This is a genomic window from Pseudomonas sp. RGM2987, from assembly GCF_022952855.1.
Classification (GTDB): Bacteria; Pseudomonadota; Gammaproteobacteria; order Pseudomonadales; family Pseudomonadaceae; genus Aquipseudomonas.
The window spans coordinates 1-57,671 of the sequence record NZ_JALJDX010000218.1 but is presented as its reverse complement, the minus strand read 5'-3'; the positions used below and the strand labels follow the sequence as shown (position 1 = coordinate 57,671).

Below are 57,671 nucleotides of genomic sequence, written 5' to 3'. Positions count from 1 at the left end.
TAATGCTCGCGCAGCATGCCAGCGCAGGATCCCGACGGCACGACCACCGGATAATCGTTGGCAAACAAGGCCAGTTGTGCCCGCGCCACCGTTCGCGCCTGCTCGGTGTAACCCGAGGTATAGGCCGGTTGGCCGCAGCAGCTTTGCCCTTGCGGGTAGTCCACCCGGATCCCTTCACGCTCCAGTAGGCGGATCGCATCCATCCCGGCTTCGGGGTAGAACAGGTCCACCACGCAGGTGCCAAACAGGTAGACCCGTGGCGGTTTCTCGCTGGGGTACTGCCGAGGCTCGGGCAATGGCGGTGCGACTCGGGTCGCGTTCGGCACGGCGTTATAAAAAAGCTCGCTCATCAGGCGTGTCTCCGGGTGGTCCCGGTTATCCGTCCGCTGAGGCCGCTGAATATAGAGAGCAAATCTTTCAGCAGCCTTGCAGACCCGGTAATCGATAGCGAACGCCGATTCGGGGATCGGCGTCGGTTCTTTCGGTGTTTCCTGTAGGACTCAGTGCACCAGCATGCCGGTGAACCAGTAGGCTTGGACCAAGGTGATCAGGCCTACGATCGTTGCAAAGAATAGGCTGTGTTTGAGGGTAAAACGGAACAGATCCGATTCCTTGCCCACCAGCCCGGTCGCCGCACAGGCCACGGCGATCGATTGCGGTGAAATCATCTTGCCGGTTACGCCACCGCTGGTGTTCGCCGCGACGAGCAAGGTGTCGTTGACGCCGATCTGGTGTGCGGTGGTGGCTTGCAGCGAGCTGAACAGGGCGTTGGACGACGTATCGGAACCGGTCAGGAACACCCCCAGCCAACCCAGGAACGGCGAGAAGAACGGGAAAGCCGCGCCGGTGCCGGCCAACACCAGGGCCATAGTCGAGGACATGCCCGAGTAGTTGGTGACGAAGGCGAATGCCAGCACCATACCGATGGAAAGGATCGGCCAGCGCAGCTCAAAAAAGGTCTCCTTGAAAGTGGTAAGACCAGTCTTGAGGCTGATTTTCAGTACCAGCATCGAGATCAGCGCTGAAAAGAAAATCGCCGTGCCGGTGGCGGAAATCGGGTCCAGCTTGAACACCGCTGGAATGGCTGTGGGGTTGACCACGATGGGCGCGACCTTGATCACCATCTGGTCCAGGTGCGGGATGGCAAAGTTAAACACCCAGGCGTACATCGCACCGCCAGCGGCAAACATCGCCTTGAACGGTTTCAGGGTCCAGATCGTTACCAGCACGGTGAGAATCAGAAACGGCGACCAGGCCTTGAAGATTTCCCCAAGACTGTAGGGCGAAGCCACGGTGCTGCGCGGTTGGCCGAAACCGCCGACGCTGGCGGTGACCGTTGCGCTGGAAGTGGCGCCGGCAATCTGCGCTCCGGCGCTGCGCTTGGGCTGCCAGACTTTCAGGAACAGGGTCAGGGAGATCAGGCTGGCCAGGGCCGAGGTGATGTCCGGCAGTTCCGGGCCGATGAAGTTGGAGGTGAAATATTGGGTAATGGCGAAGCTCAAGCCCGCCACCAACGCGGCCGGCCAGGTTTCCCGCACGCCGCGCAGGCCATCCATCATGAACACCAGCCAGAACGGCACGAACAGCGACAGCAATGGCAGCTGGCGACCGGTCATGGCGCCGATCTTGAAGGCGTCGATCCCGGTGACCTGGCCGGCCACGATGATCGGGATGCCCAGCGCGCCGAATGCCACTGGCGCGGTATTGGCGATCAGGCACAGGCCTGCGGCATACAGTGGATTGAAGCCCAGGCCGACCAACAGCGCGGCGGTAATCGCCACCGGCGCACCGAAACCGGCGGCGCCTTCCAGGAAGGCGCCGAAGCAAAAGCCGATCAATAACACTTGCAGGCGCTGGTCATCGGTAATCGACAGCACCGAGCTACGGATCACCTCGAACTGGCCGCTCTTGACCGTCAGTTTGTAGAGGAAAACCGCGGCGACGATGATCCAGGCGATAGGCCACAGGCCATAGGCGAAGCCATAGCCGGCGGCGGCGAAGGCCATGTCGACGGGCATGTTGAATCCGAAGATCGCCACGGCAATCGCCAAGGCCAGCGTGATGCTGCCGGCGACATGGCCCTTGAGGCGAAACACCGCCAGGGCCAGGAAGAAAAATACGATAGGAATGACGGCCGCGAGTGCGGACAAGCCGAGACTGCCGAGCGGGCTGTAGAGCTGTTGCCAGGTTTGCATAGTGGGTGGGCCCCTAATTGTTGTTGGTCAGGCACTGGTCAGCGTATTTGGTTAATTGGTAATACCAATTTACAAGCGCTGTCGGCTAGGGTAAAAGCCTTGATCGTCGTGTGTCAATTTGCCGCTCGAAAACTTTCGTCGAAGAAGCACTGCAGATCGCATCTGATCTGTTTGTAGAAATGACTTTTGATGGGTGTGGACGCTGCCGGGATGCGCCAGAATAGAGATCCCGGCGAGCCGTCGGGATCGTGGAGAATCGAGTTATGGGGTTTGATCAGATTCGTCAGCGCCGTTTGTCTGACGATATTGTCGAGCGGCTTGAAGGAATGATCCTTGAAGGCACGCTGAAATCCGGCGAGCGGCTCCCGGCCGAGCGGACCCTGGCCGAACAGTTCGGCGTGTCACGCCCATCGTTGCGCGAGGCGATTCAGAAACTCACGGCCAAGGGGCTGTTGGTCAGTCGCCAGGGCGGTGGCAATTACGTCGTGGAGTCACTGGGGTCGACGTTCAGCGATCCTTTGCTGCAATTGTTGGAAAGCAACCCCGAGGCGCAACGGGACTTGCTGGAGTTTCGTCACACTCTGGAAGCATCCTGTGCTTACTACGCAGCGTTGCGCGCCACCGATGTGGATCGTGAGCGCCTGACGGCCGCGTTCGAGGAACTGCAGGATTGTTATTCGCGCCACGAAGAGGTGAGTCGGGCGGAGGAGGGGGCGGCCGATGCGCGGTTCCATCTGGCGATTGCCGAGGCCAGTCATAACGCGGTGTTGCTGCACACCATTCGCGGGTTGTTCGACCTGCTCAAGCGCAACGTGGTGACCAACATCGGCGGCATGTACAAGCAGCGCAGCGAAACCCGCGACATGCTGATCAGCCAGCATCGGGAGTTGTATCAGGCGATCATGGATGGACATGCCGAACAGGCACGGGAAGTGTCCAGCCGACATATTCTGTATGTGCAGGAGGTGTTGGAAGAGGTGCGTCAGGAAGTGCAGCGCGTGGCGCGTGCCGAACGGCGTAAGGGGATGTAGGCAGTTATCTGGCGGTGGATGGGCTTGCGCATTCGCGAGCAAGCCCGCTCCCACATTGGTTCTCTAGCGAACACGGAATATGTGTACGAATTGATCCATTGTGGGAGCGGGCTTGCTCGCGAATGCTATTTCAAAGCGAAGGAATCAATCTTCCTTGCCCTTGTTCCGCACGGCCCGCTGCAACTCGCGACCGGCGTCGCGTTCGCGCTCGGTATCGCGCTTGTCGTATTCCTTCTTGCCCTTGCCCAGGGCAATCTCGCACTTGATCAAGTGCTTGCTCCAGTACAGCGACGTGCAGACGCAGGTGTAGCCCTTCTGCTGGACGCTTGCGAAGAGCTTTTCCAGTTCGCGCTTGTTGAGCAGCAGCTTGCGCGAGCGCACCGGGTCGGCAATCACGTGGGTGCTGGCGGTGGTCAGCGGCGTGATATGGCTGCCCAGCAGCCAAGCTTCGCCGTCCTTGAGCAGCACATAGCTGTCTACCAGTTGCGCCTTGCCGGCACGCAGGCTCTTTACTTCCCAGCCGGCCAGGACCATGCCAGCCTCGAACCGCTGTTCGATGAAGTAATCGTGTCGCGCCTTTTTATTTTGCGCGATGGTCCCTGTGGGGTGTTTCTTCTGTTTAGCCATAGGGGCGGCATTATAGGCAGTTGCGCGCGTGTCGGCTACGGTGAAGCTGTGTGCTTGAGCACCTTGAGTGAATCCCGGACAATGCGGCCTCTTTTTTGAACGCTTGGGCGTGATCACGATGTCGACAGACAAGGTTTCTGTCCACGGCAGTTGGGCTAGCCGCTGGGTCTTCATACTCGCGGCAACCGGTTCTGCCGTGGGGCTGGGTAGCATCTGGAAGTTTCCATACATGGTCGGCGTCTACGGTGGTGGCGCCTTCGTACTGATGTTCCTGGCTTGCATCGCGCTGATCGGCGCACCGGTCATGCTCGCCGAAACCCTGATCGGGCGTCGCGCCCGTCAGAGCCCGGCCAATGCCTTGAAGGTGCTGGCAATAGAGGCGGGGCACTCGACCAAATGGTCGTGGGGCGCCTTCGCCGGGATGATCACGGCGCTGCTGATCCTGTCTTTCTATAGCGTAGTCGGCGGCTGGTCGCTGGACTACATCATTGACATGGGGCGAGGGGATTTCCAGGGCGTCGCGCCTGATCAGGTTGGCGCCTACTTCGGCAACGTCATCGCCGACCCGTGGCGGCTGACCCTGTGGCACACGGTTTTCATGGTGCTTTCGGCCGTGGTGATTGCCAAGGGTGTCGTCGCGGGGCTGGAGCGCAGCCTGCGGATCATGATGCCGTTGCTGTTCGTCATGATCCTGGTGTTGCTGGGCTACAGCATGACCACCGGGCACTTCATGGAAGGCCTGCATTTCATGTTCGACTTCAAGCCGGAGAAAGTCCTGGACGGCCTGCTGCCGGCCATGGGGCATGCGTTTTTCTCCCTGAGCGTGGGCGTCGGCTCAATCATGATCTATGGCGCCTACATGCCCAAGAACGCCTCCCTGACCCGCACGGTCTTTGGCGTTGCGCTGCTGGATACCTTCGTGTCGCTGATGGCTGGCGTGGCTTTGTTTCCGATTGTGTTCGCCGCGGGTTTGAACCCCAGTGAAGGTCCGGGCCTGATGTTTGTCAGTCTGCCTTTTGCATTCGGCAGCATGGCATTCGGACAAGTGATGGGCGTGGTGTTCTTCGTCCTGGTGGCCATCGCCGCCTGGAGTTCAGCCATTTCCCTGCTCGAGCCAATGGTGGCTTATCTGGTTGAGCGCACGCGTATCAGCCGCGCCTGGGTGACCTTTTGGCTGGCCTTTACCTGCTGGTTCGTGGGCCTGGGAACGGTGTTTTCCTTCAATATATGGAAGCAGGCCAAGTTTTTCGTGAACGAAGACGGGCTGTTCAGTCTCTATCAGTGGGGAGCCACCGGAGGGCTGGATTTCTTCGGCGTGATTGATTTCTTCACATCACGGATCATGCTGCCGTTGGGCGGTTTGTGTTTCGTGGTGTTTGCAGGGTGGGTGATGGGGCGTGAAGCTGTACGTGATGAGCTGTCGCTGCGCAGCCCTGTATTGTTCGCCTTGAGCCTGTTCTTGATGCGCTACGTGGCGCCCATCGGCATTCTTGTAGTGTTTGCCGCCCAGCTGTGGAAGTGACGCTTACATGACGACACATATTCAACGCTCGGCCTTGCTGCCCTATCCGGCGCAGGCGTTGTACGACCTGGTCAACGATGTGGCGAGTTACCCGCAATTCTTGCCTTGGTGCTCGTCGGCCGAGGTGTTGGAAAGCTCCGAGACCCATATGCGTGCCAGTCTCAATATCGCCAAGGGTGGATTGAGCCAGCGCTTTGTCACGCGCAATACCCTGGTGCCGGGGCAGTCCATCGAAATGAACCTGGAAGAGGGGCCTTTTAATCAGCTCCACGGCGTCTGGGTGTTCAAGCCGCTTGGGGAAAAAGCCTGCAAAATCAGCCTGGACCTGTCGTTCGACTATGCCGGGCCTCTGGTGAAAGCGACATTGGGGCCGCTGTTCAATCAAGCCGCCAACACCTTGGTCGACGCGTTCTGCCAGCGCGCCAAGCAACATGCAGAGCTCAAGCGTTGATCGAAATAGAAGTGGTATATGCCTCTGTTGAGCGCCAGCTCCTTCGTGCGTTTGCAGTGCCGCAAGGCACAAGCGTCAGCGCTGCGCTAAGGGCATCCGGTGTTGCCGATATGTTCCCTGAATTGGATCTGGGGACCTGCGCTGTGGGGATTTTCGGCAAAGTAGTCGCCGATCCGGATCAGCAGTGGGTGCAGGCGGGTGATCGGCTGGAGATTTACCGGCCTTTGCTGGTGGATCCGAAAGAAGTTCGTCGGTTGCGGGCAGCCAGGGCTGCCCAGGCCCGTCAATCAGCACAATAGCCGGGTCCGGAATGCAGGCAATAAAAAACCCGGCATGCCGGGTTTTTTCATGTTGCCTATTATTGCGGCGACGTATCCAGGGGTTCTGGTGTCGGCACAGGCACGGTCTCGACTTTGTCGACATCCTTCTGGATCTGATCCAGCAAAGAGCCAGGTTTGGTCGGTTTTTCCGGCTTCGGCTTCTCGGCGTTCTCGGCAGGCGCAGTGACAGTCGTGCCACTGTCCTTGCCCATGATGGCCTCGTCGCGGCTCACGCCAGGCATGAAATCGCCCGACAGGCTGACCAGTTGGTCATTGGCGTTGAAGATAACGCTGATGCGTTCCTGTTGGCGCTCACCGCCACCTGGCTGCAAGCTGTAGAGATAATCCCAGCGATCGGCGTGGAACGTGTCGGTCAGCAGAGGGTTGCCCATGATAAACCGTACTTGCCGGCGGGTCATTCCCGGGCGTAACTGGTCTATCATGTCCTGCGTGACGACATTGCCCTGCTGGATGTCGATTTTGTAAACCCCGGGGAATGAACAACCGGCGAGTGCGAGCAGTCCCACGAAGGTGAAACTGGTTAGCAAGAGCTTGGTGTTTTGCATCGGTGGGCGACTTCCACTATCTTGGCTGGGACAACGTAAACGCCGATCATACCCGCATTAAGAGAAGCTGCGAAGCAGCATCGCGAGAAAGCTGACCATGGTTGAAAATAGCGAACTACGCAAAGCCGGCCTCAAAGTGACCCTGCCACGGGTCAAGATTCTACAAATGCTCGACTCCGCCGAGCAACGCCACATGAGTGCCGAAGACGTCTACAAGGCGCTTATGGAAGCTGGCGAGGACGTTGGTCTGGCCACGGTCTACCGTGTCCTGACTCAGTTCGAGGCAGCGGGTCTTGTGGCTCGTCACAATTTCGATGGCGGTCATGCTGTCTTTGAATTGGCTGACGGGGAGCATCACGATCACATGGTGAACGTGGAAACCCGTGAGGTCATCGAATTCGTCAGCCCGGAAATCGAGAAGCTGCAAAAGGCAATTGCTGAAGAGCATGGTTTCGAGCTGATCGATCACCATCTCGTCCTGCATGTGCGCCAGCGTAAATAAGCACGTTGCGTGAGCCCAGGCTCCCGAAACGAAAGAAGGCGACCCTAGGGTCGCCTTCTTGCTTTACGGCTGTTGTCAGCTTTTAGCCGCAACGACCATTTTTTTCGCGTGGGCCAGGGATTCCTTGGTGAGGTCGATCCCTCCCAGCATCCGCGCCACTTCTTCCACGCGTTCGTTTTTATTGAGCTTGGACACTGCGGTGCGAGTGGCATCCTCGCCACGCACCTTGTGCACAAATAAATGCTGGTGCCCCTGGGCCGCGACCTGAGGCAGGTGAGTGACCGTCAGCACCTGGCCGCGCTCCCCGAGCCTGCGCAGTAACTGCCCGACAATTTCCGCAGTCGGCCCTCCGATACCCACATCCACTTCGTCGAATACCAGGGTTGGTACGCGAGACGTCTGCGCTGTGATGACCTGGATGGCCAGGCTGATTCGCGACAGCTCGCCACCCGAAGCGACCTTGGCCAGGGCCTTGAGCGGCTGGCCAGGGTTGGCGCTGACCAGCAACTCCACTTGTTCCAGCCCATTGGGCTGAAGTTCGTCACCGGTGTTGGGGTGTAGTTCGATGGTGAAGCGTCCCCCCGGCATGCCCAGCCGCTGGATTTCCTGTTCAACCGCACTGGCCAGCCCGGTCGCGGCCTGCTGGCGCAGTTCACTGAGTTCCTTGGCCTTTTCCTGATAATGACGGGCATAGGCGGCCAGTTCATCGCCGAGTCGCTCGATAGACTCGTCATTGGCATTCAGGGTTTCCAGCTCTTCCAGCAACCGCTGTTGGAGTTCGGCTACCTCGGTTGGCTGGACGCGATGTTTGCGAGCCAGGGTATAGATGGTGTCGAGGCGCTCTTCCAGGTACTGCAGCCGCGCCGGGTCGGCATCGAAATGATCGAGGAACCGGTTCAATTCCCCGACGGCTTCCTCAACCTGGATCTGCGCGCTGGTCAGCAGGTTGGTCGCTTCACTCAGGGCGCCGACTGAATTGTTCACGCTGGACAGTCGGTTCAGGCTCGCGGTCAGGGCGTTGAGCACGTTTCCCGAATCGCTTTCGCTGCATTGTTCGACGACCTGGCGGCAGATACCCAGCAGGGCTTCGGCATTGGTCAGGTTCTTGTGTTCCTGCTCCAGTTCCTCCAGTTCGTTTTCACCCAGGGCCAGGTTTTCCAGTTCTTCGAGCTGATAGCTGAGCAACTGATGACGGGCACGCTGTTCGTCGCCCGAGTTGGAAAGCCGCTCCAGCTCCTGTCGCGTCTGGCGCCAACGCTGGGCCGCCAGTTGGACCTGGCGGGCCAGGTCGGTGGCACCGGCGTATTCATCCAGCAGGCGGCGATGGGTGTCGGTCTTGAGCAGGGACTGGTGTTCGTGCTGGCTGTGGATATCGATCAGCAGTTCGCCGAGGGCCTTGAGATCGCCCAGCGGGCAGGGTGTGCCGTTGATGTAGCCCCGGGAGCGGCCTTCGGCGGTGATGACCCGGCGCAGGATGCACGGACCGTCGATGTCCAGGTCGCGCTCGGCCAGCCAGGTGCGGGCTTCGGGGATGTCGACCAGGTCGAACGTCGCCAGGATGTCGGCCTTGTCCGCGCCGGGACGTACCACGCCGTTGTCGGCGCGGTCGCCCAGGGTCAGGCCGAGGGCGTCGAGCATGATCGACTTGCCAGCGCCGGTTTCACCGGTGATCACGCTCATGCCTCGATCAAGTTCGAGGTCGAGATGTTCGACAATGGCGTAATTATGTACGGACAGGTGCACCAGCATAAGGCCGCTCCCAGGCTTTAGGTCTGGTTATTTATACAGTGTTTTGTTTCGGCCTGACAATGCCTTCGCTTAGCTCGATTTGCTTGGTTCCAGGATTTTCTTAGTGCTTCACGGAATGATTATGCAGCTGTTTTTTGTAAGGTTAATTCGTCGGGCGGCCCTTGAAGCTGGAAAACCCGGCCCCATATACCGGGGCAGAAGCGCGAGTCGAGCTCGCGGACGAAGTTGAAAGGAGAAATCTCTATGGCTGACGAACAGACGCAGGACACGCAAAATCTAGACGCCAATCAGGCTTCCCAGGATTCGGGTGAAGACCTGGCGGCACGTGTACAAGTGCTCGAAGAGCAACTGGCCGGTGCGCAGGATCAGGCGTTGCGTGTAGCAGCCGACCTGCAGAATGTCCGCCGTCGCGCCGAGCAGGATGTAGAAAAGGCTCACAAATTCGCCCTGGAGCGTTTTGCCGGCGACCTGCTGCCTATTATCGATAGCCTGGAGCGCGGCCTGGAGCTGTCCAATCCGGACGACGAGAACATCCGCCCGATGCGTGAAGGCATCGAACTGACGCTGAAGATGTTCCAGGACACCCTCAAGCGCTACCAGCTCGAAGCCATCGATCCCCATGGCGAACCGTTCAACGCCGAGCATCACCAGGCTATGGCGATGCAGGAAAGCGCAGACGTCGAGCCGAACAGTGTCCTGAAGGTTTTCCAGAAGGGCTATCTGCTCAACGGCCGCCTGCTGCGCCCGGCCATGGTTGTGGTCAGCAAGTCGCCGGCACCGGTTTCGCCTTCTATTGATGAGCAGGCTTGAAATCGGTCGTAACGGCCCCATTTAGAAGTCAAGCGTTTAAGTGCTACCGCAGTTAGCCACCACTGCTGCGGCAACAAAATCCAAGTTCCGGGAGAGTTAACATGGGCAAGATTATCGGTATCGACCTGGGGACCACCAACTCGTGCGTCTCCGTGCTGGAAAACGGCAAGGCCAAAGTCATTGAGAACGCCGAAGGCGCGCGTACCACGCCATCGATCATTGCGTACGCCAACGATGGCGAGATTCTGGTTGGTCAATCGGCCAAGCGTCAGGCAGTGACCAATCCGCATAACACCCTGTACGCGGTGAAGCGTCTGATCGGTCGCAAGTTCGACGAAGAAGTCGTGCAGAAAGACATCAAGATGGTGCCTTACAAAATCGCCAAGGCTGACAACGGCGACGCATGGGTTGAAGTGAACGGCCAGAAAATGGCGCCGCCACAGATCTCGGCTGAAATCCTGAAGAAAATGAAGAAGACTGCCGAAGATTACCTCGGCGAGGCAGTGACTGAAGCGGTCATTACCGTTCCTGCCTACTTCAACGACAGCCAGCGCCAGGCCACCAAAGACGCCGGCCGCATCGCGGGCCTGGACGTAAAACGTATCATCAACGAACCCACTGCCGCGGCCCTGGCCTACGGCATGGACAAGGCCAAGGGCGATCACACCGTGATCGTTTATGACCTGGGTGGCGGTACCTTCGACGTGTCGGTGATCGAGATCGCTGAAGTCGATGGCGAGCACCAGTTCGAAGTTCTGGCAACCAACGGTGACACTTTTCTCGGTGGTGAAGACTTCGACATCCGCCTGATCGACTACCTTGTAGACGAGTTCAAGAAAGAAAGCGGCATGAACCTCAAGGGTGACCCGCTGGCCATGCAGCGCCTGAAAGAAGCCGCTGAAAAGGCCAAGATCGAGCTGTCCTCGAGCCAGTCGACCGACGTCAACCTGCCGTACATCACTGCAGATGCCACCGGTCCCAAGCACTTGAACGTGAAAATCTCCCGCGCCAAGCTCGAAGCGCTGGTGGAAGACCTGGTTCAACGCACTATCGAACCTTGCCGCATCGCCATGAAAGACGCCGGTATCGACGTTGGCTCGATCAACGACGTGATCCTGGTCGGTGGTCAGACCCGTATGCCGCTGGTCCAGAAGCTGGTGACCGATTTCTTCGGTAAAGAAGCACGCAAGGACGTGAACCCGGACGAAGCCGTTGCCATGGGTGCTGCTATCCAGGGCGCCGTTCTGGCCGGTGACGTGAAGGACGTTCTGCTGCTCGACGTCAGCCCGCTGACCCTGGGTATCGAAACCATGGGTGGCGTGATGACCGCGCTGATCGAGAAAAACACCACGATTCCTACCAAGAAATCCCAAGTGTTCTCGACTGCCGACGACAACCAGAGCGCCGTGACCATTCACGTGCTGCAAGGTGAGCGCAAGCAGGCGGCCCAGAACAAGTCCCTGGGCAAGTTCGACCTGGCTGAGATTCCACCGGCTCCACGTGGCGTGCCACAAATCGAAGTGACCTTCGACATCGACGCCAACGGCATCCTGCACGTCGGCGCGAAAGACAAGGCCACCGGCAAGACTCAGTCGATCGTGATCAAGGCCAACTCCGGTCTGTCCGAGGAAGAAATTCAGCAGATGGTTCGCGACGCTGAAGTCAACGCCGAGGAAGACCGCAAGTTCGAAGAGCTGGCCAGCGCCCGCAACCAGGGTGATGCCCTGGTGCACTCGACCCGCAAAATGATCGCTGATGCTGGCGAGAAAGTGACTGCGGAAGAGAAGACTGCCATCGAGGCGGCCGTGGTCGCCCTGGAAGCTGCCGTCAAGGGCGACGACAAGGCTGCCATCGAAGCGAAGATCGAAGAGCTGTCAAAGGTCTCCGCGCCAGTGGCTCAGAAGATGTACGCCGAGCAGGCTCAGCCGGCTGAAGGCGCCGCACAGCAAGGCGAATCGGCCGAAAAAGCCGACGACGTCGTCGATGCTGAGTTCGAAGAAGTGAAAGACCACAAGTAATCGCTTGTTGGTCGGCCGGTTGACTGCATTTGTGCGGTGGCTGGTAGGATGTCGCCGCGCGGGAGCTTGCTCCCGCGTTGGCGTGTCTGGAGCCAGCGAATTTTTACAGCATGCGACGGCGTTCGGATGCTGGCGGTGTGATCGGGGATGCTCCTGCTTTTCGATCGATAGGCACCGCGTTTTGGCCGGGTCCCTGGCTGAAAGATTGAAGACCAGGATCGTTGAATCGACGTGAGTTGGGTCCGGGCCTGTATGGAGGCTCAACGAGTTTGGCAAGGTTCAGGAGAGGTTTGCCGGACGTCCTATAAGAGTGCAAAGACTAATGGCAAAACGTGATTTCTACGAAGTATTGGGTGTCGAGCGGGGCGCCAGCGAGGCGGAGCTGAAGAAGGCTTATCGTCGTCTGGCCATGAAGCACCACCCGGACCGTAATCCCGGCGACAAAGCGTCGGAAGAGTTGTTCAAGGAAGCCAACGAGGCTTACGAAGTACTGTCCGATTCCAGCAAGCGCGCGGCCTATGACCAGTACGGTCATGCTGGTGTCGACCCGAGCATGGGTGGCGGCGGTGCCGGTTTTGGCGGCCAGAATTTCTCCGATATTTTCGGTGACGTGTTCAGCGATTTCTTCGGTGGCGGTCGGGGCGGATCCCGTGGTGGCGCCCAGCGTGGCAGCGATTTGCGCTATACGCTGGAGCTGAACCTGGAAGAGGCGGTGCGCGGTACCACTGTCAATATCCGCGTGCCGACGCTGGTCAATTGCAAGCCGTGCGATGGCTCGGGTGCCAAGAAGGGCTCGTCGCCCGTCACCTGCCCGACCTGTGGTGGCATTGGTCAGGTTCGTATGCAGCAGGGCTTTTTCTCGGTGCAGCAGACCTGCCCGCGCTGCCATGGCCAAGGCAAGATCATTTCTGATCCGTGCGATTCCTGCCACGGCGAAGGGCGTGTCGAAGAGTACAAGACGCTGTCGGTCAAGGTGCCGGCCGGTGTCGATACCGGTGACCGCATTCGCCTGTCGGGCGAGGGCGAGGCGGGTGCCCAGGGTGGCCCGACCGGCGACCTGTACGTGGTTATCAACGTGCGTGAGCACGCGATTTTCCAGCGTGACGGCAAGCATCTGTTCTGCGAAGTGCCGATCAGCTTTGTCGATGCGGCCTTGGGTGGCGAGCTTGAGATCCCGACTCTCGATGGTCGCGTCAAGCTGAAGATCCCTGAGGGCACGCAGACCGGCAAGCAGTTCCGCATTCGCGGCAAAGGCGTTGCGCCAGTGCGTGGTGGCGGTGCCGGTGACCTGATGTGCCGCGTTGCGGTAGAAACACCGGTCAACCTGAGTCGGCGCCAGCGTGAGTTGCTGGAAGAGTTCCGCAGTTCGCTGGAGGGTGACAACAGTCATTCCCCTAAAACCACCGGTTGGTTCGAAGGCGTGAAGCGCTTCTTCGGCGATCTGTAAGGAGGTCGCATGCGACGTATAGCTGTGATGGGCGCTGCGGGGCGCATGGGCAAGGCGTTGGTCGAGGCGGTGCAGCAACGCTCGCCGCTCTCGGGCCTGACGGCTGCCATCGTTCGGCCTGACAGCACGCTGGTCGGGGCTGATGCCGGGGAACTGGCGTCGCTGGGGCGCATCGGCGTGCCGATGTCCGGCGGCCTGGAAAAGGTGCTCGATGAGTTCGATGTCCTGATCGATTTCACCCTGCCGGAAGTGATGCTGAAAAACCTTGCCATCTGCCGCAAGAACGGCAAGGCCATGGTGATCGGCACCACCGGGCTGGATGCCGCGCAGAAGCAATTGCTGGCCGATGCCGGCAAGGACATCCCGATCGTGTTCGCGGCGAACTTCAGCGTGGGTGTGAACCTGTCGCTGAAGCTGCTGGATCTGACGGCGCGGGTCCTGGGTGACGACGCGGATATCGAGATCATCGAGGCGCATCACCGGCACAAGATCGATGCACCTTCGGGAACCGCCTTGCGCATGGGGGAAGTGATCGCCGATGCGCTGGGTCGTGACCTGCAGGAAGTCGCCGTATATGGGCGTCAGGGCCATACCGGTGCGCGGGATCGAGACACCATCGGTTTCGCTACCGTGCGCGGTGGTGATGTGGTGGGCGATCACACCGTGTTGTTCGCCACCGAGGGTGAGCGCCTGGAGATCACGCACAAGGCCTCGAGCCGGATGACCTTCGCCAAGGGCGCGGTACGTGCTGCGTTGTGGCTGGACGGGCGTGAGCCTGGCCTGTACGACATGCAGGACGTTCTCGACCTGCGTTGATGCCATTGAAGGCGGGGTTCAGGTTATACTGCGCCCCGTTTTACACCGCTTCGCGACGGCCTGTCGCATTCCCCTGCCTTAAGGCTCATTAGCGGTGGACCAAAAAAGCCTTTTTCTGTAAGCTACAGCTTTAGTGTGTCCACTAAAAGCGCGCAGAATAATTCAGTGAACAAGCGGGGTGACGTGTCCATACGTCACTCCGCTTTTTTACAACCTGCGATCGCCCTTTCAGGCTTTATTTACGGGAGGTCTTCTTGACTAAGCCAGCCATACTCGCCCTTGCTGATGGCAGCATTTTTCGCGGCGAAGCCATTGGAGCCGACGGTCAGACCGTTGGTGAGGTGGTGTTTAACACCGCAATGACCGGCTATCAGGAAATTCTTACCGATCCTTCCTACGCCCAGCAAATCGTTACCCTGACCTACCCGCACATCGGCAACACCGGCACCACGCCGGAAGATGCCGAGTCCGATCGCGTCTGGTCCGCCGGTCTGGTCATCCGTGATTTGCCGCTGGTAGCGAGCAACTGGCGTAACACGATGTCCCTGTCCGATTACCTGAAAGCCAACAATGTCGTGGCGATCGCCGGTATCGACACCCGCCGCCTGACCCGCATCCTGCGGGAGAAGGGCGCGCAGAACGGCTGCATCATGGCTGGTGACAACATTTCCGAAGAAGCGGCTATCGCTGCTGCCCAGGGCTTCCCAGGCCTCAAGGGCATGGACCTGGCGAAAGTCGTCAGCACCAAGGAACAGTACGAGTGGCGTTCCTCGGTCTGGGACCTGAAGACCGACGCGCACGCGACCATCGAGGCTTCCGAGCTGCCGTACCACGTGGTGGCCTACGACTACGGCGTCAAGCTGAACATCCTGCGCATGCTGGTAGAACGTGGTTGCCGCGTGACCGTGGTGCCGGCACAAACCCCGGCCGCAGACGTCCTGGCCCTCAAGCCTGACGGCGTGTTCCTGTCCAACGGCCCCGGTGACCCCGAGCCTTGCGACTACGCGATCCAGGCAATCAAAGATGTGCTGGAAACCGAGATCCCGGTATTCGGCATCTGCCTCGGCCACCAGTTGCTGGCCCTGGCGTCGGGCGCCAAGACCCTGAAAATGGGCCACGGCCACCACGGTGCCAACCACCCGGTACAAGACCTGGACACCGGCGTCGTCATGATCACCAGCCAGAACCACGGTTTTGCGGTAGACGAAGCGACCCTGCCGGCCAACGTACGCGCGATTCACAAATCGCTGTTCGACGGCACTCTGCAAGGTATCGAACGCACCGACAAGAGCGCGTTCAGCTTCCAGGGCCACCCTGAAGCGAGCCCGGGCCCGAACGACGTGGCTCCGCTGTTCGATCGCTTCATCAATGAGATGGCCAAGCGACGCTGATCGCGTAAGCCCGAGGGCGGCCCCGTGTACGGCGGCCCCCTCAGGCGCTGCAAAGATTGTTCGACGGCCTAGCCGACTGACCTGCGGATTTGAGTGACAAACCCATGCCAAAACGTACAGACATAAAAAGCATCCTGATTCTCGGCGCTGGCCCGATCGTGATCGGCCAGGCCTGCGAATTCGACTACTCCGGCGCCCAGGCCTGCAAAGCCCTGCGCGAAGAGGGTTACCGCGTCATCCTGGTGAACTCCAACCCGGCCACCATCATGACCGACCCGGCCATGGCCGACGCCACCTACATCGAGCCGATCAAGTGGCAGACGGTTGCCAAGATCATCGAGAAAGAACGCCCTGACGCACTGTTGCCGACCATGGGTGGCCAGACCGCGCTGAACTGCGCCCTGGACCTGGAGCGCGAAGGCGTCCTGGAAAAGTTCGGCGTAGAGATGATCGGTGCCAACGCCGACACCATCGACAAGGCCGAAGACCGCTCGCGTTTCGACAAGGCCATGAAGTCCATCGGCCTGGCGTGCCCGCGCTCCGGTATTGCCCACAGCATGGAAGAGGCCAACGCGGTGCTCGAGAAGCTGGGCTTCCCGTGCATCATCCGTCCGTCCTTCACCATGGGCGGCACCGGTGGCGGCATCGCCTACAACCGTGAAGAATTCGAAGAAATCTGCGCCCGTGGCCTGGACCTGTCGCCGACCAAGGAACTGCTGATCGACGAATCCCTGATCGGCTGGAAAGAGTACGAAATGGAAGTTGTCCGCGACAAAAAGGACAACTGCATCATCGTCTGCTCCATCGAAAACTTCGACCCGATGGGCGTGCACACCGGTGACTCGATCACCGTCGCGCCGGCCCAGACCCTGACCGACAAGGAATACCAGATCCTGCGTAACGCCTCCCTGGCGGTACTGCGTGAGATCGGCGTCGAAACCGGTGGCTCCAACGTCCAGTTCGGCATCTGCCCGAACACCGGTCGCATGGTGGTCATCGAGATGAACCCGCGGGTATCCCGTTCGTCGGCCCTGGCCTCGAAAGCCACCGGTTTCCCGATTGCCAAGGTCGCGGCCAAGCTGGCCGTGGGCTACACCCTGGACGAACTGTCGAACGACATCACCGGCGGCAAGACCCCGGCGTCCTTCGAGCCGTCCATCGACTACGTCGTCACCAAACTGCCACGCTTTGCCTTCGAAAAATTTGCCAAGGCCGATGCCCGCCTGACCACCCAGATGAAGTCGGTCGGTGAAGTCATGGCGATCGGCCGGACCTTCCAGGAATCCCTGCAGAAAGCCCTTCGCGGCCTGGAAGTGGGTGTCTGCGGTCTTGATCCAAAGCTGGATCTCAACGACCCGGAAAGCATGAGCGTACTCAAGCGCGAGCTGACCGTGCCAGGCGCCGAGCGTATCTGGTACGTGGCCGATGCCTTCCGCGCCGGCATGACCGTCGAGCAGATCTTCGGCATGAACATGATCGACCCTTGGTTCCTGGTCCAGATCGAAGACCTGATCAAGGAAGAAGAAAAGGTCAAGACCCTGGGCATGTCCAGCATCGACCGCGACATGATGTTCCGCCTCAAGCGCAAGGGTTTCTCCGACCAGCGCCTGGCCAAGCTGCTGGGTGTGACCGAGAAGAGCCTGCGGGCCCATCGCCACAAGCTGGAAGTATTCCCGGTCTACAAGCGCGTCGACACCTGCGCGGCCGAGTTCGCCACCGACACCGCCTACCTGTACTCCACGTACGAAGAAGAGTGCGAAGCCGCGCCATCGACCCGCGACAAGATCATGATCCTGGGTGGCGGTCCTAACCGCATCGGTCAGGGCATCGAGTTCGACTACTGCTGCGTGCACGCCGCACTGGCCCTGCGCGACGACGGGTACGAGACCATCATGGTCAACTGCAACCCGGAAACCGTGTCCACCGACTACGACACCTCCGATCGTCTGTACTTCGAACCGGTGACCCTGGAAGACGTACTGGAAATCGTCCGCGTCGAGAAGCCCAAGGGCGTGATCGTCCAGTACGGCGGCCAGACCCCGTTGAAACTGGCTCGCGCCTTGGAGGCCGCTGGCGTGCCGATCATCGGCACCAGCCCGGATGCCATCGACCGCGCCGAAGACCGTGAGCGCTTCCAGCAGATGGTCGAGCGCCTGAACCTGCGCCAGCCGCCAAACGCCACCGTGCGTAGCGAAGACGAAGCGATTCGTGCCGCCGCCAAGATCGGTTACCCGCTGGTGGTACGTCCATCCTATGTACTGGGCGGCCGTGCGATGGAAATCGTCTATCAAGAAGACGAGCTCAAGCGCTACCTGCGTGAAGCGGTCCAGGTCTCCAACGACAGCCCGGTGCTGCTGGACCACTTCCTCAACTGCGCCATCGAAATGGACGTGGACGCGGTCAGCGACGGCAAGGACGTGGTAATTGGCGCAATCATGCAGCACATCGAGCAGGCCGGTGTTCACTCCGGTGACTCCGCGTGCTCGCTGCCGCCTTACTCGCTGCCGGCCCATATCCAGGACGAAATGCGCGAGCAGGTCAAGAAAATGGCTTTGGAGCTGGGTGTTGTCGGCCTGATGAACGTGCAGTTGGCGCTTCAGGGTGAAGATATCTACGTAATCGAGGTCAACCCGCGCGCTTCCCGGACCGTACCGTTCGTTTCCAAGTGCATCGGTGTTTCCCTGGCGATGATCGCTGCACGGGTCATGGCAGGCAAAACCCTGAAGGAACTGGGTTTCACCAAGGAAATCATCCCGAACTTCTACAGCGTCAAAGAGGCCGTGTTCCCATTCGCCAAGTTCCCGGGTGTCGACCCGATCCTCGGCCCGGAAATGAAGTCCACCGGTGAAGTGATGGGCGTCGGTGACACCTTCGGCGAGGCGTTTGCCAAAGCCCAGATGGGTGCCAGCGAAGTCCTGCCGACAGGCGGTACCGCGTTCATCAGCGTGCGTGATGACGACAAGCCACTGGTTGCAGGCGTTGCCCGTGATCTGATCAACTTGGGCTTTGAAGTGGTCGCCACGGCCGGGACTGCCAAGCTGATCGAAGCGGCAGGCCTGAAAGTGCGCCGCGTGAACAAGGTGACCGAGGGGCGTCCGCATGTGGTCGACATGATCAAGAATGATGAAGTCACGCTGATCATCAACACCACCGAAGGTCGCCAGTCGATCGCCGACTCCTACTCCATCCGTCGCAATGCGCTGCAGCACAAGATCTACTGCACCACGACCATTGCGGCGGGCGAAGCGATCTGCGAAGCGCTCAAGTTCGGTCCGGAGAAGACCGTGCGTCGCTTGCAGGATTTACATGCAGGATTGAAGGCATGAGCATAACCAAGTACCCCATGACTGTTCAGGGCGCAAAGGCCCTGGAAGAGGAACACGCTTTCTTGACCAAGGTCGAGCGTCCGCGCTTGAGCCAGGCTATTGGTGAAGCGCGTGAGCTGGGCGATCTCAAGGAAAACGCTGAGTACCATGCCGCCCGTGAGGAGCAGGGCATGGTCGAGGCGCGGGTGCGTGATATCGAAGGTCGCATGCAGAATGCGGTGATCATCGACGTCACCACCATCCCCCATACCGGCAAGGTGATTTTCGGCACCACCGTGGAAATCGCCAACGTCGAGACAGATGAAAGCGTCACTTACCAGATCGTGGGTGAGGATGAAGCTGACATCAAACTCGGCAAAATCTCTGTCGGTTCGCCCATCGCTCGCGCCTTGATCGCCAAGGAAGAGGGTGATGTGGTGGCGGTAAAGACGCCTGGTGGCGTGATCGAGTATGAGATTGTCGAAGTCCGTCACATCTGAAAGAAGGCGCCCGCTTCGAGCGGGTGCCATGATCTGGCAGCTCACCCAGATGTTATGGGTGGGCGGCGTCTGGTTGTTGCACATCGGCTTGCTGCCGGTGCTGGGTCGGATCGGTCTTGCGCCGCTGCTCATCGATGAAATTGCAGGCATGCTGACGGCGCTGCTGGTGGGTTTTTCCGCGGCGTGTGCGATGTTTCAGGCTTTGGTGCTGGTTCAGGCCGAGGGCCTTGCCAGTCTATGGCGCGACATTCGCGGGCAATTGTTGCTCATGGCATTGTACGCCTGCGGGATGTTCTTTGCGGTGCGTCTCGGCTGGCCCGATGCTGGCCAGTGGCAGGTTTTCAGTTACCTGGTGCTGGGTTTCTCCGGCTTGGTGCTGGTGTTGCAACCGGTTCCCGGATGGAGTGGCAGGGTGTGCGAGGCACACCCTTGACCCTTGGCATCACTTGAAGCGGTGAACGTTAGACAGTTGCTTGTTGACGCTGAAGTTCTTGCGGTAAATCAGCGCCATCTTGCCGATGACCTGCACCAGGTCGGCCTTGCCGGTCTTGCACAGTTCGGCAACGGCAGCCAGGCGGGCTTCACGATCCAGGATGTTGAGCTTGATCTTGATCAGCTCATGATCACCCAGGGCGCGCTCCAGTTCGGCGAGTACACCTTCAGTCAAACCGTTGTCAGCCACAGTCAAAACCGGTTTCAGATGGTGGCCAATGGATTTGTATTGTTTCTTCTGCTCTTGAGTGAGCGGCATAATCTGACCCCTGCGTCTGATCTTGTAAAAAAGCGGCGGCCAGTTTACCCGAGCAAGTCCGGGACCGCCCACTTAATCACGACCCGTTTTATTTTTAGAGGTGGCCCGTGGCCCGTTCCAAGACTAGCCAGAACTGGCTCAGAGAGCATTTCAACGATCCATACGTCAAAATGGCGCAAAAGGACGGCTATCGCTCGCGTGCCAGCTACAAGTTGCTGGAAATCCAGGAAAAGGATCGTCTGATCCGCCCAGGCATGACCGTGATCGACCTCGGCGCAGCGCCGGGTGGGTGGTCGCAGGTGACCAGTCGTCTGATTGGCGGGCAGGGGCGACTGATTGCGTCCGATATCCTGGAAATGGATAGCATCCCTGATGTGACCTTTATCCAGGGCGATTTTACGGAAGACACTGTGCTGGCCAAAATCCTCGAAGCCGTCGGAAATACGCAGGTCGACCTTGTGATTTCCGATATGGCCCCCAATATGAGTGGACTGGCCGCTGTCGACATGCCCCGTGCAATGTTCCTCAGCGAGCTGGCCCTGGATCTAGCCGGACGGGTGTTGCGTCCGGGTGGTGATTTTTTGATCAAGGTCTTCCAGGGGGAAGGTTTTGACGAGTACCACAAGGGCATGCGCAAATTGTTCGACAAGGTGCAGATGCGCAAGCCATTGTCCTCTCGTGACCGCTCTCGCGAGCAATATCTATTGGCGCGAGGCTTTCGCGGTGTCGAAGGCGCAGCCAGCGATGAGCGTCTTTGAGCGGGGTGATAGTTTTTTTGTCTCGCATTGAAAATGCCACGTAACGAAAATTGCGCGGTCAAAGTTTCACAAAGGGTTACAGACGGCGCCTGCCAGAGTCGTAGGTAATGTAGTAAGTTAGGCCGGTGAATATCATGCGAAGCGCGCGCCAGTAGCGGAGCTTGCTTCAGAGGGTAGTTAATTGAACGATATGGCAAAGAATCTGATCCTGTGGTTGATCATCGCCGCTGTCCTTGTGACCGTGATGAACAACTTCTCCAGCCCTAACGAGCCGCAGACCCTCAACTATTCCGACTTCATCCAGCAGGTCAAGGATGGCAAGGTCGAGCGCGTAGCCGTTGATGGCTATGTGATTACCGGCAAGCGCGCCGATGGCGACACCTTCAAGACCATTCGTCCGGCGATCCAGGACAATGGCCTGATCGGTGACCTGGTGGACAACCATGTCGTGATCGAAGGCAAGCAGCCTGAACAGCAAAGCATCTGGACCCAGCTCCTGGTCGCGAGCTTCCCGATCCTGGTGATCATCGCCGTGTTCATGTTCTTCATGCGCCAGATGCAGGGCGGCGGTGGTGGCAAGGGCGGGCCGATGAGCTTCGGCAAGAGCAAGGCCCGGCTGCTTTCCGAAGATCAGGTGAAAACTACCCTGGCCGATGTCGCGGGTTGCGACGAGGCCAAGGAGGAAGTCGGCGAGTTGGTCGAGTTCCTGCGCGATCCGGGCAAGTTCCAGCGCCTGGGCGGTCGCATTCCTCGCGGCGTGCTGATGGTCGGTCCGCCCGGTACCGGTAAGACCTTGCTGGCCAAGGCGATCGCCGGCGAAGCCAAGGTCCCGTTCTTTACCATTTCCGGTTCCGACTTCGTTGAAATGTTTGTCGGCGTGGGTGCCAGCCGTGTTCGCGACATGTTCGAACAGGCCAAGAAGCACGCGCCATGCATCATCTTCATCGACGAGATCGACGCCGTCGGTCGCCATCGTGGCGCCGGCATGGGTGGCGGTCACGACGAGCGCGAACAGACCCTCAACCAGTTGCTGGTGGAGATGGACGGTTTCGAAATGAATGACGGCATCATCGTGATCGCCGCCACCAACCGTCCTGATGTACTTGACCCTGCGCTGTTGCGTCCTGGTCGCTTCGACCGTCAGGTCGTGGTAGGGCTGCCGGACATTCGCGGTCGCGAACAGATCCTCAAGGTCCATATGCGTAAAGTACCGATGGGTGATGATGTCGCTCCGGCCGTCATCGCACGTGGCACCCCGGGTTTCTCTGGTGCCGACCTCGCCAACCTGGTCAACGAAGCGTCGCTGTTCGCGGCTCGTGCCGGTAAGCGCATCGTCGAAATGAAAGAATTCGAGTTGGCAAAGGACAAGATCATGATGGGCGCCGAGCGCAAATCCATGGTCATGTCGGAGAAAGAAAAGCAGAACACCGCCTACCACGAGGCGGGTCACGCTATCGTCGGTCGTGTAGTGCCCGAACATGATCCGGTCTACAAGGTCTCGATCATCCCTCGTGGTCGCGCCTTGGGTGTGACCATGTTCCTGCCGGAAGAAGATCGCTACAGCCTGTCCAAGCGCGCCTTGATCAGCCAGATCTGCTCGCTGTACGGCGGCCGTATCGCTGAAGAAATGACGCTGGGCTTCGACGGTGTGACGACAGGTGCCTCGAACGACATCATGCGTGCCAGCCAGATAGCTCGGAACATGGTCACCAAGTGGGGCCTGTCCGAGAAGCTGGGACCACTGATGTATGCCGAGGAAGAGGGTGAGGTATTCCTGGGGCGTGGTGGCGGTGGCCAGCATGCCAGCTTCTCCGGCGAGACGGCCAAGCTGATCGACTCGGAAGTGCGCAGCATCATTGACCAGTGCTACGGTACGGCCAAGCAGATCCTCACGGATAACCGTGACAAGCTCGATGCCATGGCCGACGCCCTGATGAAGTATGAAACCATTGATGCCGACCAGATCGACGACATCATGGCGGGTCGCACGCCTCGTGAGCCTCGTGACTGGTCTGGCGGTACCGGCACTTCCGGCACTCCACCGGCGGTACAGGGCGAGCGTCCGGAAACACCGATTGGCGGTCCGGCTGCTGATGTCTAAGGCTTGAAATGACTTCTGTTCAGTCCCCGACCCGGTTGCCTTGCGGCAACCGGGTTCTTGATTTGGCCCATGCGCATGCCATGGGCATTCTCAATGTCACTCCCGATTCCTTTTCCGACGGTGGTCGGTTCAGCCAGCTCGACGCTGCGTTGCGGCATGCCGAGGCCATGGTTGCCGCCGGCGCAACGCTGATCGATGTCGGTGGTGAATCAACCCGGCCAGGTGCCCGATCGGTTTCGCCTACCGAAGAGCTGGAACGGGTGGCGCCGATTGTCGAGCGCATTCATCGCGAGCTCGACGTTATCATCTCGGTCGATACCTCAACCCCTGCGGTCATGCGTGAAACCGCGCGACTGGGGGCCGGGTTGATCAATGATGTCCGGTCCTTGCAGCGCGACGGAGCGCTGGATGCAGCAGCGGCTACCGGTCTGCCGGTGTGCCTGATGCATATGCTCGGCGAGCCGGGAACCATGCAGAACGACCCGCACTATCACGACGTGACCGCAGAGGTCGGTGAATTTCTGGCGCAGCGTTTGAATCACTGCGCAGCCGTGGGCATCCCCGCCGAGCGGATCATTCTTGATCCGGGATTTGGCTTTGCCAAGACACTGGCTCACAATCTGAGCCTGTTCAAACATATGGAAGCTTTGCATGCCTTGGGGCGCCCCCTGTTGGTCGGGGTCTCGCGAAAGAGCATGATAGGCAATGCCTTGGGGCGTCCGGTGGGAGAGCGTCTGTACGGCGGTCTCGCACTCGCGGCCCTCGCCCTGACCAAAGGTGCGCGCATACTGCGTGTGCACGATGTGGCCGAAACGATGGATGTCGTGCGGATGATCGCAGCTGTGGATTCAGCCGAATAAGAATGACGGAGCACTCATGAGCAAAAAATACTTTGGCACCGACGGGATTCGTGGTCGGGTCGGCGAATACCCCATCACCCCTGATTTCATGCTCAAGCTCGGCTGGGCGGCTGGCATGGCGTTCCGCAAAATGGGCGCCTGCAAAGTGCTGGTTGGCAAGGACACGCGTATTTCCGGTTACATGTTCGAGTCGGCTCTCGAGGCCGGCCTGACTTCGGCGGGCGCCGACGTCATGCTGCTAGGACCGATGCCGACGCCTGCCATTGCATACCTGACGCGAACTTTCCAGGGGCAGGCGGGCATTGTGATCAGTGCCTCGCACAACCCGCATGACGATAACGGTATCAAGTTCTTCTCCGGCAAGGGCACCAAGCTGCCGGATGAAGTGGAACTGATGATCGAGGAGCTGCTGGATACCCCGATGACAGTGGTTGAGTCGAGCAAGATCGGCAAGGTGTCGCGGATCAACGATGCATCGGGTCGCTACATCGAGTTCTGCAAAGGCAGCGTGCCGACCGGTACCAGTTTTGCCGGCCTGAAAATCGTCGTCGACTGTGCCCATGGTGCGACCTATAAGGTTGCGCCGAGTGTCTTTCGTGAGTTGGGCGCAGAGGTTGCAGTACTTTCTGCCCAGCCCAATGGCCTGAACATCAATCACAACTGTGGCTCCACCCATACCGAGGCGCTGCAGGCTGCGGTGCTCGCCGAGCATGCCGACCTCGGCATCGCCTTCGATGGTGATGGCGATCGGGTCTTGATGGTCGACCACACCGGTACCGTCGTCGACGGTGACGACTTGCTGTTTATCATCGCTCGTGATTTGCACGAGCGCGGCAAGTTGCAAGGCGGTGTGGTTGGTACGCTGATGAGCAATCTCGGGCTTGAGCTGGCCTTGGCGGACCTGGATATTCCTTTCGTGCGGGCCAATGTCGGCGATCGGTATGTGATCTCGGAACTGCTGGAGCGCAACTGGATGATCGGGGGCGAGAACTCCGGTCATATCGTCTGCTTTGACCATACCACCACCGGCGATGCGATCATTGCTGCCCTGCAAGTGCTGATGGCGCTCAAGGCGCGTAATGAAGGGCTTGCACAATCACGCCAGGCGCTGCGCAAGTGTCCGCAAGTGCTGATCAACGTGCGTCTGGGGGGCGGTGCGAATCCTCTCGAACATGAAACGGTCAAGCAGGCCAGTGAGCGTGTCACGCAGGCTATGGCAGGGCGTGGGCGTGTATTGTTGCGCAAGTCCGGTACAGAGCCTTTGGTGCGCGTCATGGTCGAAGGCGAGGATGAAATGCAGGTCCGCGGTTACGCTGAAGAGCTGGCGAGGCTTGTTACTGAAGTTTCTGCCTGAATTCGGCTTGCCAGTCATGAATCGGTTGGGTAACATCTGCGCCCACTTTGACCGACGAGGTACAGCATGCGTCGCCCTATGGTAGCTGGTAACTGGAAGATGCACGGTACCCGCGCCAGCGTCGCTGAGCTGATCAATGGCCTTCGTCATCTGGCCTTGCCAAGCGGTGTTGATGTCGCGGTATTCCCGCCTTGCTTGTATATCAATCAGGTGGTTGATGGCTTGAAAGGCAAGTCGATTTCGATCGGCGCGCAGAATTCTGCGGTGGAATCGATGCAAGGTGCGTTGACCGGTGAGATTGCGCCGAGTCAACTGGTGGACGCAGGTTGTTCCCTGGTCCTGGTCGGACATTCCGAGCGTCGCCTGATCATGGGCGAGCAGGACAAGACCCTGATTCGCAAGTTTGCAGCGGCTCAGGCTTGTGGTCTGACTCCGGTGTTGTGCGTAGGGGAGACCCTCGAACAGCGTGAAGCCGGGAAGACTCTCGAAGTTGTCGGGCGTCAGCTGGGCAGCATCATCGAAGACCTGGGTGTCGGTGCTTTTGCAAAGGCGGTCATTGCTTACGAGCCGGTCTGGGCCATTGGTACCGGGCTGACTGCTTCGCCGCAACAGGCGCAAGATGTGCATGCAGCCATCCGCGCACAGTTGGCGGCAGAAAATTCTGAAGTGGCACGAGGTGTGCGGCTTCTATACGGCGGCAGCGTGAAGGCGGCCAATGCGGTCGAACTGTTCGGCATGCCGGATATCGATGGGGGGCTCATTGGTGGAGCTTCCCTGAATGCAGATGAGTTCGGTGCGATCTGTCGCGCCGCGGGAAACTGAAAAAATGCTGGAAACAGTCGTAGTCGTTTTTCATCTGCTGGGCGCACTGGGCGTAGTTGCTCTCGTATTGCTGCAGCAGGGTAAGGGTGCCGATGCTGGCGCGTCTTTCGGTGCAGGTGCTTCAAATACTGTATTCGGAAGCCAAGGTTCCTCTACCTTTCTTAGTAAGTTTACTGCTATACTTGCCGCCGGTTTCTTCATGACCAGCTTGGGGTTAGGTTACTTTGCTAAAGAGAAAGCTCATGAGCTGACTCAAGTAGGTTTGCCAAACCCAGCGGTACTGGAGGCGCCAAAGCAACAACCGGCTTCTGATGATGTCCCGGTGCTCCAAGAGCAAAAGTCGGCCAACCCGGCGACTGATGTGCCTCCAGCTCAAGAGCAGAAGTAAGAAGGTTTCAAACGCTGTATTGCCGAGGTGGTGGAATTGGTAGACACGCAACCTTGAGGTGGTTGTGCCCATAGGGTGTAGGGGTTCGAGTCCCCTTCTCGGTACCAATTATCAGGAGAGCCCGCGATTGCGGGCTTTCTTGTAGGTGGGAGGTTACATTGACCCTGTAAGGGATCGGTCGTATACTTCCGCCCCAGCTTTGTCGCGGGATGGAGCAGCCTGGTAGCTCGTCGGGCTCATAACCCGAAGGTCGTCGGTTCAAATCCGGCTCCCGCAACCAGTTTCAGGAGCCCCTTCCAAGGGGCTTTTTGTTAGCTGGACACTTTATAACGCCGCTGTTCGACGGCGTTTCAGGGATGGGCGATTCGCCCATTTTTTTTTATTTGCACAGCATGCACAAACATGCACGAGGGGGTTCAGGTGTCGAGCAAGCTAGAACAGTTGCAGGCCTTGTTGGCCCCGGTGGTCGTGGCCCTGGGCTATGAATGCTGGGGTATTGAGTTTTCGGCTCAGGGTCGCCACTCATTGTTGCGCGTTTATATCGATAAGGAAGGCGGCGTGTTGGTGGACGATTGCGCCATCGTCAGCCGTCAGATCAGCGGTGTGTTGGATGTTGAAGATCCAATCAGTTCCGAATACACCCTTGAAGTTTCCTCGCCTGGCATGGAACGCCCTCTGTTCACTCTTGAACAGTTTGCTTCGTTTGCCGGTGAACAAGTGAAGATCAAGCTGCGCTCGCCTTTCGAAGGTCGACGCAACTTCCAGGGCCTTCTGCGCGGTGTAGAAGAGCAGGATGTCGTGGTGCAGGTAGACGACCACGAGTTCCTGTTGCCGATCGATTTGATCGACAAGGCCAACATTATTCCCAGTTTTGACTGATACGTGCCAGATACTGCGGATCCCGCGGATCCAATGGCTTGCGAAAGGCGAGGCGTACGATGAGCAAAGAAGTACTGCTGGTTGTTGAGTCGGTATCCAATGAAAAGGGCGTACCGGCTGACGTGATTTTTGAAGCGCTGGAGCTGGCTCTGGCCACTGCTACCAAGAAGCGGTTTGAAGACGAAGTTGATTTGCGTGTGGAGATCAATCGCCACACGGGTGCCTATGAGACTTTCCGTCGCTGGACGGTGGTCGAGGAAGCCGACCTGGACGATCCGGCGATCGAAACCTGGCCGAGCAAGGTTGCGCAAACGCACCCGGGCGCCAAGGTAGGCGATGTAGTCGAAGAGAAAATCGAGTCCATCGAGTTCGGTCGTATTGCTGCACAGACCGCCAAGCAGGTCATCGTGCAGAAGGTTCGCGAAGCAGAGCGCGCCCAAGTCGTCGACGCCTATCGCGAGAAACTGGGGGAAATCATCTCCGGCACCGTGAAGAAAGTGACCCGCGACAACGTGATCGTCGACCTGGGCAACAACGCCGAGGCGTTGCTGGCTCGTGAAGACATCATTTCTCGCGAAACCTTCCGGGTTGGCGTGCGCCTGCGTGCGCTGCTCAAGGAAATCCGCACCGAGAACCGTGGCCCGCAGTTGATCCTGTCGCGGACCGCGCCGGAAATGCTGATCGAGTTGTTCCGTATCGAAGTGCCGGAAATTGCCGAAGGCCTGATCGAAGTCATGGCCGCCTCCCGTGATCCGGGTTCGCGTGCCAAGATCGCAGTCCGCTCCAAGGACAAGCGCATCGACCCGCAAGGTGCCTGCATTGGCATGCGCGGTTCGCGTGTCCAGGCCGTATCCGGCGAGTTGGGCGGCGAGCGCGTGGATATCGTCCTGTGGGACGACAACCCGGCTCAGTTCGTGATCAATGCCATGTCGCCTGCTGAAGTGGCGGCAATTATCGTTGACGAAGATGCCCATGCCATGGACATCGCCGTTGGCGCAGACAATCTGGCTCAGGCCATCGGTCGCGGTGGTCAGAACGTACGTCTGGCCAGCCAGTTGACTGGCTGGACCCTGAACGTGATGACCGAATCGGACATCCAGGCTAAGCAGCAAGCTGAAACCGGTGACATCCTGCGCAACTTCATCGAAGAGCTTGAAGTCGATGAAGAACTGGCCCAGGTGCTGGTGGATGAAGGCTTTACCAGCCTGGAAGAGATTGCCTACGTGCCGGTGGAAGAAATGCTCAACATCGACGGCTTTGACGAGGAAATCGTCAACGAGCTTCGCGCTCGTGCCAAGGATCGTTTGTTGACCAAAGCCATCGCTACTGAGGAAAAGCTGGCAGACGCCCATCCGGCCGAAGACCTGCTCTCGCTTGAGGGCATGGACAAGGATTTGGCGATGGAACTGGCGGTGCGCGGCGTAATTACCCGCGAAGACCTGGCCGAGCAGTCTATTGACGATCTGCTCGACATCGACGGCATTGACGATGATCGTGCCGGCAAGTTGATCATGGCCGCCCGAGCCCATTGGTTCGAGTAATTAGGCGCGGCCTGAGGAGAGAAGTGCATGACGCAAGTCACGGTGAAACAACTGGCCGATGAGGTCAAAACACCGGTAGAGCGCCTGTTGCAGCAGATGCGTGAGGCAGGTCTGCCGCACACCGCCGCCGAGGAACATGTGACTGACAGTGAGAAGCAATCCCTGCTGACTCACTTGAAGAGCAGCCACAAGGCGAAAGTGGAAGAACCACGCAAGATCACGCTGCAGCGTAAAACCACCAGCACCCTGCGTGTTGCCGGTAGCAAAAGCATCAGTGTTGAAGTACGCAAGAAGAAAGTCTTCGTACAGCGCAGCCCGGAAGAAATCGAAGCCGAGCGCAAGCGCGAGCTGGAAGAGCGTCGCGCAGTAGAAAACGCTGCACGTCAGAAGGCTGAAGAAGAAGCCAAGCGTCGCGCCGAAGAAGAAGCGCGTCGCCAGCCTGCTGCTGCGCAACCTGCTCCGGTCGAAGCTGTTGCCGCCCCTGCTCCGGTAGCCGAGCCTGTGCGTGAAAGCGCACCGGTCGTAGCGCCGGCTCCGGCACCTGCGGATACCCGTAAACGCGACGAACAGCGTCGTCCCGACAAACCACGTGCCGACGACAACCGTCGTGGCGGTGGCGGTGGCGATGGCGAGCGCAAGAACGCTCCTCATCGTGCGTCGGTCAAGGAAAAGGCGCCGGCACCCCGCGTTGCGCCACGTACCACCGACGAAGAAAGCGATGGCTTCCGTCGCGGCGGTCGCGGCAAGGCCAAGCTGAAGAAACGCAACGCCCACGGTTTCCAGAGCCCTACTGGCCCTGTCGTGCGTGAAGTGAAGATCGGCGAGACCATCACTGTGGGCGACCTGGCCCAGCAGATGTCGGTCAAGGCTGCTGAAATCATCAAGTTCATGTTCAAGCTGGGCACGCCTGCGACCATCAACCAGGTTCTGGATCAGGAAACTGCCCAACTGGTTGCCGAAGAACTGGGCCACAAAGTGACCCTGGTCAGCGACACCGCCCTGGAAGATTCCCTGGCCGAGTCCCTGAAGTTCGAAGGTGAAGCAGTGCCTCGTGCGCCAGTCGTGACCGTCATGGGCCACGTTGACCACGGTAAGACCTCGCTGCTCGACTACATCCGTCGTGCCAAGGTAGCTGCGGGCGAAGCCGGCGGCATTACCCAGCACATCGGTGCCTACCACGTTGAAACCGAACGCGGCATGGTCACTTTCCTCGACACCCCGGGTCACGCCGCGTTTACCGCCATGCGTGCCCGTGGTGCCAAGGCGACCGACATCGTGATCCTGGTGGTCGCGGCGGACGACGGCGTGATGCCACAGACCATCGAAGCGGTCCAGCATGCCAAGGCAGCTGGCGTGCCGCTGGTGGTTGCGGTGAACAAGATCGACAAGCCGGGTGCCGACCTCGATCGCATCCGTAGCGAACTGTCGGTTCACGGCGTGACCTCCGAAGAGTGGGGTGGCGACACTCCATTCGTTCCGGTTTCGGCGAAGATGGGTACCGGCGTTGACGAACTGCTCGAAGCCGTTCTGTTGCAAGCCGAGGTCCTGGAACTGACAGCTACCCCTTCGGCCCCAGGCCGTGGTGTGGTTGTGGAATCGCGTCTCGACAAGGGCCGTGGCCCGGTTGCGACTGTCCTGGTTCAGGACGGTACCCTGCGCCAAGGCGACATGGTGCTGGTCGGCTCGAACTACGGCCGCGTGCGCGCCATGCTTGACGAGAACGGCAAGCCGATCAAGGAAGCCGGTCCTGCCATTCCGGTCGAGATCCTCGGCCTGGACGGTACGCCGGACGCTGGCGACGAGATGAGCGTTGTGGCGGACGAGAAGAAAGCCCGTGAAGTGGCTCTGTTCCGTCAGGGCAAGTTCCGCGAAGTCAAACTGGCTCGCGCTCACGCCGGCAAGCTGGAAAACATCTTCGAGAACATGGGCCAGGAAGAGAAGAAGACGCTCAACATCGTCCTCAAATCCGACGTCCGTGGCTCGCTGGAAGCCTTGCAGGGCGCTCTGAATGGCCTGGGCAACGACGAAGTGCAAGTACGCGTGGTCGGTGGCGGTGTCGGTGGTATCACCGAAAGCGACGCCAACCTGGCACTGGCTTCCAGCGCAGTACTGTTCGGCTTCAACGTGCGTGCCGATGCCGGTGCGCGCAAGATCGTCGAGCAGGAAGGTCTGGATATGCGTTACTACAACGTGATCTACGACATCATCGAAGACGTCAAGAAAGCCCTGACCGGTATGTTGGGCAGCGATGTCCGAGAAAACATCCTGGGCGTGGCCGAAGTTCGCGACGTGTTCCGTTCGCCGAAGTTTGGCGCCATCGCCGGCTGCATGGTGATCGAGGGTGTCGTTCACCGTAACCGTCCGATCCGTGTACTGCGTGAAGACATCGTGATCTTCGAGGGCGAGCTGGAATCGCTGCGTCGCTTCAAGGATGACGCTTCCGAAGTCCGTGCCGGCATGGAATGCGGTATTGGCGTCAAGAGCTACAACGACGTCAAGGTCGGCGACAAGATCGAAGTCTTCGAGAAGGTCCAGGTTGCTCGCAGCCTCTGACTCGCATGTTTCAAGAGCCGCACGAGGCTGGCGCATGAACATGCGCGGCCGCGCTGGCGGGCTCTAAACGCAACGCCCGGTCTGGCTTTTGCCAGGCCGGGCGTTTGCCGCTTTCAGACCTTGCGGGTTTCCCGTGGGGCAGTAACAGGTAACAAGACATGGCAAAAGAATACAGCCGTACCCAACGAATCGGCGATCAGATGCAGCGCGAGCTGGCCCAACTGATCCGCCGCGAAGTCAAAGACCCGCGCGTCGGCCTGGTCACCATCACCGCAGTGGAAGTCAGCCGTGACGTCGGTCATGCAAAGATTTTCATCACGGTGATGGGCCAGGACAGCGCCGAGGAAATCGCCCAGAGCATCAAGGTGCTCAACGCGGCCGCCGGTTTCCTGCGGATGCAGTTGGCCCGTGAAATGAAGCTGCGCAGCGTTCCACAGTTGCACTTCCACTACGACGAAAGCGTCGTGCGGGGCGCGCATCTGTCTGCGCTGATCGAGCGCGCGGTGGCTGAAGACAGCCAGCACGCGGCTGAACCCGAAGACTCCAAGGAGTAATCGGTGGCTCAGGTCAAACGTATCCGCCGTAACGTCAGCGGCATCATCCTGCTCGACAAACCATTGGGCTTTACCTCCAATGCGGCGTTGCAAAAGGTTCGCTGGCTGCTCAATGCCGAGAAGGCCGGGCACACCGGTAGCCTCGATCCGCTGGCCACCGGCGTGCTGCCGTTGTGCTTTGGCGAGGCGACCAAGTTCTCCCAGTACCTGCTCGATTCCGACAAGGGCTATGAAACCCTGGCGCAACTGGGCAAGACCACCACCACGGCGGATGCCGAAGGAGAGGTTCTGCTGGAGCGCCCGGTGACCGTTGGTCAGGCTGATATCGAAGCTGTGCTGCCGGGATTTCGTGGGCAAATCAGCCAGATACCGCCGATGTACTCGGCCTTGAAGCGTGATGGGCAGCCGTTGTACAAGCTGGCCCGTGCAGGCGAAGTAGTGGAGCGTGAACCGCGTTCTGTTACTATTGCGCGCTTGGAATTGCTGGCCTTTGACGGTAACACTGCGCGGCTGGCCGTGGATTGCAGCAAGGGCACCTATATTCGCACCCTGGTGGAGGATATCGGCGAGCAGCTGGGCTGTGGTGCGTACGTGGCAGAATTGCGACGGACCCAGGCCGGGCCTTTCACGTTGGCCCAGACGGTCACGCTGGAAGAACTCGAAGCGGTGCACGCCGAAGGCGGCAACGAGGCGGTCGACCGCTTCCTGATGCCATCGGACAGTGGCTTGCTGGACTGGCCGCTGTTGCAGTTCTCGGAACACAGTGCGTTCTACTGGCTTAACGGCCAGCCGGTACGTGCCCCGGACGCGCCGAAGTTCGGCATGGTCCGGGTGCAGGATCACAATGGTCGCTTCATCGGTATTGGTGAAGTGAGCGAAGACGGGCGCATTGCGCCGCGTCGACTGATTCGGTCGGAATGACCGGAACCAGCCCGCGTTACACCGGGCTGGCGAGTGTGGCTGTTAACAGGCACGGTCACTACTCATTTATAGATACAGGGATTTGTCCCTGGCCTGTTGAAGCTGTTTCCCTGAAACAGTTTCCTGATAAGAAGGATTGCCTCATGGCTCTCGACGTTCAAGAAAAAGCTCAAATCGTTGCTGACTACCAGCAAGCTGTTGGTGACACCGGTTCGCCAGAAGTGCAAGTTGCACTGCTGACCCACAACATCAACAAGCTGCAAGGTCACTTCAAGGCCAACGGTAAAGACCACCACTCCCGTCGTGGTCTGATCCGCATGGTAAACCAGCGTCGTAAGCTGCTGGACTACCTGAAAGGCAAGGATCTGGGTCGTTATCAGACTCTGATCGGTCGCCTGGGTCTGCGTCGCTAATCAGCGATTGCGCGCTCTGAGGTTGGTTGTTTGCCGTGTGCCAGCGGGTTTCCCGCAGGCCCATGGCAGGCTTCCAGCCTCAAGTTTTATCTGGATACACGTTTACCCTGGACAGGCGTTGGGCCGATTCCCGACATTGCCCAAGAATTTCGAAAGAAGACAGTTTCCCCAAGAGCCACAAAGAAGGTAGGACACCGTGAACCCGGTAATCAAAAAATTCCAGTTCGGTCAATCGACCGTTACCCTCGAGACTGGCCGTATCGCCCGTCAGGCCTCCGGCGCAGTGCTGGTCACCGTTGACGACGACGTCAGCGTATTGGTGACCGTCGTCGGTGCCAAGCAAGCCGATCCAGGCAAGGGCTTCTTCCCTCTGTCTGTTCACTACCAGGAAAAGACTTACGCTGCCGGTAAGATCCCTGGCGGTTTCTTCAAGCGCGAAGGCCGTCCTTCCGAGAAAGAAACCCTGACTTCCCGACTGATCGACCGTCCGATCCGTCCGCTGTTCCCGGAAGGTTTCATGAACGAAGTGCAGGTTGTCTGCACCGTCGTTTCCACCAGCAAGAAGACCGATCCGGACATCGCTGCGATGATCGGTACCTCGGCTGCGCTGGCCATCTCCGGCATTCCTTTCGATGGCCCGATCGGCGCTGCCCGCGTCGCGTTCCACGAAAGCACCGGCTACCTGCTGAACCCGACTTACGAGCAACTGAAGGCTTCGAGCCTGGACATGGTTGTTGCCGGTACGTCCGAAGCCGTGCTGATGGTTGAATCCGAAGCCAAGGAACTGACCGAAGACCAGATGCTGGGCGCCGTGCTGTTCGCCCACGACGAGTTCCAGGTGGTGATCAACGCCGTCAAGGAACTGGCCGCCGAAGCCGCCAAGCCAACCTGGACCTGGGCTCCGCAAGCCGAAGCCACCGAACTGCTGGGCGCGATCCGTGCCGAGTTCGGCGAAGCGATCTCCCAGGCCTACACCATCACCGTCAAGGCCGATCGTTACGCGCGCCTGGGCGAGTTGAAAGACCAGGTCGTTGCCAAGCTGTCCGGTGAAGAAGGCCAGCCGTCTGCCGCTGAAGTCAAAGCGGCTTTCGGTGAAATCGAATACCGCACCGTTCGCGAAAACATCGTCAACGGCAAGCCACGTATCGACGGTCGCGACACCCGCACCGTACGTCCGCTGAACATCGAAGTCGGCGTTCTGCCAAAGACCCACGGTTCGGCCCTGTTCACCCGTGGCGAAACCCAGGCACTGGTCGTTGCAACACTGGGCACCGCCCGTGACGCGCAACTGCTGGACACCCTGGAAGGCGAGAAAAAAGACCCGTTCATGCTGCACTACAACTTCCCGCCGTTCTCGGTCGGTGAATGTGGTCGCATGGGTGGCGCCGGTCGCCGCGAAATCGGCCACGGCCGTCTGGCCCGTCGTTCGGTCCAGGCCATGCTGCCAGCTGCCGACGTGTTCCCGTACACCATCCGTGTGGTCTCGGAAATCACCGAATCCAACGGTTCGAGCTCGATGGCTTCGGTCTGCGGTGCCTCCCTGGCCCTGATGGACGCTGGTGTGCCGATGAAGGCGCCGGTTGCCGGTATCGCCATGGGCCTGGTGAAGGAAGGCGAGAAATTTGCCGTCCTGACCGACATCCTCGGTGACGAAGACCACCTGGGCGACATGGACTTCAAAGTGGCCGGTACCGCCAAAGGCGTCACCGCACTGCAGATGGACATCAAGATCAAGGGCATCACCGAAGAAATCATGGAGATCGCCCTGGGCCAGGCCCTGGAAGCTCGCCTGAACATCCTCGGTCAGATGAACCAGATCATTGGTCAGTCCCGTACCGAGCTGTCGGAAAACGCTCCGACCATGATCGCGATGAAGATCGACACCGACAAGATCCGTGATGTCATCGGTAAAGGCGGCGCGACCATCCGTGCGATCTGCGAAGAAACCAAGGCTTCGATCGACATCGAAGACGACGGTTCGATCAAGATCTTCGGCGAAACCAAGGAAGCGGCAGAAGCAGCACGCCAACGCGTCCTGGGCATCACCGCCGAAGCCGAGATCGGCAAGATCTACGTCGGCAAGGTTGAGCGCATCGTCGACTTCGGTGCCTTCGTCAACATCCTGCCGGGCAAGGACGGTCTGGTGCACATCTCCATGCTGAGCGATGCTCGCGTCGAGAAAGTGACCGACATCCTGAAGGAAGGCCAGGAAGTGGAGGTGCTGGTACTGGACGTGGACAACCGCGGCCGTATCAAGCTGTCCATCAAGGACGTCGCAGCAGCCAAGGCATCGGGCGTTTAATCACCCTCTGCTTGACCGCTGAACAGCAAAACGCCCCGACTGGTTCGGGGCGTTTTGCTGTGTGTCGAAAAACCCTGTGTCGCAGGTTGCCTGTCCACAGGGCGCGATGCTAGGTTAGCTCACCGCCCGTGTAGCTCAGTCGGTAGAGCAGCGCACTCGTAACGCGAAGGTCGCAGGTTCGATCCTGTCTCGGGCACCAGGAACAAAATATGTTAAGGCCTTGGAATGGTGTCCGTTCCAGGGCCTTTTTGCTTTTATGTATCAGTTTTCATTGAGCTTTCATAAATTTTGTAAGTCAATGATTAGGTGTGATCGGAGAGTTTTGGTAAACCGAGGTACGTCTAGATATATGCGTAAATCCCATAAAAATTTGTGCCTCGGTGGGACAAAATTGGGACAAATCGATCATGGTCCTCCTGATTGATCCGGCTTCGTCAATCAGCGCTCACGTTAACTGACGGGGCTGTACCACTTGGCGTTATCGGTAACGTGGCTTATGATCCGGGATATTGAGCTTAGGCTCGATACCCTTCGAGGTAGTCAACCTCGAATGTGATCTAGGATGAGTGGGAGGCTAGGACTGTGAATGTTCTGGCGCTTTCCGGACGGGCGATTAATCCGCCCATGCTGCCCAATGGGTGTCCCAAGAAAGCTAAGCTGCCGCGGATTCAACCACTCAGGGATCACTGGACGCTAACGCGGCAGTTGAGCCACCCCAAAGGTGAGATAGGGGATCGGCAAAAGTGAACATGCGACACAGCGCCGGGGTAGCGTCCGGTAAAGAGTCTCGGGGTGTAAGGGCATGCGAGTGACCTTACTCAATCCTGCCGCTGACATGGCAAGGCCACCCTTAGACTCCCGAAATCAGGCCCTAGTCTTGCGGGCGTTGTTAGGAAGTGCTGTTTCCTCCAACACCTTATAGAGCCTCACCGCAACTCGCGTATTGGCGTCGTCCCAAGGGACGACTGCCTTCTACGCATGAGGTGCGGCATGGCCGTCTTTCCAATAAGCACGCTTGAATTCCTATGCAAAAGCTATCCGCCAACGCTTACCGTTGAGCAGGTCAGCGAAATCACTAGTGAACAGCCTCAGACCATTCGTAATTTGGTCAGCCAGGGGCGCTATCGCATTCCTTCCTTCAAAATTGGTCGCAAGCGTGTTTTTCGGCTGGTGGATGTTGCTGACTTCATTGACAGGCAATTCCAAGCTGACCCCAGCCATCCGAGTCATTTAAAACCCCGGCGCGGTAGGCCCACAAAAATTGAGCAAATGGCCCGGCGGCGTCCGGCAGAGGATGTACTGCCGCCGACTACGCACGTAAGTGGAGGCTGAGTTATGGGGGCCAGCCTACTATGTCGTTCGCTCCTAAATGCCGATACTGAAGGGTTTGACGAGGCGGGGTACTGCGCAAAACTTGTGCTTGCTGGCATATCCGCCGAAACGGCTGCGGTAATTGCAGCCAAGAAAGCAGCAATAAAGACGATGCAGGTTGCAGATGTAAAATCAGATCGATCAACACGATCGGCGAAGCCAGCGCGCGTTCCTGGGCTCCGTCCAGCCGCTGATATTGCCCTACGAGGTTTGTCATCTCTGCCTCCAGAGCCCAAGACAGCGTCCATAGCAAAGCAAACGCGTATTCACTCTACAAAGGCGGCTAAGGCAAGCACAGCGAAGGCAGCGGATCTTTTTGATACTGCTCTTGCGATCCAGAACCAAGAGGCGGCAGCGGCCGGCCAGATTGGCTATATGGCGCGCGCTATGATCTGGGCATCAATGCCGCATAAGAAAGTTGATGGAGCATTTTACAAGCGCGACAACGGCCTTGCCTCCATCACCATGTTGGTGGACCCTGATATTGGTCTTCCGTATGGAAAGCTGCCGCGACTCATTTCCGCGTGGTTAACACGGGAGGCAAAGTTGACTGGGTCGCGTGAGTTGAAGCTTGGTCGGAGCTTTAACGAATTCGTCGAGAAGCTCGGCCTATCAACGAGTGGGGGGCTACGTGGCGATACCTCTCGACTGAAGATGCAGGCTACGAAATTGTTTAGCACCACTATTTCGCTAAAAGCGCATCAGGGTCAGGATTTTTCCTACAAGAACGTCGCGCTGTCGGATGAGGGCATACTCCGTTGGGGTCAGAAGAACCACGGTGGAGGTTCGCTTTGGGAGAGTACGATTACCCTGTCGGAAGCATTCTACCGGGAGTGTATGGACTACGCCGTGCCGTTCGATCTGCGCGTATTGCACTGCTTGCGATCACCCCTGGCGATAGATCTGTATTTATGGCTGACGTGGCGCATGTTCATCCTTAGACGGCCAGCCCTGATTCCATGGAACGCTCTGCGCTTTCAATTTGGCGTAGGCTACGCGACCACTCCCCAGGGGATGGCGCATTTCCGCGCGGAGTTCAATCGCTGTTTGCACGACGTACATGTGCTGTATCCGACTGCCCGGCTTTCGTCTGAACGCGATGGGTTACGGCTGCTACCAAGTCCGCCTCATGTTCGAGCGCTTACGTGAGGCGTTGTAAAAGGCCATTCCTGCGAGAAATGTTTAAGTCTGGAATGATTCTGGCAATCAGTGGGTGCCCTGTGGATAAAGTCAGGCGTTTTCGCTGAAACGCCGATACCACCACGCTGAAACTCCGATAGAAGGAAGCTGAAACGCCGATACGAAGACGCTGAAATGCCGATAAAAATACTTCTGAAATGAATCTTACTTGTTGATTTATAAAGGGAATATCGACTTGTTTGAGTGTGGCAAGTATCTTTCAAATAAACAAATATCTCAATTATTCATTGCCTAAACCGTTGCTGTATTGCGCCTAAGATCGTCACCCATAAGCGTCCGGCAAACACGCCTTCCAAACGCAGTCACTTAAGCCGATGGCGTCGAGTAGAAATCGAATCCGGCGATGGGCACCAGGTAGTTCGGGCTGTTGTTCACGGGGTCGCTACGAAGTGGCAAGCGCGTAGCACCGATAATGAGTTTCGTCCAGTCGGCGTGCTCAACAGCCATGATCCGTATGCTTGCCTTAGGAAGAATGTTCTCACGCGGCTGCCAACACAGCGGGGAGTGGAATCAGCGACAGCGGACGCATAAATGGGCCCGTTTAACAACGCAACGCATGCTAAGAAATATTAATCGCGGGTTCACCCCAGCGAGTGACAGAGCTGCCTTAGGGGTCATCGAGTAACGAGCTGAGTCTGGACAGTTGACCGCCCAACTGTTTCCGTGAGCTAGGTTGGTTGGCTAATTTGGGGCTTACCGAACCAACACTCCGCTTGGATGACAGATGACTGGATGGTGCGATCCCTTTCGCAGGGTAAACGCCGCTTCTTTAAAGGTGATATCGTTTTAATGTCTTTCCAGTCTTGGATTTTTGATCGCATGACCAATCCTATCCGTGTGTACCTAGACAGCAGCGATTTCTCAAATTTTTCCGATCCTAGGGAAGATGCAGCATCACTAAAGGTCCTTCGAAACAAGCTGCTGAGTTGGGTGGAAGCCGGGGATATCGAAATAAGATATTCCATGGCGCACATCATGGAAGCAGTACCTATTGACCTAGACATCCCCGGACTAGGTAGACGACGCCTCAACTGCATAAAAGAATTGTGTGGAAAAAAAGTTTTTGCTGATCCAATCACCTTGGTCTCACAAGAGCTTTCAGGTAGTAACAAAGTCCCTCTGGTGAACAACGAAGGGCACTGGTTCCCTAGCGCTGGAGCGATTTGGGATGATGAGACTGAAGGCACCCCTGACCCTCCAAAAAGTCGCCAACAAAGACGCTTCGAAATATCTAAACTCAAAAAATCTAAAGCAAATATGGATGAAGTTCAGGAATTTCTTCGGGAATATCCGGTTAAAAAAAGGAACGCACTCGCGATGTTTTCGAAACCGCGTTCCGGCGAGGCGGTCGCGAACGCATTGCAGAACTCGGTCAAAGATCTGGGTTTTCTATACGACTGGTACATCGAGAATTGGAGTAGGTCGACCGAGTATTCGAAAGCTGTTCGTGGTGCTGGCAAAGAGTTAAGTGATTTGCTCACAACCGCTGCCAGTGAGATCAAAGCTCTCCATCTGACACTAATGAACAGCGGGGTGAGCGGTTCTGAGGTTCAAAAGCAGTTGATGAATCACGCCAAAGAACTCGCAGATAAGGCGTCGCAGGATATGATCGACTCACTGTCCGAAGGGCGGGTTTCACCAGAACTTAAGGTGAAGGCGAATCTAGAGTCCACACCGTCCTTGTACGTATTTTCGAAGCTATTGGCCCAGATATTCTTGTCATCAGCGGTAGCAGTCAAAAATACCCGAAAAGCTCGGGATAGCGACTTGGGGGATCTGGTGCACTCGATGTACGTCCCCTATGTAGACATCTTCCGGGCTGACCTGGCCACCGCTAGTGCCTTGCATAAGGCGCAACTAGGTTCTAATACCAGAATCGTCACTAGTTTGGAGCAGCTTGTGGTTGAACTGGAGTCGATGGTGGTCGCACGTAAATCCAGTGAGCTCGGCACTGGATAAGCTGCTGATCAGTCCCTCCTACATCACAGCGACAGACGTTTATCCATTACTTGGTGCTGAGCCAGATGGTGAGCACGCGGATCATCGCGCGAGTGGGGCAATCGTCTGGCAGTTCCGCGCTTCGCGCGGGCAACCCCTTCGGTTGCATCCCGCGTCCTATCCTTGCCGGACTGGCGGCAGGGGCAGGTCCTGCGGCTTCGCCTGGTTCCTACCCCTGGCGCTAGGCTTGGACGCTTGCAGCTGTATCAAGGGTAAAGGCTGCGCCCATCATCCTCGCCCGTTCGGTGCTCGCCCTGACGGGCTCTGCTCCGCTGCGGCCTCCGGTGATGCCCTTGACACATCTTCCAGCTGAGACGGCGCTGTAGAGCGTACCAAATCACTCAAATCCAGAGCGCCGTCTACAAAAGCCTGAGCGCGAGCTTCATCTTCGGTACCTAGGCTAAAACCCGAAAGCTCGATCGATGCTCGAGCATAATCGACTGCTTTCTGCCTGCGCTTTCGCTCCTGGTCGGAAATTGCATTGCGTAGCTTCATATGATCACTCTGAAATACCGAGAACAGGTTAATAACAAGACAAATTCTGCGCGGACTCAGAGGGTCAAGGGCGGTACCGCAAGCCGCAGCCCGCGAAGCGGGACCGGGTGAGGATGCCGGCGAAGCGGACCCTTGACGCGCTTTCCACGATGACCCTATTGGCTGGGTTGCGGGAGGCGTTACCCCGCAGCCCTGCCACCCGGCGAGGGGCAGGAAGTCCAGAGGGGCAGAGCCCCTCTGGGTAAGCCCAACAGGGCGCGCAGGACGAACGCACATATAGCCAAAGAGAGTCGATGAAGGATTAGTCTCGTCCAATCCCTCCACCCTTGGCGGGTCCCCAGTTCTTGCCGAGGTTCTCCATGATGTGCTGCCGATAGGCAGGGTTCCACATCGAGTTACCCGCCGCCAGATGATTAAGCCGGCCCCCCGTGACCATCATCCCACTTTGCAAATCGCGGCGCGTGCTTTGTCGGTTCAAAACCTGGGTGACGGGGGAGGCCGCTGCCTGGGTGACTTGTCGGAGCGTGATACCTGCCGAAGACATGCCGCCGGCCAAGGCCGCCGCCGCTTCAAATGCCTTTTGCAGCAAGAATAGGGTGACACCCGTGACGATCAGGATTTCAAGCATCGTGGCGATAGGGTGGTCAGTGGTGGAAGCCAGAACCGTGGCCGTAAGCGTACTGAAAAACTTCATGCCCATACCGAGAACCGTTGTCACGAGAGCGATTTGCATGATGTAGGTCATGACCTGACCGAACCAGCTATCAAACCATTTAGCAGTGACGGGGAACATCAGCATTGCGATGAAGAACGGGCCGATTCCGAGCATGACGGTAAGCATGATCTTGGAAACGATGACCATCGCGCCGGCAGGAACGGCGACTAAGAGCGTGGCGAGGTAGATGATGACGGCGTTCAAAAAGTCATAAGCCGCCATGGTGTATTCATACCATTGCCGTTTGCCCATTTTTTCGAGCATGTCGCCGCCGATCTTGAAGCCATCCGTGACCGCTTTATCAAGCACCTGATAGACCGAGGTTGCCTGCGTACTGCTACCCGATGCCGAGAACGCATCAGCCACGCCGGTTTCCAAGCCGCGCAGAGCTTCGACAACCCATAAAAGGTATGTCGGGGCACTCATCGCCAAGCCGCTAATGACAATGAACTTTCCGCACGTTTTCATAAAATTTGAGGAGGGCGCTTCGATATATCCGAAGATGATGGCGAACCCCATCAGGACGAACGTCAGCGTTCCACCGTAAATGAAAACGTCGGTGAACATGGAAATGACGTTGCCCGACGTGACCTGAACGAACGTGTTCAGGGTCATGTCGATACTTTCGCCAATCCACTCGAAAATATTTGATTCGATTGCCATTTCACTTTCCCCCTTCGAGCGCGTTTATCGGGGCGTGCTTCGTGTAGCCGCGCTTTTCAACGGTCAGATGGTTTGCCGCCGTAACGGCATTGATGCAGTTCGGGGAGACATTTAGTTCTCCGGGGTTAGCCTTGCACTTGGCAATCATGGCCGAGCGCTCGGCCTCATGGATCTTGTACCAATCGACGGTTTGAACAGGCGTGTTCTTGCCGCAGCCAGCCAGGACGGCGGCGACGACCAGGGCGATAGAGAGCTTTTTCATTTGCGGACCTCGCGCGCTTCGCCGTCGATAGTTCGGCCGTTGAATTGCCGTGCTTCGTGCTGTTGCAGCACGTCCAATGCGTGGGCCAACTCGGCCGCGTCGATGATGCGTAGCGCCACGACGGTGCGCAGAGCGCTTTCCCGTGTGCCTGCCCAATGGCCGGCGAAGCGGTGGCCAGAATTGCGCAGCACAAACACGCAGCCGCTCAGGCACGCCACGGAGATCAAGGCTGCCATGCCGGAGGCAATTGGGGCCGACTGGCGCGGTAGCGTGATAGCGAACCAATCTATTGCCGCCACCAGGAACGGAACGATGGCGAGGGTTGCGGCCAGAATGTCACCTTGAACAAGGGACGGTGCGCGGCGGCCGACTTCACGCGAGAAGCCCATGCGATCAATGCAGAGCCACCACCGCCGCATAAACAGGAGCGTGAAGAAGCAAGCAACCAGAACAGGGGCGTGAATATAGGAAATCATGGTGTGTCCCTCACTTGTCCAGCAGGTTGAAAGGCTGGTGCTTCGTGTATTCACGATTAGCCAGAACCTTGGCATTGATTCACGCTGCCGTTGCTGCTGTAGACGGTCCTCGGCCTGCGCCACCATTTGGTACATCTGGAGCTTGGTTTGCTCGTTCTGGATCATGGCTTGCTCGGCCGCGATCCGGCCTTGCAGCTCCGCGATGGCCTTGGGGTCCTGGGTCTGGCTGATGCGGCCCATCAGTCCATCAATTTGCTGCAAACGGCCTTTGGCTTTGTCGTAGGCGTCCAGGGCGAAAGCTTTATCCTGAGCACCCTTCACGGCCTGCGCTTCGCAGCTCGTCCGCTGCGCCGTCACTGCGAAATTGGCACACGCGTCATAGATCTTGTTGTCGTTGTAGATTTGGCCAGCTCGCCCGCTCAGGCCGGAATAGCCGCCGGTTTTTACGCTGTCATAGACGGCTTGCCAGTCTTGGGGCAGGTAGTCTCGTAGTTCCGGGTTGTCCATGATGCCGCCCATTCCACGCGATCCGGTGATCGACTGGTATTGCTGCTTCATCTGGTCAATCTGCGACGTCATCTGCTCGACTTGCTGCGCCCAGCGCGCAGTGTTGGCCGCGAACTCGGCCATGGTCATCGGCGAGTCACTTGCCTGGGTAGTTACTGTTACAGGTATTTGCGCGAAAGCTGCTGAAGGCATCGCAATACCTACAGCTATGAACCAAGACGGTAAGGGATTTTTCATATTCGCCACTCCAAAGGTTGGGGGCGAACGCAGGATCGTACTGTTCCGATCTGTCGGTCTGTTTAGGAACCGCGCCCGGCACGCTGAGCGTTCTTGGGGCGACTAGGCGACCATTCTGTTCATGGTGGTCAGGCCCTTCTTCTCAGGCCGGCACCCGGTACGCGCGAGGCGTTCTTGGGGTAGTGCAACGTTCGTTAGAAGACCAAAACTATTCATTCTGGCGTGTAGCATTTTCCCATTTTGGCTACGGAATGTCGATTACGCAAAGCCGCAGAATCGTTTACTCAACAGCTTCAACACGTGCCGGAAATTTAGTCATGACGAAGAAACGTAAGCTCATGAGGGCTAGTGCAGGATAGGCTACTCGCCGGTAAACTACCCCGGTAGTTTTGGTATTGCCCCTGTCGGGGCCTTCATCATTGAGGGGGCTAGTTGGATATGGAGAAAGCGAAGATGTCGAAGTCGGCCCAGTATCTGGACGTGTACTTGGGTGCGCTCAAAGAGCCATGGGCCGACTACTGCAAGGTCCTGGGTAAGAAGCCCGGAGCCGCCATCAAAGAAGCCATCGAGCAGCAATTGGCGAAGGCCGCAGCTAATCCACCGCCGAAAACGTATCACCAGACGCGGGAAGCGCCGGCCGCCGAACCCAAGGTGCGCTTTGAAATTCTGCTGACAGAATCCGAGAAGCGCGCAATCCGAGAACGGGCAAACGTCGAACGGTGTTCTATGCGGCGCTGGATAATTGATGCCATTCGGGTCGGCTTAACTCACGAGCCGCAGTTTGGAATGAACGAGATTGATGCCTTAGGCGAGTCGAACTATCAGCTGCTCGTTCTAGGTCGAAATTTAAATCAGATCGCCAGACGCCTTAATGAGGGCGGGTATGAACCGCTGGCGGTAGAGCGAATTGAAATGCTCTCAAAACTAATCAAAGAGCATACTGAAGTTGTTAGTAGGTCTATTCAGGCAAGTTTGGAACGGTGGGACATAAAGTGAGTCTGTCACCTAATGATCACCGTGCCTCAAATTAAATGCTGGGGCTGAGTGTAAGGTATCAATATGTTGCTTAAGTGAAGTTGATTGTTCCTTTTGCTGCCTGATTCCAGGCTTTCAATTTCGCCATCGTTGCGACTTCCACATGTTCGCAAAAATCCACTAAGCGACATCTGTCAAACAGCAAGCCTGCATAAGCAGTTAATCCGCACCACCTAGAGCGGTCGGCCGCTTCCGATACACAAAATGCTCGCACAGGCATAAATGAAAAAACTCGCTCGCTAGTCCAGCGCTTTAGAAAAGCGTCGGGTTGAAGCTGAGTGCTTTGCGACTCCCAAGTAGTGCCGGTTTTGCATTGAGCAAATAAAATAAGCTGATTAGCAGTGCCGTCAGCAAACGGTACCCACGCAACCGAATCCAAACGATCGTCATTTGCGCTGACGGCTGCCGCGTCCCAGTTCTTGAAGCACCCGCCTTCTTTAATCTCTTGGCAGAGATGGTTTACTTTGTCCTCAAATTTGTTACCGATGGCCGTACCAAATACCATAGATTTTGCGCGATCCTTTCCTAGATAGCATTTTAATATCTGTGCGGAAATTTCTTCGAGTATTGTTGTGCCATCTATGCCTGCGTGAATCTTGGCTTTTAGCATGTTGAGGCGAGTGCTTAGAAGAAGGTAGAGGTATACAGCCTGTTTTTGATTACCTTCGTCGAACTGGCATTTGAGTACTGTACCCTCAAGCTCAAGAACAAAAGGGTATCCCTCATTACAAGCCTGACTTCGACGTTCAAGCTCGTTCATAGTCTCGTCCAGCTCGACCGCATTTTCGTCATCGTTGTCGTCACATCCGACATTATTATCGTTGTCGTCCTCGCGTCCTAGGTAGGCGACAATTTCACGCGCCGATACTAGGCCTTTGCACCATGCTAGTAACTCTGCAAAGTCTGCTAACTCATTTACATCTGCTTTGGGTGACGGCTGATTTGGTAGTTTGAACATTTCAACTGTCCGTCAGTCGTGTTTTTTTCTGCTGCGGGGCCTGTTTTCGCTCCATTTCCTGGTAGATATCATCTGCAATATTTGCAATGCTTCCAGCAATACGCAGTAATGCTTCAGATTTATCGTAACCAGTGGTTAAGGTCGCGCGCGCAGTTGTCAGCTCTCTTTTTGCGGCCAGTAGAGCCTCTTCGAATACTGCGGAGGGGGGCCTGCTAATTTCAAATGCTTTGGATAGCTCTGTTCCAGCGCGCAACGCCGCAACGGCTTCTCTGTTCCCAACAACTGCATTAAGTCGGCGCAAATCCGGGTTCTGTGATTCGACCACCGGAGGCTGCTTGTTTTTCTTGCTACCATATAGCCACACGCATAACTCACCCAATTCCTGGAGCTTGTCAGCTGGGACTGGCTCTTCCGTTTCGTTCTCTTTGGGAGCAATGTTGAGAAAAGTGCCAATTCCCTCGTAATCTAGGCCGGTATAAAGATGAGAGAAAGATAACCGTTGCCGAAATCTATCAGCCCTATCGTAGACTTTTGTCTTTTCCGCCTGCTCTAATACCATCAGCCCTCTGAATAAGCGCTGAACAGTGTTGTGTCTATCTCCAATCTGATTGGCGATATCTGATAAAGAGATTTTGTACTTTCTATGTATTTCCGCTATGTAAGCTGCCTTGGCATAGCTGCTCCACTTTGCCGGCCCGTTTACGTGTTTAAATCCTAGATATCTCCATGAGCTCTCACGGTCGGAAAGAATAACCGGGATGCTTTCAAGGTTGGCTCTAGCTTCTGGGGTCAGTGCAGGGACAGGCCAACCATTTTCATCTGCTATGGTCGGAGACAGTAAGACTTTAGTGGCAGCGAGTCTACGGTTTCCCTCTATGACTACATTTAGACCTTCTTCTTGAGCGACAATAACCGCTTCGTGAGGAAAAAAACCACTCGCGGAAATGGACTGTACCAATTCTCTTACATCCATCGCGTCCCAGAGAATTTGCAAAATATCTGATTCGGGCGTATCAGAGTCGATACCATATTCGGCCAGTCGAGGGTTGCTTTTGTCAAAATGAAGCTCGGAAACTGGTAAGTATTTTGTCACGGCAGCTTCGGTCATATCGTCGCCTCAAGATTGCATCTCGAAATAATTGATTCAGCGCCACTCACTGTCGCCATGGTTGGGAGTGCCAAATTATGCGGAGCAATGATGAGTTCTTGCATCAATTTTTTCTGCTGGAGTGAATAGCGTACTGGTAAATTAAAAAGATTAAATTCAGAGTAAAGCTCTCTTACAAGATCGGTGTCGTCATATGAGAGTAGCCAGTGTAGGCTTTTTTGAGAAATGATGTACTTAGACACTTTTCGGTGGTCGCCGCATAGATAGGAGTTCAGGTAGAGTCTCTGGCCCTTATTCACGTAGGGAGGGTCAAAATAAACAAATACCTTACTTCTCGACTTGCCCTTGGGTAATTTTTCCTTAAGGAAATCTATTGCGTCCATGTTTGTCAATATAATGCGTTCGCTTACTTTTGCTAACGCAAGTATGCGTTCTGCCAAAGTCTCGCGATTAAATCGCACTCCTAGCGTCCATTTGCCCGCTTGTTCATATCCGCCTATGGGGCCAGCGCCGCTCAACACACCTGAGCGATTACATCTGTTCATGTAGAATGCAGCAAAGCCTACAGAGAAAACGTCATGATTATCGGGTGAGCTACATATAGCTTTCTGTTTGTGCCACTCATTGATAGTTAGCGGGATATTGAATATTTCATCAACGAATCTTTCGCTCTCGTTCAATACAGAGTGCCAGAATGCGTAGACCCTTTGATCGGCATCGTTAATATATATACTTGAAACAATATCATTGCGGAGGAGGCTCAGGGCTGCACCTGCGCCGCCTGCGTAAGGCTCATAATATGGGCGACCGCGCAGCTCATTGAGCTCGATGACGTCGGTCAGAAAAGCAGTCAAACTGGCTTTACCGCCTGGATAGCGCAACGGGCTAGCAATCTTCACGTAAGAAATCCATGCGTCTGGTACCAGGTCAATACACAAAATGGGCCATTATAGCAAGTGACAGTCCTTTTTTACAGCTAGCTAGGCTCATGAGCCTAGCCGTGATCATAGGATGTTTCATCTACAAAACGTATGAGGAATCGTTTCTCTATTATGCCAATCGCTTAGCCAAGTCCTTAGCCCGTGGATGGTAGTAGCGCATCAACATACGCGGCTCTTTATGGCCCGTAATTTTGGTCAGCTCATGCATTGGGAAAATTTCCGCTAAGCGAGACGTCGCTTCATGCCGTAGGTCATGGAGTCGAAGGTCGGTTAGATACCTTGGCGCCGGTCGGATCTTGGCTTCCTGGCATTCGGCCTCATAGGTCCTTCTCGCACGTATTACTGCCCGTTCAAAAGCTCGTGTGACCGCATCGCTTCGAATTCGAAACACTCTGGTGTCGTTGTTTTCATGAGGCATCTGTTCACTGTTGGGCATCCGTGATTTAAGGATTGCCACTGCTTTCGACGAAAGTGGCACGTCACGCGAATCACCGTTTTTGGTCCTTGGCAGGTGGGCTACTCGATCTCTGAAATTAATGTGCTCCCAGCGGAGGCTAACGATTTCACTTCGACGCATTGCTGTCTCAACGGCGAGCTGGATTATAGAGGGAAGGGTGTCAGAACCTGTGGCTGCGATGATGCGCTCTAGCTCATCGTCGTGTGAGCTTCGGCCAGGACTTTGTTCTGTGCCTTTCTCTGCGGAAACAGGAAGCTCGCCTCCTATGACCATGCCCGAACAGCTTGTCGTGAAGAGGCGTCGCGTACGCGAATTGTTGGGTTGTGGTTTGCGTACAAGCTCAAGGGGATTGCTAAGGCTCTCCATGCCCCATTCCTTGCGAGCGATATTGAATACATGAGAAAGCACTTGGAATCGCCTTAACACGGTGGCGGGTTTCACGGACTTCAGCCATTGATCACGTAACTTGGCAATATCGGAGCTGCGGATTGCCGGCATCGTTCTTATGGCGAGCTCGCTCGCCTTCCAGATTCGCAGCACTGAGCGCTCGGCGACCTCTCCTTTTTTATGGGCAGTGATCTCCTGTTCATAACGGCTCAACGCTTCATGAAGCGTGGTAGCTTCAGCCTCGGTGCGGCTGACGAACGCCCCCCGATCTATTTGATGCTCAATGGCCCTGGCCCATTCTTCCGCGTCGGCGCGAGTGTTGAAGGTTTTCACCTGGTCAGGGTAGCCTCGGCGGCGAACACGTGCTTGCCATTGCAGTTCGCCGCGTTTACGGAAGCTAGCCATACTCTTTTACTCCCAAGATGTCAGCCACCAGTGGGACAGAATTGGGACAATAAAGCCAACTGCTGTCTTCTAAGGAGGCTTAGGTTGCCTACAAAGTGCTTGTATACTAGGCTACCTAGATTCCTTGGAATGTCGAGTTCAGGCACTCGTAACGCGAAGGTCGCAGGTTCGATTCCTGTCTCGGGCAAGATTAACCCCCTCCTGTCATTTCACCTTCCGGCTCAGTTCCTCGACCGTGCGTTTGAGCTGGTCCATCTCGCGATCCTGATCGCTGATTTTCCCTTTCAACGTCGAAATTTCGCTGCTGTTCGAGTTTGAGCTGGACCCGTTATTTCGCTTGAGGTCTTCCACTTGCTTGCTGAGGTCGCGCAGGTCTTGCTCCTGTTCCTTGACGGTACGCTTGAGATCGTCAATCTCTTTGCTGCTGGAGGAGGAGCTGGAGCCGCTGTTGCGCTTGAGCTCTTCGATCTGACGGGCCTGCTCGCCGAGGGTGCGCTTCTGTTCTTCCAGTTCGGTGGTGTTGGCCTTCACGCTTTTTGGCAGTTCTTCCAGAACGCCGACGCTGATATTGGTCTTGAAGAGCAAGTCATTGTTGAATGAGCTGCGAAGGGCTGGAATGGTGTCGGAGGGCAACGTGTAACCAGAGTCGGTTTCGACAGCCGCTTGGGCTGTGCCCGCCAGGATCATATTGCCGAGCAACAGGGTGGCAACGCCAACGTGGAATGAAGACAACACGGAAAAGCTGCGCATCACTGGGTTTCCTTGTGAAGTGCCGATATGGCACATCGCTATGACTGGATGACGAGACTTAGGTTCCTTGCGCCCTCCGAGCTCCTCACGCGTGGTGTTGTAAGTATTCGTTCAATGCCTGGCGCGTGAGATCGTTCAAAGAAACGTTTTGACGGGTCGCGGCTAACGCTGCAGCCAGATGCAGATCATGTCCGATACGGACATTAAACGAACCTTTGCAAGGCAGTTCTGGCTGCTGTCCGAGCTGCTCGCAGCTTTGTAGATAATCATCCACCGCTTCGCGAAAAGCTGTTTCCAGTTCTGCGACGGTTTGCCCTTCGTAACTTACCAGCGCCCGGATGAACAGCAGCTTTCCGAATAGACATTTATCCTCGGTGCTTGCCTCAATCGAGCCGATGTAACCCTTGTGCTGCAACTGGGCGCTCATGGAATCAGGCCTCCTGTTTTCAGTTGTTCAACGATCTTCTGGCGGGATTATTTATACGAGGTAAATGTGCGCCGTTGGAAACCGGAAACTGTAACCGGACGCTTTCCGGGCGCCTTGCATCTATGCCAGTTGTTGCACTGGCTTGCGTCTCTGCTAGGATCCTTGTCGCACGCAGCAATACTTCTGTTTTCAGATGATCCCCCGAATGGTTCTGAAGGCCAGGTAAACCGGGCTTGCTACGGTTTCCTGCGTCAGAGAGATCCTTGAAGATCCAGATCCATCCTCCATTCCTCCGATCAGCGAGAACACCATGACCGCGAAAGAACTGACGCAAGAAGCCAGACACGAAGAAGCCCTGCGCAAGTACGCCCTGGACACGCCTCAGTTACTGGAAGAAATCAAGAACCTGAGTGCTGACGATCAGAAAGACCAGATCCAATGGGCATTCGAGGACGAGGCCGAAGCCCAGGGGTTGCAGCCCTGGGAGTTGACCCTCAAATACACCAGCACACCTGAGGAATTCGAGGCGCAGCGCCTTGCCTTGCACAAGGAGGCGGCCGAGGTGCTGGGTGTGGAATGGGATGAGTACTGCGAGATGAATAATCTGGTGGTCTGAGGAAAACGCCAGCCTGATCGAGGCTGGCGTTTTTTTTGATCAGAGGCTCAGTCGCATCGACAAATCCACTGCCTTCACATCCTTGGTCATCGCGCCAATCGAGATGTAATCCACCCCGGTCTCGGCAATCGGGCGCAATGTGCTTTCGTTGATGCCGCCACTGGCCTCCAGCTTGGCCTTGCCGGCGTTCAGGCGCACGGCCTCGCGCATGTCCTCCAGGCTCAGTTCGTCGAGCATGATGATGTCGGCATTGGCCGCCAGCGCTTCTTTCAATTCCGCCAGGCTTTCCACTTCGACTTCCACCGGCTTGCCCGGGGCGATCTTGTGGGCGGCCGCGATGGCCTGGGCGATCCCGCCGCAGGCGGCGATATGGTTTTCCTTGATCAGGAACGCGTCGTACAAGCCGATGCGGTGGTTATGGCAGCCGCCGCAAGTGACGGCGTATTTCTGCGCCAAGCGCAGGCCTGGCAGGGTCTTGCGGGTGTCCAGCAGCTTGACCTGGGTGTCGGAGACGAAGTCCGCCAGGTAGCGGGCCCGGGTGGCAACGCCTGACAGCAGTTGCAGAAAGTTCAGCGCGCTGCGTTCACCGGTCAGCAGCGAGCGGGCCGGGCCTTCGAGGTGGAACAGCGCCTGGTCGGGGCTGACCCGGTCGCCGTCGCGTACTTGCCAATGCACCGCAACCCGTGGGTCCAGTTGCCGGAACACCGCATCGACCCAGGCCGTGCCGCTGATGGTCGCGGCGTCGCGGGTAATGATGGTGGCCTTGGCCAGGCGTTCGGCGGGGATCAGCTGCGCGGTGATGTCGCCGCTGCCGATGTCTTCAAGCAACGCACGGCGCACGTTGGCTTCGATTTCGGCGGTCAGATCGGCGAGGCGTAGATTCGGCATAACGGGCTCCACAAACAAAGTGGCCCGATTATAGGGCCAGGCCGTGAGCGAACCCAAGGCGCCGCGCGCCTGCCCAGCACCTCAAGACCTGCATTTGGTCGCATCCTCGCAACATTTCCCAATTTTTCCGGTCACTTGTTGCGCAGTATTTCGAGCTCGATCACAGAGTCTACTGGCAGGACGGGGTTCTTTTACCTGATAATCCGCCTTTCGATTGACGCCATAGCTTTGACGTTGCGAACCGAAGAACGCCCTTTCAGGAGGCCAGGATGCATAACGACGGGAATGTAGTGCCTTTGCACAAGGTGTCTACCGATCAGGCGAATCGTTCGCCGCTCGCCCGCCTGCCGGTGATTCTGCTTCAGGTCCGCGACAAGGCCGCCCAGCAGTTGCGCCTGGGCTTGCAGGGGTTGTTCGATAACGCCGACGACACGTTGTTCGAAATGGCCGACCGGGCCCGGGACGATGTCGAGCAGAACCTGTTCTTCGAAGCCATGCGCGACCTTCGCCTGAAGCGCAAAAGCATCGAGCGCGAATTCATCGAGCAGTTTTTCGAGGCTTTCGTCAGCCTGGCCCAATACGATTTCACCCAGGCCACCCTCGCGCCCGTCGTGGCCGCCGGTATACCCGGGCAACCGACCAAGGATGAGCTGGAACGACACCTGGCGGTCGAGGCCATGGTCACCCGGGTGCTCAGGCACGATGGTGTGGCGCTCGAACAATTGACCGCCCGGCTCGGCGCATTGCTGGCTCGACCTCTGACCAGCCAGCACAATCCCCTGAGCCCGGCGCTGCTGTGCGAACACTTCCTGCAGGCCGGGCGTAACCTGGGCGTGGGAATCAAGGTCAAGTTGATCCTGCTCAAATTGTTCGAGCGTTATGTGCTCAGCGAGTGCGACCAGCTCTATGCCGAGGCCAATCAGCTGCTGGCCGCGACCGGGATCCTGCCGGACCTCAAGGCCTCGCCGTCGCGACGGGCCTCGGATCGCACCGCCGACAAACCGCTGCCCAAGGCCGACAAACCTGCCAAACCGAGGGCGGCCGAGGTCGATGACAGCGTGCAGGAAGTGTTCGCTGCGCTGCAGAAGCTGCTGATGCAAGTCCGCGGCAGTGTGGCGCCGACGCTGGAAGCCAGCGCACCGGCCCAGCCGATTTCCACCCGCGACCTGCTGCGGCTGCTCTCGCACTTGCAGCAGTACGTGCCGGCACCGGCCGTCCAGGATGAATTCGATCTGCGCGGTCAGCTCGAACAATTGCTCACCCGCGTCAGCGTCAGGAGTGGCAAGTCCCGAGTAGTGGAAGACGCCGACGAAGACGTGATCAACCTAATCTCGATGATGTTCGAGTTCATCCTCGATGACCATAACCTGCCGGACACCTTCAAGGCCCTGATCGGCCGCCTGCAAATCCCGATGCTCAAGGTCGCGGTACAGGACAAGAGTTTCTTCAGCCGTGGCAATCATCCCGCCCGCAGGCTACTCAATGAGATCGCCGCCGCAGCCATGGGGTGTGGCGATTGCGACGATCAACAGCGCGACAGCCTCTATCTGCGTATCGAGCAGGTGGTCCAGCGCCTCTTGAATGATTATGTCGATGACCCGGCGATTTTCTCCGAGCTGCTGGCGGACTTCCTGGCCTTCACCAGTGACGAGCGGCGCCGCAGTGAGTTGCTTGAGCAGCGCATCCGTGACGCGGAAGAGGGCAGGGCCAAGGCCGACCTTGCTCGGCAGCGAGTCGAAGGGGTGCTCAACCAGGTCCTGCTGGGCAAGGTGCTGCCCCAGGCGGTGGTGGAGTTCGTGCAGCAGGCCTGGAGCCAGGTGCTGCTGCTGACCTGCTTCAAGCACGGCGAACATTCCGAGGAGTGGAAAGCGGACGTCCTGACCCTGGAACAACTGATCTGGAGCGTCCAGCCGCACGATGAGCCCGACGCCGGCCTGCGCTTGCTGGCGATGGTGCCGGAGCTGCTCAAGGCCCTGCGCGAAGGCTTGAGCCGTTCGGCGTTCGACCCGTTTGCCACCAGCGAATTCTTCAGTGAGCTGGAAGTGCTGCACGTGCAGTCCCTCGAACGCATGGGGCAGGCGCCGGAGCAGGCGCAGCCGTCAGACCTGCCGGTGATGGTCCAAGTGTCGGAAAAAATCGTCCTGCGCGCGCCCAACAAGACCCCGATGGAGAACGCGGCGGTCCGGTTGCCGGCCGATGACGTGGGCTTGATCCAGGTCGATCAGTTGCGCCTGGGCAATTGGGTCGAGTTCCAGGAAGAGGATGACAATCGCCTGCGCTGCAAGCTGGCGGCAATCATCCAGGCCACCGGCAAATACATCTTCGTCAACCGCACCGGCCTCAAGGTGCTGGAGCACAGCCGCACCAGCCTGGCCCTGGAGTTTCGCCGGGGAGCGGCCCGATTGCTCGACGACACGCTGCTGTTCGACCGGGCGCTGGAGTCGGTGCTGGGCAATCTGCGCCAGCTCAATCGCGGCAAGTGATCGCGCAGCTGGGGCTGATCGCGGCATACTGGCGGCATTCACCGTCGTCATCGAAGGAACCTGTATGCAGCTGGACCCCGCGAGCGGTTGGTGCGATGGCGTGCGTCATTGCCCCTCGCCCAACTTCAATGCGCGCCCCGAGGGCGAAATTTCCCTGCTGGTGATCCATAACATCAGCCTGCCCCCGGCCCAATTTGCCACGGGCAAGGTGCAGGAATTCTTCCAGAATCGTCTGGATGTCACGGAACATCCCTACTTTGCCGGTATCGCTGACCTGCGTGTCTCGGCGCATTTCCTGATCGAGCGTGACGGCGCCGTCACCCAGTTTGTCTCTTGTCTGGATCGTGCGTGGCACGCGGGCGTCTCGTGCTTCGAGGGGCGGGAAACCTGTAACGATTTTTCCATAGGCATCGAGCTCGAGGGCACCGATGATCTGCCGTTCACCGACGCGCAATATGCAGCATTGGTGGACCTGACCCGCCAGTTGCAGGCGGCGTTCAGTGCGATCACGGTGCAGCGCATCTGCGGGCACAGCGACATTGCCCCGGGACGCAAGACCGATCCGGGGCCGGCATTCGATTGGGCGCGCTACCGTGCGGCCCTGACAGAAGGGGAAGGACAATGAGTTTTCTGGTGTTGCTGCTGGCGGTCTGGGTCGAGAAGTTCTCGGCCTTGCGCCAGCGGGTCCAGCGCGACGGCGGTTGGTTGCGCGAGCTGAACAGGCTCGAGGCGCATCCCCGTTGGGTCAATCGGCCTTGGCTGGTGTTGATCGTCATGGTCGTGCTGCCAGCGGCGTTGCTGGCGCTGTTGCTCTGGGTGCTGGAACCGGTGGCCTACGGTCTGCTGGCGCTGCCGGTGCACCTGCTGGTGGTGATCTATAGTCTGGGGCGCGGCGATCTGCTCGCCGGCCTGGGGCCGTTTCGCGATGCCTGGCGTCGGCAAGACCTGCAAGCGGCGGCCCATGTCGCCAAGCGCGACCTGGACCTTGAAGCCAGCGACGGCGAGCAATTGTTGGAGCGGGTCCAAGGGCACCTGTTGTGGCAGGCCTACCAGAGTTTTTTCGCGGTGATTTTCTGGTACTTCCTGTTGGGCCCGGTGGCGGCCTTGAGCTATCGATTGCTGGCGTTGGCTGCCGAGCATAGCCACAACCCCGGCGTAGCCGAGCGGGCTGCCCAGATGCGCCATGCCTTTGACTGGGTACCGGTGCGGCTGCTGGCGGCGAGCTTCGCCTTGGTGGGCAACTTCGTCGCGGTCAGCCGGGTCATGCTGCACGAGCTGCTGAACTGGAACATCAGCGCCGCCGAACTCATCGACAAGGTCGGCCTGGTGGCCGGCGAGATTCCCAAGCCCGTCGCCGGGCCGGACGGCATCAACAGCCTGGACCGGCTCTGGGAGCTGCTGCTGCGCGCGGCACTGCTCTGGTATGCCGGGTTTGCGTTGTGGACGGTGTTGGCCTGACACCGAGAATGATCGAATGACCGGCAGCTTGTTGTGACAAGTGAGCTTAGTTGTGGCGAGGGAGCTTGCTCCCGCTGAGGTGCGAAGCGCCTCCAATAGATTGCGGCCGCTGCGCGCCCGAGCGGGAGCAAGCTCCCTCGCCACAGGGACCGTTCCACGCTGGCTCGTTAACCTTAAGTTACAAATCTCCCCGCCGATTTAGGCTATACAGGCACAGCGCCCGAGTAGTGGCTTTGTGCTGTCTCCGTGCGCCTGCCCATAACAATAACAACACTACCGGGAGACTCCCTTGTGAAGAGTTTGCTCTGGCCTGCCGTCGCCCTGATGAACCGCTTGAGCTTCGGCATGAAGTTCAGCCTGATCAGTGTGTTGTTTCTGCTGCCGATGCTGGTGACCAACTTCTTTCTGGTACGCGATTCCTATCGTGAATTCCAGGGTACCCAGGTGGAGCTGCAAAGCCTGGACCTGCTGGGCAGCAGCCTGGCCCTGCGCCGGGACCTGGAAACCCTGAACAACCTGGTGCAGATCAACGCCAGCCTTGGGCAGTCCGGCAAGGCCGGTGACGTGGAAACGAAGATCGGCACCCTTGAGCAACAAGTCCTGGGGCGCCTGCAAGGCATGACCGCCATGGCTGTGGAGCCTGAACAGGTCAACGCCTTCGACGCCAAGCGCGACGAGATGATTGCCGCGTTCAAGGCCCAGCAGGCCGAAAGCTCCCTGCAAAGCAAAAGTGCGCTGATCGGCAAGCTGCTCAACAGCGCGCAGATATTCAGCCAGATCATCGCCAGCCAGGCCGGGTTGAGTCGCGACAACCAGAGTGACATCCGTCAGCTCAGCGAACTGATCGTCGGCACGACCCCAAAAGTCACCCAGCTCCTGGGTGAGGGCCGTGCGTTGGGCGCGTCTTCTTTGGGGCAGGGATTCCTCAATTCGGCGGCGAGCACTCGCTTCGAAGAGTTGCTCGCGCAGATCGAAAAACTCCAGGGCGAATACGAGCTGAAACTGCAAGACGCCCTGGGTTCGAGCAAGGCGGCCGGGCAAGCCCTGGCCGATCAGGCGGACGGCAGCAAGAGCACGCTGAAGAAAGCTTCGGAGTTGATCGAAGAACAGGTGGTGATGGCCGACACCCTCGACGCGCCATGGCCGGCGTTCTTTGAGCAGGTCAGCGGCCTGATGGAACGGACTTACCGGCTGAACGAAGCGACCCAGGCGTTTCTCGGCGTGCAGTTGCAACATCGCCTGGAGCAGAATCGCAGCCACATGGTGCTGCAAGCCGTGGCCTTGGCGGCGGTATTCCTGTTGATCTTTTACCTGTATGCCGGTTTCTACGCCTCGACCCGCACCACCCTCCAGCACCTGGGCCAGATGATGGACAAAGTGGCGGCGGGGGACATGACGGTCAACTTCGTCGCCCGCAGCAAAGACGAGCTGGGTGAGTTGGGCGAGGTGTTCAACGGCACGGTGGCGAAGATCCATGACCTGATCGAACAGGTCGGCCGGACCGTCGCCGAAGTCGAGCGCCAGGCCGGCCAGGTGGAAACGGTATCGGCCCGCAGCAATCAGGCGGTTGCCGGGCAGCGCAGCCAGATCGAACTGGTGGCCACCGCGATGAACCAGATGTCAGCCACCGCCCAGGAAGTGGCCCGCAGCGCCGCCGCGGCGGTCAGCAGCGCCCACAGCGTGAACGACGAGACTCTCAGCGGGCGTGGCTTGGTGGAATCGCAGCAAGGCAGCATTGCCCGCCTGGCCAGCGAGATCGACCAGTCGGTGCAGGTGATCAATCAACTGGCGACCGACAGTCAGGCCATCAGCCGCGTGCTGGACGTGATCAAGAGCATCGCCGAGCAGACCAACCTGTTGGCCCTCAACGCCGCCATCGAAGCTGCCCGGGCCGGTGAGCAGGGGCGCGGCTTTGCCGTAGTGGCCGATGAAGTCCGGACCCTGGCCAAGCGAACCCAGCAATCGACCGAAGAAATCGAAGCGATGATCAGCCGCCTGCATGGCGGAGTAGGCGCCGCCGTCAAGGCGATGGGCAGCAGCCATGAGATGGCCAGCGGCACGGTCGGCCAGTCGGAGAAGGTCCAGCAGGCCTTGGAAAATATCCTCGGAGCCGTCGGGATGATCGTCGACCAGAACCAGCAGATCGCCGCGGCAGTGGAGCAGCAGACCGCCGTGGCCCACGACATCGATCAGAACATCGTCGAAATCAACCGCGCCGGCGAACGCACCGCCGAAGGCGCGCACCAGACCGAGGATGCCAGCCGTGAACTGTCGGCGCAGGTGGTGCAGCTCAAGCAGTTGATCAATGCGTTCCGGGTTTAGGGCCGGCTGATTCGCCGCAAATCCAGTGTGGGAGCGGGCTTGCTCGCGAAAGCGGTGTGCCAGTC

At 58.0% G+C, this 57,671-nt stretch carries 51 protein-coding genes and 3 tRNA genes (1 of these 54 running past the window's edge); 38 read left to right on the top strand and 16 right to left on the bottom strand.

Features of this window, described 5'->3' with window-relative positions; all coding sequences use genetic code 11:
* On the bottom strand, positions 1-350 hold the beginning of the coding sequence (locus RGM2987_RS23355; RefSeq protein ID WP_245145168.1) for a (Fe-S)-binding protein. The gene continues 475 nt to the left of window position 1, outside the view; the window shows 350 of its 825 coding nt (coding positions 1-350); its start codon is at positions 348-350; the stop codon falls past the left edge of the window.
* Between the two features lie 150 nt (positions 351-500).
* A complete protein-coding gene (locus tag RGM2987_RS23350; RefSeq protein WP_245145167.1) occupies positions 501-2,195 on the bottom strand; it encodes a lactate permease LctP family transporter in 1,695 nt (564 codons plus the stop codon).
* A 263-nt stretch (positions 2,196-2,458) separates the two neighbouring features.
* Between RGM2987_RS23350 and RGM2987_RS23345 the strand changes: the two genes are divergently transcribed.
* Positions 2,459-3,226, top strand: coding sequence for an FCD domain-containing protein (locus RGM2987_RS23345; RefSeq protein WP_245145166.1), 768 nt, complete (start codon positions 2,459-2,461; stop codon positions 3,224-3,226).
* Between the two features lie 144 nt (positions 3,227-3,370).
* Here RGM2987_RS23345 and smpB read toward each other — a convergent pair whose 3' ends face one another.
* Positions 3,371-3,853 carry an SsrA-binding protein SmpB gene (smpB, locus tag RGM2987_RS23340; protein ID WP_042730880.1) on the bottom strand — a complete coding sequence of 161 codons (483 nt, stop codon included), beginning with the start codon at positions 3,851-3,853 and terminating at the stop codon, positions 3,371-3,373.
* A gap of 118 nt (positions 3,854-3,971) precedes the next feature.
* On the opposite strand from smpB, the gene RGM2987_RS23335 reads away from it, so the two are divergent.
* From RGM2987_RS23335 to RGM2987_RS23325, 3 genes are read left to right on the top strand one after another with little or no spacing between them, the layout of a single operon-like run.
* Positions 3,972-5,375, top strand: a complete 1,404-nt coding sequence (locus RGM2987_RS23335; RefSeq protein ID WP_245145165.1) for a sodium-dependent transporter — start codon at positions 3,972-3,974, stop codon at positions 5,373-5,375.
* Between the two features lie 7 nt (positions 5,376-5,382).
* On the top strand, positions 5,383-5,826 hold the full coding sequence (locus tag RGM2987_RS23330) for a type II toxin-antitoxin system RatA family toxin (protein ID WP_245145164.1): 444 nt from the start codon (positions 5,383-5,385) through the stop codon (positions 5,824-5,826).
* Complete coding sequence (locus RGM2987_RS23325; RefSeq protein WP_245145163.1) at positions 5,823-6,125, top strand: RnfH family protein; 303 nt, start codon at positions 5,823-5,825, stop codon at positions 6,123-6,125. The genes RGM2987_RS23330 and RGM2987_RS23325 overlap by 4 nt, the downstream gene beginning before the upstream one ends.
* A gap of 59 nt (positions 6,126-6,184) precedes the next feature.
* Here RGM2987_RS23325 and RGM2987_RS23320 read toward each other — a convergent pair whose 3' ends face one another.
* Positions 6,185-6,712, bottom strand: coding sequence for an outer membrane protein assembly factor BamE (locus RGM2987_RS23320; RefSeq protein ID WP_245145162.1), 528 nt, complete (start codon positions 6,710-6,712; stop codon positions 6,185-6,187).
* 97 nt (positions 6,713-6,809) lie between these two features.
* On the opposite strand from RGM2987_RS23320, the gene fur reads away from it, so the two are divergent.
* A complete protein-coding gene (gene fur, locus RGM2987_RS23315; protein ID WP_245145161.1) occupies positions 6,810-7,214 on the top strand; it encodes a ferric iron uptake transcriptional regulator in 405 nt (134 codons plus the stop codon).
* 75 nt (positions 7,215-7,289) lie between these two features.
* On the opposite strand, the gene recN is transcribed toward fur, so the two are convergent.
* Complete coding sequence (gene recN / locus RGM2987_RS23310; RefSeq protein WP_245145160.1) at positions 7,290-8,963, bottom strand: DNA repair protein RecN; 1,674 nt, start codon at positions 8,961-8,963, stop codon at positions 7,290-7,292.
* Positions 8,964-9,206: 243 nt separating this feature from the next.
* Here recN and grpE point away from each other — a divergent pair, with 243 nt between their 5' ends.
* The 8 genes from grpE to RGM2987_RS23270 all read left to right on the top strand — a co-directional run bounded on the left by grpE (position 9,207) and on the right by RGM2987_RS23270 (position 19,683).
* Complete coding sequence (gene grpE, locus RGM2987_RS23305) at positions 9,207-9,773, top strand: nucleotide exchange factor GrpE (RefSeq protein WP_245145159.1); 567 nt, start codon at positions 9,207-9,209, stop codon at positions 9,771-9,773.
* A 101-nt stretch (positions 9,774-9,874) separates the two neighbouring features.
* The gene (gene dnaK, locus RGM2987_RS23300) at positions 9,875-11,791 is read left to right on the top strand and encodes a molecular chaperone DnaK (protein ID WP_041025003.1); all 1,917 of its coding nucleotides are present in this window, start codon (positions 9,875-9,877) and stop codon (positions 11,789-11,791) included.
* 322 nt (positions 11,792-12,113) lie between these two features.
* Entirely contained in the window at positions 12,114-13,238 is a 1,125-nt protein-coding gene (gene dnaJ / locus RGM2987_RS23295) for a molecular chaperone DnaJ (RefSeq protein ID WP_245145158.1), read from the top strand.
* A gap of 9 nt (positions 13,239-13,247) precedes the next feature.
* Positions 13,248-14,054: a 4-hydroxy-tetrahydrodipicolinate reductase gene (gene dapB / locus RGM2987_RS23290; protein ID WP_245145157.1), complete on the top strand. Its 807-nt coding sequence runs from the start codon at positions 13,248-13,250 to the stop codon at positions 14,052-14,054.
* Between the two features lie 254 nt (positions 14,055-14,308).
* Positions 14,309-15,445: a glutamine-hydrolyzing carbamoyl-phosphate synthase small subunit gene (carA, locus tag RGM2987_RS23285; RefSeq protein ID WP_245145156.1), complete on the top strand. Its 1,137-nt coding sequence runs from the start codon at positions 14,309-14,311 to the stop codon at positions 15,443-15,445.
* 104 nt (positions 15,446-15,549) lie between these two features.
* Positions 15,550-18,771 carry a carbamoyl-phosphate synthase large subunit gene (gene carB / locus RGM2987_RS23280; RefSeq protein ID WP_245145155.1) on the top strand — a complete coding sequence of 1,074 codons (3,222 nt, stop codon included), beginning with the start codon at positions 15,550-15,552 and terminating at the stop codon, positions 18,769-18,771.
* Positions 18,772-18,773: 2 nt separating this feature from the next.
* Positions 18,774-19,250 carry a transcription elongation factor GreA gene (gene greA, locus RGM2987_RS23275; RefSeq protein ID WP_030139783.1) on the top strand — a complete coding sequence of 159 codons (477 nt, stop codon included), beginning with the start codon at positions 18,774-18,776 and terminating at the stop codon, positions 19,248-19,250.
* A 28-nt stretch (positions 19,251-19,278) separates the two neighbouring features.
* Positions 19,279-19,683, top strand: a complete 405-nt coding sequence (locus RGM2987_RS23270) for an MFS transporter (protein ID WP_245145154.1) — start codon at positions 19,279-19,281, stop codon at positions 19,681-19,683.
* Between the two features lie 9 nt (positions 19,684-19,692).
* On the opposite strand, the gene RGM2987_RS23265 is transcribed toward RGM2987_RS23270, so the two are convergent.
* Positions 19,693-20,001, bottom strand: coding sequence for a YhbY family RNA-binding protein (locus RGM2987_RS23265; RefSeq protein WP_003177852.1), 309 nt, complete (start codon positions 19,999-20,001; stop codon positions 19,693-19,695).
* Between the two features lie 107 nt (positions 20,002-20,108).
* Here RGM2987_RS23265 and rlmE point away from each other — a divergent pair, with 107 nt between their 5' ends.
* The 19 genes from rlmE to RGM2987_RS23170 all read left to right on the top strand — a co-directional run bounded on the left by rlmE (position 20,109) and on the right by RGM2987_RS23170 (position 39,977).
* Positions 20,109-20,759: a 23S rRNA (uridine(2552)-2'-O)-methyltransferase RlmE gene (gene rlmE / locus RGM2987_RS23260; RefSeq protein ID WP_245145153.1), complete on the top strand. Its 651-nt coding sequence runs from the start codon at positions 20,109-20,111 to the stop codon at positions 20,757-20,759.
* Between the two features lie 190 nt (positions 20,760-20,949).
* Positions 20,950-22,860, top strand: coding sequence for an ATP-dependent zinc metalloprotease FtsH (gene ftsH, locus RGM2987_RS23255; protein WP_245145152.1), 1,911 nt, complete (start codon positions 20,950-20,952; stop codon positions 22,858-22,860).
* 8 nt (positions 22,861-22,868) lie between these two features.
* The gene (gene folP, locus RGM2987_RS23250) at positions 22,869-23,720 is read left to right on the top strand and encodes a dihydropteroate synthase (RefSeq protein ID WP_245145151.1); all 852 of its coding nucleotides are present in this window, start codon (positions 22,869-22,871) and stop codon (positions 23,718-23,720) included.
* A 16-nt stretch (positions 23,721-23,736) separates the two neighbouring features.
* A complete protein-coding gene (gene glmM / locus RGM2987_RS23245; protein WP_245145150.1) occupies positions 23,737-25,074 on the top strand; it encodes a phosphoglucosamine mutase in 1,338 nt (445 codons plus the stop codon).
* Between the two features lie 66 nt (positions 25,075-25,140).
* Positions 25,141-25,896 carry a triose-phosphate isomerase gene (tpiA, locus tag RGM2987_RS23240; protein ID WP_245145149.1) on the top strand — a complete coding sequence of 252 codons (756 nt, stop codon included), beginning with the start codon at positions 25,141-25,143 and terminating at the stop codon, positions 25,894-25,896.
* A gap of 4 nt (positions 25,897-25,900) precedes the next feature.
* A complete protein-coding gene (gene secG / locus RGM2987_RS23235) occupies positions 25,901-26,284 on the top strand; it encodes a preprotein translocase subunit SecG (protein WP_003197714.1) in 384 nt (127 codons plus the stop codon).
* 21 nt (positions 26,285-26,305) lie between these two features.
* Positions 26,306-26,391: transfer RNA gene (locus RGM2987_RS23230), tRNA-Leu, on the top strand.
* A gap of 96 nt (positions 26,392-26,487) precedes the next feature.
* Positions 26,488-26,564 (top strand) — tRNA-Met (locus tag RGM2987_RS23225).
* Between the two features lie 140 nt (positions 26,565-26,704).
* Positions 26,705-27,163 (top strand): ribosome maturation factor RimP, encoded by a 459-nt coding sequence (gene rimP / locus RGM2987_RS23220; protein WP_245145148.1) that lies wholly within the window; start codon positions 26,705-26,707, stop codon positions 27,161-27,163.
* A 59-nt stretch (positions 27,164-27,222) separates the two neighbouring features.
* Positions 27,223-28,704 carry a transcription termination factor NusA gene (nusA, locus tag RGM2987_RS23215; RefSeq protein ID WP_245145147.1) on the top strand — a complete coding sequence of 494 codons (1,482 nt, stop codon included), beginning with the start codon at positions 27,223-27,225 and terminating at the stop codon, positions 28,702-28,704.
* A gap of 27 nt (positions 28,705-28,731) precedes the next feature.
* Positions 28,732-31,257, top strand: a complete 2,526-nt coding sequence (gene infB / locus RGM2987_RS23210) for a translation initiation factor IF-2 (protein ID WP_245145146.1) — start codon at positions 28,732-28,734, stop codon at positions 31,255-31,257.
* Positions 31,258-31,415: 158 nt separating this feature from the next.
* Positions 31,416-31,811: a 30S ribosome-binding factor RbfA gene (rbfA, locus tag RGM2987_RS23205; RefSeq protein ID WP_245145145.1), complete on the top strand. Its 396-nt coding sequence runs from the start codon at positions 31,416-31,418 to the stop codon at positions 31,809-31,811.
* 3 nt (positions 31,812-31,814) lie between these two features.
* Positions 31,815-32,732 carry a tRNA pseudouridine(55) synthase TruB gene (gene truB, locus RGM2987_RS23200; protein ID WP_060739216.1) on the top strand — a complete coding sequence of 306 codons (918 nt, stop codon included), beginning with the start codon at positions 31,815-31,817 and terminating at the stop codon, positions 32,730-32,732.
* A 143-nt stretch (positions 32,733-32,875) separates the two neighbouring features.
* Positions 32,876-33,145, top strand: coding sequence for a 30S ribosomal protein S15 (gene rpsO / locus RGM2987_RS23195; RefSeq protein WP_003177875.1), 270 nt, complete (start codon positions 32,876-32,878; stop codon positions 33,143-33,145).
* A gap of 196 nt (positions 33,146-33,341) precedes the next feature.
* Complete coding sequence (pnp, locus tag RGM2987_RS23190) at positions 33,342-35,447, top strand: polyribonucleotide nucleotidyltransferase (protein WP_072411314.1); 2,106 nt, start codon at positions 33,342-33,344, stop codon at positions 35,445-35,447.
* 124 nt (positions 35,448-35,571) lie between these two features.
* Positions 35,572-35,646, top strand: a tRNA-Thr gene (locus RGM2987_RS23185).
* 791 nt (positions 35,647-36,437) lie between these two features.
* On the top strand, positions 36,438-36,779 hold the full coding sequence (locus RGM2987_RS23180) for a helix-turn-helix domain-containing protein (protein ID WP_186296024.1): 342 nt from the start codon (positions 36,438-36,440) through the stop codon (positions 36,777-36,779).
* 3 nt (positions 36,780-36,782) lie between these two features.
* Positions 36,783-37,967, top strand: coding sequence for a replication protein RepA (locus tag RGM2987_RS23175; RefSeq protein ID WP_245145144.1), 1,185 nt, complete (start codon positions 36,783-36,785; stop codon positions 37,965-37,967).
* 768 nt (positions 37,968-38,735) lie between these two features.
* Positions 38,736-39,977 (top strand): hypothetical protein, encoded by a 1,242-nt coding sequence (locus RGM2987_RS23170; protein ID WP_245145143.1) that lies wholly within the window; start codon positions 38,736-38,738, stop codon positions 39,975-39,977.
* An 835-nt stretch (positions 39,978-40,812) separates the two neighbouring features.
* Here the strand turns inward: RGM2987_RS23170 and RGM2987_RS23165 are convergent.
* From RGM2987_RS23165 to virB5, 3 genes are read right to left on the bottom strand one after another with little or no spacing between them, the layout of a single operon-like run.
* On the bottom strand, positions 40,813-41,889 hold the full coding sequence (locus RGM2987_RS23165; protein WP_245145142.1) for a type IV secretion system protein: 1,077 nt from the start codon (positions 41,887-41,889) through the stop codon (positions 40,813-40,815).
* A gap of 1 nt (position 41,890) precedes the next feature.
* A complete protein-coding gene (locus RGM2987_RS23160; protein ID WP_245145141.1) occupies positions 41,891-42,151 on the bottom strand; it encodes an EexN family lipoprotein in 261 nt (86 codons plus the stop codon).
* A complete protein-coding gene (gene virB5, locus RGM2987_RS23155; protein ID WP_280640038.1) occupies positions 42,148-43,371 on the bottom strand; it encodes a P-type DNA transfer protein VirB5 in 1,224 nt (407 codons plus the stop codon). The genes RGM2987_RS23160 and virB5 overlap by 4 nt, the downstream gene beginning before the upstream one ends.
* A gap of 453 nt (positions 43,372-43,824) precedes the next feature.
* Here virB5 and RGM2987_RS23150 point away from each other — a divergent pair, with 453 nt between their 5' ends.
* Positions 43,825-44,367: a plasmid mobilization relaxosome protein MobC gene (locus RGM2987_RS23150; RefSeq protein WP_245145140.1), complete on the top strand. Its 543-nt coding sequence runs from the start codon at positions 43,825-43,827 to the stop codon at positions 44,365-44,367.
* A gap of 70 nt (positions 44,368-44,437) precedes the next feature.
* Here RGM2987_RS23150 and RGM2987_RS23145 read toward each other — a convergent pair whose 3' ends face one another.
* The 6 genes from RGM2987_RS23145 to RGM2987_RS23120 all read right to left on the bottom strand — a co-directional run bounded on the left by RGM2987_RS23145 (position 44,438) and on the right by RGM2987_RS23120 (position 49,839).
* Complete coding sequence (locus RGM2987_RS23145; RefSeq protein ID WP_245145139.1) at positions 44,438-45,364, bottom strand: hypothetical protein; 927 nt, start codon at positions 45,362-45,364, stop codon at positions 44,438-44,440.
* Position 45,365: 1 nt separating this feature from the next.
* Positions 45,366-46,472, bottom strand: coding sequence for a ParB N-terminal domain-containing protein (locus RGM2987_RS23140; RefSeq protein WP_245145138.1), 1,107 nt, complete (start codon positions 46,470-46,472; stop codon positions 45,366-45,368).
* Positions 46,469-47,371: a DNA adenine methylase gene (locus RGM2987_RS23135; protein ID WP_245145137.1), complete on the bottom strand. Its 903-nt coding sequence runs from the start codon at positions 47,369-47,371 to the stop codon at positions 46,469-46,471. Before RGM2987_RS23135 ends, RGM2987_RS23140 begins: the two co-directional genes overlap by 4 nt.
* A gap of 151 nt (positions 47,372-47,522) precedes the next feature.
* Positions 47,523-48,662 (bottom strand): site-specific integrase, encoded by a 1,140-nt coding sequence (locus RGM2987_RS23130; RefSeq protein WP_245145136.1) that lies wholly within the window; start codon positions 48,660-48,662, stop codon positions 47,523-47,525.
* Between the two features lie 204 nt (positions 48,663-48,866).
* Complete coding sequence (locus RGM2987_RS23125) at positions 48,867-49,412, bottom strand: hypothetical protein (protein ID WP_245145135.1); 546 nt, start codon at positions 49,410-49,412, stop codon at positions 48,867-48,869.
* A gap of 85 nt (positions 49,413-49,497) precedes the next feature.
* The gene (locus RGM2987_RS23120) at positions 49,498-49,839 is read right to left on the bottom strand and encodes a type II toxin-antitoxin system HicB family antitoxin (RefSeq protein ID WP_245145134.1); all 342 of its coding nucleotides are present in this window, start codon (positions 49,837-49,839) and stop codon (positions 49,498-49,500) included.
* A gap of 310 nt (positions 49,840-50,149) precedes the next feature.
* On the opposite strand from RGM2987_RS23120, the gene RGM2987_RS23115 reads away from it, so the two are divergent.
* Positions 50,150-50,455, top strand: a complete 306-nt coding sequence (locus tag RGM2987_RS23115) for a DUF6388 family protein (protein WP_245145133.1) — start codon at positions 50,150-50,152, stop codon at positions 50,453-50,455.
* Positions 50,456-50,494: 39 nt separating this feature from the next.
* Here the strand turns inward: RGM2987_RS23115 and nadC are convergent, their stop codons facing one another.
* Entirely contained in the window at positions 50,495-51,343 is an 849-nt protein-coding gene (nadC, locus tag RGM2987_RS23110) for a carboxylating nicotinate-nucleotide diphosphorylase (RefSeq protein WP_245145132.1), read from the bottom strand.
* Between the two features lie 269 nt (positions 51,344-51,612).
* Here nadC and RGM2987_RS23105 point away from each other — a divergent pair, with 269 nt between their 5' ends.
* The 4 genes from RGM2987_RS23105 (at position 51,613) to RGM2987_RS23090 (ending at position 57,606) form a co-directional block, all read left to right on the top strand.
* Positions 51,613-53,826, top strand: a complete 2,214-nt coding sequence (locus RGM2987_RS23105; RefSeq protein ID WP_245145131.1) for a DUF1631 domain-containing protein — start codon at positions 51,613-51,615, stop codon at positions 53,824-53,826.
* 64 nt (positions 53,827-53,890) lie between these two features.
* Positions 53,891-54,451, top strand: a complete 561-nt coding sequence (ampD, locus tag RGM2987_RS23100; RefSeq protein WP_245145130.1) for a 1,6-anhydro-N-acetylmuramyl-L-alanine amidase AmpD — start codon at positions 53,891-53,893, stop codon at positions 54,449-54,451.
* Entirely contained in the window at positions 54,448-55,284 is an 837-nt protein-coding gene (ampE, locus tag RGM2987_RS23095; protein WP_245145129.1) for a regulatory signaling modulator protein AmpE, read from the top strand. Before ampD ends, ampE begins: the two co-directional genes overlap by 4 nt.
* 291 nt (positions 55,285-55,575) lie before the next feature.
* Positions 55,576-57,606, top strand: coding sequence for a methyl-accepting chemotaxis protein (locus tag RGM2987_RS23090; protein WP_245145128.1), 2,031 nt, complete (start codon positions 55,576-55,578; stop codon positions 57,604-57,606).
* The last annotated feature ends 65 nt before the right edge of the window (positions 57,607-57,671 follow it).

Bases quoted from the DNA above. Each gene is read 5' to 3' on its own strand.
- RGM2987_RS23175 (WP_245145144.1), top strand. From the start codon at position 36,783: ATGGGGGCCAGCCTACTATGTCGTTCGCTCCTAAATGCCGATACTGAA.
- RGM2987_RS23115 (WP_245145133.1), top strand. From the start codon at position 50,150: ATGACCGCGAAAGAACTGACGCAAGAAGCCAGACACGAAGAAGCCCTG.
- dnaK (WP_041025003.1), top strand. From the start codon at position 9,875: ATGGGCAAGATTATCGGTATCGACCTGGGGACCACCAACTCGTGCGTC.
- ampE (WP_245145129.1), top strand. From the start codon at position 54,448: ATGAGTTTTCTGGTGTTGCTGCTGGCGGTCTGGGTCGAGAAGTTCTCG.
- grpE (WP_245145159.1), top strand. From the start codon at position 9,207: ATGGCTGACGAACAGACGCAGGACACGCAAAATCTAGACGCCAATCAG.
- RGM2987_RS23180 (WP_186296024.1), top strand. From the start codon at position 36,438: ATGGCCGTCTTTCCAATAAGCACGCTTGAATTCCTATGCAAAAGCTAT.
- RGM2987_RS23120 (WP_245145134.1), bottom strand. From the start codon at position 49,839: ATGAGCGCCCAGTTGCAGCACAAGGGTTACATCGGCTCGATTGAGGCA.
- RGM2987_RS23265 (WP_003177852.1), bottom strand. From the start codon at position 20,001: ATGCCGCTCACTCAAGAGCAGAAGAAACAATACAAATCCATTGGCCAC.
- carB (WP_245145155.1), top strand. From the start codon at position 15,550: ATGCCAAAACGTACAGACATAAAAAGCATCCTGATTCTCGGCGCTGGC.
- RGM2987_RS23160 (WP_245145141.1), bottom strand. From the start codon at position 42,151: ATGAAAAAGCTCTCTATCGCCCTGGTCGTCGCCGCCGTCCTGGCTGGC.
- RGM2987_RS23130 (WP_245145136.1), bottom strand. From the start codon at position 48,662: ATGGCTAGCTTCCGTAAACGCGGCGAACTGCAATGGCAAGCACGTGTT.
- RGM2987_RS23345 (WP_245145166.1), top strand. From the start codon at position 2,459: ATGGGGTTTGATCAGATTCGTCAGCGCCGTTTGTCTGACGATATTGTC.
- RGM2987_RS23140 (WP_245145138.1), bottom strand. From the start codon at position 46,472: ATGACCGAAGCTGCCGTGACAAAATACTTACCAGTTTCCGAGCTTCAT.
- tpiA (WP_245145149.1), top strand. From the start codon at position 25,141: ATGCGTCGCCCTATGGTAGCTGGTAACTGGAAGATGCACGGTACCCGC.
- ampD (WP_245145130.1), top strand. From the start codon at position 53,891: ATGCAGCTGGACCCCGCGAGCGGTTGGTGCGATGGCGTGCGTCATTGC.
- secG (WP_003197714.1), top strand. From the start codon at position 25,901: ATGCTGGAAACAGTCGTAGTCGTTTTTCATCTGCTGGGCGCACTGGGC.
- RGM2987_RS23105 (WP_245145131.1), top strand. From the start codon at position 51,613: ATGCATAACGACGGGAATGTAGTGCCTTTGCACAAGGTGTCTACCGAT.
- glmM (WP_245145150.1), top strand. From the start codon at position 23,737: ATGAGCAAAAAATACTTTGGCACCGACGGGATTCGTGGTCGGGTCGGC.
- folP (WP_245145151.1), top strand. From the start codon at position 22,869: ATGACTTCTGTTCAGTCCCCGACCCGGTTGCCTTGCGGCAACCGGGTT.
- nusA (WP_245145147.1), top strand. From the start codon at position 27,223: ATGAGCAAAGAAGTACTGCTGGTTGTTGAGTCGGTATCCAATGAAAAG.
- RGM2987_RS23320 (WP_245145162.1), bottom strand. From the start codon at position 6,712: ATGCAAAACACCAAGCTCTTGCTAACCAGTTTCACCTTCGTGGGACTG.
- nadC (WP_245145132.1), bottom strand. From the start codon at position 51,343: ATGCCGAATCTACGCCTCGCCGATCTGACCGCCGAAATCGAAGCCAAC.
- RGM2987_RS23165 (WP_245145142.1), bottom strand. From the start codon at position 41,889: ATGGCAATCGAATCAAATATTTTCGAGTGGATTGGCGAAAGTATCGAC.
- RGM2987_RS23150 (WP_245145140.1), top strand. From the start codon at position 43,825: ATGTCGAAGTCGGCCCAGTATCTGGACGTGTACTTGGGTGCGCTCAAA.
- rpsO (WP_003177875.1), top strand. From the start codon at position 32,876: ATGGCTCTCGACGTTCAAGAAAAAGCTCAAATCGTTGCTGACTACCAG.
- RGM2987_RS23330 (WP_245145164.1), top strand. From the start codon at position 5,383: ATGACGACACATATTCAACGCTCGGCCTTGCTGCCCTATCCGGCGCAG.
- RGM2987_RS23350 (WP_245145167.1), bottom strand. From the start codon at position 2,195: ATGCAAACCTGGCAACAGCTCTACAGCCCGCTCGGCAGTCTCGGCTTG.
- RGM2987_RS23270 (WP_245145154.1), top strand. From the start codon at position 19,279: ATGATCTGGCAGCTCACCCAGATGTTATGGGTGGGCGGCGTCTGGTTG.
- virB5 (WP_280640038.1), bottom strand. From the start codon at position 43,371: ATGAAAAATCCCTTACCGTCTTGGTTCATAGCTGTAGGTATTGCGATG.
- dnaJ (WP_245145158.1), top strand. From the start codon at position 12,114: ATGGCAAAACGTGATTTCTACGAAGTATTGGGTGTCGAGCGGGGCGCC.
- rbfA (WP_245145145.1), top strand. From the start codon at position 31,416: ATGGCAAAAGAATACAGCCGTACCCAACGAATCGGCGATCAGATGCAG.
- dapB (WP_245145157.1), top strand. From the start codon at position 13,248: ATGCGACGTATAGCTGTGATGGGCGCTGCGGGGCGCATGGGCAAGGCG.
- RGM2987_RS23170 (WP_245145143.1), top strand. From the start codon at position 38,736: ATGACAGATGACTGGATGGTGCGATCCCTTTCGCAGGGTAAACGCCGC.
- RGM2987_RS23145 (WP_245145139.1), bottom strand. From the start codon at position 45,364: ATGTTCAAACTACCAAATCAGCCGTCACCCAAAGCAGATGTAAATGAG.
- smpB (WP_042730880.1), bottom strand. From the start codon at position 3,853: ATGGCTAAACAGAAGAAACACCCCACAGGGACCATCGCGCAAAATAAA.
- fur (WP_245145161.1), top strand. From the start codon at position 6,810: ATGGTTGAAAATAGCGAACTACGCAAAGCCGGCCTCAAAGTGACCCTG.
- RGM2987_RS23335 (WP_245145165.1), top strand. From the start codon at position 3,972: ATGTCGACAGACAAGGTTTCTGTCCACGGCAGTTGGGCTAGCCGCTGG.
- RGM2987_RS23125 (WP_245145135.1), bottom strand. From the start codon at position 49,412: ATGCGCAGCTTTTCCGTGTTGTCTTCATTCCACGTTGGCGTTGCCACC.
- infB (WP_245145146.1), top strand. From the start codon at position 28,732: ATGACGCAAGTCACGGTGAAACAACTGGCCGATGAGGTCAAAACACCG.
- ftsH (WP_245145152.1), top strand. From the start codon at position 20,950: ATGGCAAAGAATCTGATCCTGTGGTTGATCATCGCCGCTGTCCTTGTG.
- recN (WP_245145160.1), bottom strand. From the start codon at position 8,963: ATGCTGGTGCACCTGTCCGTACATAATTACGCCATTGTCGAACATCTC.